The organism is Gordonia sp. CNJ-863, assembly GCF_001942325.1.
In the GTDB taxonomy this organism is placed as follows: domain Bacteria; phylum Actinomycetota; class Actinomycetes; order Mycobacteriales; family Mycobacteriaceae; genus Gordonia; species Gordonia alkanivorans.
Genome location: NZ_MKKG01000008.1, coordinates 1 through 57671, shown reverse-complemented (window position 1 = coordinate 57671; position 57671 = coordinate 1). Strand labels below are relative to the sequence as shown.

45 protein-coding genes and 1 pseudogene (1 of these 46 running past the window's edge) are annotated in these 57671 nt (G+C 68.1%); 24 read left to right on the top strand and 22 right to left on the bottom strand.

The annotated features are described in order from the left end of the window. The 3 genes in view from BJF87_RS04545 to BJF87_RS04535 are tightly spaced (each overlapping or abutting the next) and all read left to right on the top strand, a layout consistent with a single transcriptional unit that may run on beyond the window. A protein-coding gene (locus BJF87_RS04545; RefSeq protein WP_075862718.1) for a phage major capsid protein crosses the window boundary here: on the top strand, positions 1 to 309 show its final stretch. Its footprint begins 528 nt before the window's first position; only the last 309 of its 837 coding nucleotides appear in the window; its start codon lies beyond the left edge, outside the window; it ends in the stop codon at positions 307 to 309. Continuing rightward, on the top strand, positions 306 to 620 hold the full coding sequence (locus tag BJF87_RS04540) for a hypothetical protein (protein WP_024497268.1): 315 nt from the start codon (positions 306 to 308) through the stop codon (positions 618 to 620). Before BJF87_RS04545 ends, BJF87_RS04540 begins: the two co-directional genes overlap by 4 nt. Next, the gene (locus tag BJF87_RS04535) at positions 617 to 925 is read left to right on the top strand and encodes a hypothetical protein (protein ID WP_075862717.1); all 309 of its coding nucleotides are present in this window, start codon (positions 617 to 619) and stop codon (positions 923 to 925) included. The genes BJF87_RS04540 and BJF87_RS04535 overlap by 4 nt, the downstream gene beginning before the upstream one ends. Before the next feature lie 117 nt (positions 926 to 1042). Here BJF87_RS04535 and BJF87_RS04530 read toward each other — a convergent pair whose 3' ends face one another. From BJF87_RS04530 to BJF87_RS04515, 4 genes are all read right to left on the bottom strand, one after another. Beyond that, complete coding sequence (locus tag BJF87_RS04530; protein ID WP_262338863.1) at positions 1043 to 2728, bottom strand: DUF222 domain-containing protein; 1686 nt, start codon at positions 2726 to 2728, stop codon at positions 1043 to 1045. A gap of 92 nt (positions 2729 to 2820) precedes the next feature. After that, positions 2821 to 4254: a plasmid pRiA4b ORF-3 family protein gene (locus BJF87_RS04525; protein ID WP_035753343.1), complete on the bottom strand. Its 1434-nt coding sequence runs from the start codon at positions 4252 to 4254 to the stop codon at positions 2821 to 2823. 120 nt (positions 4255 to 4374) lie between these two features. Beyond that, positions 4375 to 4977: a YdcF family protein gene (locus BJF87_RS04520; RefSeq protein ID WP_035753341.1), complete on the bottom strand. Its 603-nt coding sequence runs from the start codon at positions 4975 to 4977 to the stop codon at positions 4375 to 4377. A 127-nt stretch (positions 4978 to 5104) separates the two neighbouring features. Then, on the bottom strand, positions 5105 to 6589 hold the full coding sequence (locus BJF87_RS04515; RefSeq protein ID WP_035753339.1) for an NAD-dependent succinate-semialdehyde dehydrogenase: 1485 nt from the start codon (positions 6587 to 6589) through the stop codon (positions 5105 to 5107). Between the two features lie 115 nt (positions 6590 to 6704). Here BJF87_RS04515 and BJF87_RS04510 point away from each other — a divergent pair, with 115 nt between their 5' ends. The 7 genes from BJF87_RS04510 (at position 6705) to ccsB (ending at position 13929) form a co-directional block, all read left to right on the top strand. After that, the gene (locus tag BJF87_RS04510; protein ID WP_372512918.1) at positions 6705 to 7622 is read left to right on the top strand and encodes an SGNH/GDSL hydrolase family protein; all 918 of its coding nucleotides are present in this window, start codon (positions 6705 to 6707) and stop codon (positions 7620 to 7622) included. A 97-nt stretch (positions 7623 to 7719) separates the two neighbouring features. Next, the gene (gene hemL / locus BJF87_RS04505; RefSeq protein WP_035753336.1) at positions 7720 to 9069 is read left to right on the top strand and encodes a glutamate-1-semialdehyde 2,1-aminomutase; all 1350 of its coding nucleotides are present in this window, start codon (positions 7720 to 7722) and stop codon (positions 9067 to 9069) included. Next, positions 9069 to 9695 carry a histidine phosphatase family protein gene (locus BJF87_RS04500; RefSeq protein WP_035753334.1) on the top strand — a complete coding sequence of 209 codons (627 nt, stop codon included), beginning with the start codon at positions 9069 to 9071 and terminating at the stop codon, positions 9693 to 9695. The genes hemL and BJF87_RS04500 overlap by 1 nt, the downstream gene beginning before the upstream one ends. 19 nt (positions 9696 to 9714) lie before the next feature. Continuing rightward, a complete protein-coding gene (locus BJF87_RS04495; RefSeq protein WP_035753330.1) occupies positions 9715 to 10308 on the top strand; it encodes a TlpA disulfide reductase family protein in 594 nt (197 codons plus the stop codon). Next, positions 10308 to 11138, top strand: a complete 831-nt coding sequence (locus tag BJF87_RS04490; RefSeq protein ID WP_006358566.1) for a cytochrome c biogenesis CcdA family protein — start codon at positions 10308 to 10310, stop codon at positions 11136 to 11138. The genes BJF87_RS04495 and BJF87_RS04490 overlap by 1 nt, the downstream gene beginning before the upstream one ends. A gap of 13 nt (positions 11139 to 11151) precedes the next feature. Further along, entirely contained in the window at positions 11152 to 12882 is a 1731-nt protein-coding gene (locus BJF87_RS04485; RefSeq protein ID WP_035753327.1) for a cytochrome c biogenesis protein ResB, read from the top strand. A gap of 21 nt (positions 12883 to 12903) precedes the next feature. Further along, positions 12904 to 13929, top strand: a complete 1026-nt coding sequence (gene ccsB, locus BJF87_RS04480) for a c-type cytochrome biogenesis protein CcsB (protein WP_035753325.1) — start codon at positions 12904 to 12906, stop codon at positions 13927 to 13929. A gap of 4 nt (positions 13930 to 13933) precedes the next feature. Here ccsB and BJF87_RS04475 read toward each other — a convergent pair whose 3' ends face one another. The 3 genes from BJF87_RS04475 to BJF87_RS04465 form a co-directional block, all read right to left on the bottom strand. Next, on the bottom strand, positions 13934 to 14401 hold the full coding sequence (locus BJF87_RS04475; protein ID WP_006358569.1) for a helix-turn-helix domain-containing protein: 468 nt from the start codon (positions 14399 to 14401) through the stop codon (positions 13934 to 13936). 138 nt (positions 14402 to 14539) lie between these two features. Next, a complete protein-coding gene (locus BJF87_RS04470; RefSeq protein WP_006358570.1) occupies positions 14540 to 14758 on the bottom strand; it encodes a hypothetical protein in 219 nt (72 codons plus the stop codon). Between the two features lie 73 nt (positions 14759 to 14831). Then, on the bottom strand, positions 14832 to 15053 hold the full coding sequence (locus BJF87_RS04465) for a BldC family transcriptional regulator (protein WP_006435233.1): 222 nt from the start codon (positions 15051 to 15053) through the stop codon (positions 14832 to 14834). 188 nt (positions 15054 to 15241) lie between these two features. Between BJF87_RS04465 and BJF87_RS04460 the strand changes: the two genes are divergently transcribed. Genes BJF87_RS04460 through BJF87_RS04445 form a run of 4 tightly spaced genes read left to right on the top strand, consistent with a single transcriptional unit; the run spans position 15242 to position 20027 of the window. Next, positions 15242 to 15568 (top strand): DUF4229 domain-containing protein, encoded by a 327-nt coding sequence (locus tag BJF87_RS04460; protein WP_035753444.1) that lies wholly within the window; start codon positions 15242 to 15244, stop codon positions 15566 to 15568. A 25-nt stretch (positions 15569 to 15593) separates the two neighbouring features. Further along, positions 15594 to 16715 carry a PLP-dependent cysteine synthase family protein gene (locus BJF87_RS04455; RefSeq protein ID WP_035753321.1) on the top strand — a complete coding sequence of 374 codons (1122 nt, stop codon included), beginning with the start codon at positions 15594 to 15596 and terminating at the stop codon, positions 16713 to 16715. Between the two features lie 40 nt (positions 16716 to 16755). Continuing rightward, positions 16756 to 17448, top strand: coding sequence for an ABC transporter ATP-binding protein (locus BJF87_RS04450; RefSeq protein WP_006358574.1), 693 nt, complete (start codon positions 16756 to 16758; stop codon positions 17446 to 17448). After that, entirely contained in the window at positions 17445 to 20027 is a 2583-nt protein-coding gene (locus tag BJF87_RS04445) for an FtsX-like permease family protein (protein ID WP_187346462.1), read from the top strand. Before BJF87_RS04450 ends, BJF87_RS04445 begins: the two co-directional genes overlap by 4 nt. A gap of 73 nt (positions 20028 to 20100) precedes the next feature. Here the strand turns inward: BJF87_RS04445 and BJF87_RS04440 are convergent, their stop codons facing one another. The 5 genes from BJF87_RS04440 to BJF87_RS04425 form a co-directional block, all read right to left on the bottom strand. Further along, entirely contained in the window at positions 20101 to 20796 is a 696-nt protein-coding gene (locus tag BJF87_RS04440; protein WP_050918664.1) for a LysE family transporter, read from the bottom strand. 261 nt (positions 20797 to 21057) lie between these two features. Further along, on the bottom strand, positions 21058 to 21330 hold the full coding sequence (locus BJF87_RS04435; RefSeq protein WP_035753319.1) for a hypothetical protein: 273 nt from the start codon (positions 21328 to 21330) through the stop codon (positions 21058 to 21060). A gap of 158 nt (positions 21331 to 21488) precedes the next feature. Then, positions 21489 to 22058, bottom strand: a complete 570-nt coding sequence (locus tag BJF87_RS25660; protein WP_139319415.1) for a hypothetical protein — start codon at positions 22056 to 22058, stop codon at positions 21489 to 21491. A 17-nt stretch (positions 22059 to 22075) separates the two neighbouring features. Then, positions 22076 to 22753, bottom strand: coding sequence for a hypothetical protein (locus BJF87_RS04430; protein ID WP_075862716.1), 678 nt, complete (start codon positions 22751 to 22753; stop codon positions 22076 to 22078). Between the two features lie 32 nt (positions 22754 to 22785). After that, positions 22786 to 24378, bottom strand: coding sequence for a hypothetical protein (locus tag BJF87_RS04425; protein ID WP_075862715.1), 1593 nt, complete (start codon positions 24376 to 24378; stop codon positions 22786 to 22788). A gap of 466 nt (positions 24379 to 24844) precedes the next feature. Here BJF87_RS04425 and BJF87_RS04415 point away from each other — a divergent pair, with 466 nt between their 5' ends. Together BJF87_RS04415 and BJF87_RS04410 are read left to right on the top strand one after the other, a co-directional pair. Then, complete coding sequence (locus BJF87_RS04415; protein WP_035753315.1) at positions 24845 to 25141, top strand: helix-turn-helix domain-containing protein; 297 nt, start codon at positions 24845 to 24847, stop codon at positions 25139 to 25141. Beyond that, complete coding sequence (locus BJF87_RS04410) at positions 25119 to 25982, top strand: Clp protease N-terminal domain-containing protein (RefSeq protein WP_042375528.1); 864 nt, start codon at positions 25119 to 25121, stop codon at positions 25980 to 25982. The genes BJF87_RS04415 and BJF87_RS04410 overlap by 23 nt, the downstream gene beginning before the upstream one ends. A gap of 60 nt (positions 25983 to 26042) precedes the next feature. On the opposite strand, the gene BJF87_RS04405 is transcribed toward BJF87_RS04410, so the two are convergent. Next, positions 26043 to 26927 (bottom strand): 1,4-dihydroxy-2-naphthoate polyprenyltransferase, encoded by an 885-nt coding sequence (locus tag BJF87_RS04405; protein ID WP_035753438.1) that lies wholly within the window; start codon positions 26925 to 26927, stop codon positions 26043 to 26045. A 145-nt stretch (positions 26928 to 27072) separates the two neighbouring features. On the opposite strand from BJF87_RS04405, the gene BJF87_RS04400 reads away from it, so the two are divergent. Further along, positions 27073 to 27948: a type IV toxin-antitoxin system AbiEi family antitoxin domain-containing protein gene (locus tag BJF87_RS04400; RefSeq protein WP_035753311.1), complete on the top strand. Its 876-nt coding sequence runs from the start codon at positions 27073 to 27075 to the stop codon at positions 27946 to 27948. A 47-nt stretch (positions 27949 to 27995) separates the two neighbouring features. On the opposite strand, the gene menE is transcribed toward BJF87_RS04400, so the two are convergent. The 5 genes from menE to BJF87_RS04375 all read right to left on the bottom strand — a co-directional run bounded on the left by menE (position 27996) and on the right by BJF87_RS04375 (position 31532). Then, positions 27996 to 29108 carry an o-succinylbenzoate--CoA ligase gene (menE, locus tag BJF87_RS04395; protein WP_075862713.1) on the bottom strand — a complete coding sequence of 371 codons (1113 nt, stop codon included), beginning with the start codon at positions 29106 to 29108 and terminating at the stop codon, positions 27996 to 27998. A gap of 41 nt (positions 29109 to 29149) precedes the next feature. After that, positions 29150 to 29473, bottom strand: a complete 324-nt coding sequence (locus BJF87_RS04390) for a DUF3349 domain-containing protein (protein WP_006358586.1) — start codon at positions 29471 to 29473, stop codon at positions 29150 to 29152. A 131-nt stretch (positions 29474 to 29604) separates the two neighbouring features. Then, positions 29605 to 29913, bottom strand: a complete 309-nt coding sequence (locus tag BJF87_RS04385; RefSeq protein ID WP_075862712.1) for a DUF3349 domain-containing protein — start codon at positions 29911 to 29913, stop codon at positions 29605 to 29607. Positions 29914 to 29969: 56 nt separating this feature from the next. Continuing rightward, positions 29970 to 30248 (bottom strand): hypothetical protein, encoded by a 279-nt coding sequence (locus BJF87_RS04380; protein ID WP_075862711.1) that lies wholly within the window; start codon positions 30246 to 30248, stop codon positions 29970 to 29972. 48 nt (positions 30249 to 30296) lie between these two features. Then, complete coding sequence (locus tag BJF87_RS04375; protein ID WP_187346461.1) at positions 30297 to 31532, bottom strand: inorganic phosphate transporter; 1236 nt, start codon at positions 31530 to 31532, stop codon at positions 30297 to 30299. Between the two features lie 194 nt (positions 31533 to 31726). Here BJF87_RS04375 and BJF87_RS04370 point away from each other — a divergent pair, with 194 nt between their 5' ends. The 4 genes and pseudogenes from BJF87_RS04370 to BJF87_RS04355 all read left to right on the top strand — a co-directional run bounded on the left by BJF87_RS04370 (position 31727) and on the right by BJF87_RS04355 (position 50911). Then, positions 31727 to 32791 carry an LLM class F420-dependent oxidoreductase gene (locus BJF87_RS04370; RefSeq protein ID WP_075862740.1) on the top strand — a complete coding sequence of 355 codons (1065 nt, stop codon included), beginning with the start codon at positions 31727 to 31729 and terminating at the stop codon, positions 32789 to 32791. Positions 32792 to 33703: 912 nt separating this feature from the next. Beyond that, positions 33704 to 48543 (top strand): annotated as a pseudogene (locus tag BJF87_RS04365) (amino acid adenylation domain-containing protein). After that, complete coding sequence (locus tag BJF87_RS04360; RefSeq protein WP_006358188.1) at positions 48537 to 49148, top strand: low molecular weight protein-tyrosine-phosphatase; 612 nt, start codon at positions 48537 to 48539, stop codon at positions 49146 to 49148. The pseudogene BJF87_RS04365 and the gene BJF87_RS04360 overlap by 7 nt, the downstream one beginning before the upstream one ends. Further along, positions 49145 to 50911: a DUF4012 domain-containing protein gene (locus BJF87_RS04355; protein WP_006358189.1), complete on the top strand. Its 1767-nt coding sequence runs from the start codon at positions 49145 to 49147 to the stop codon at positions 50909 to 50911. The genes BJF87_RS04360 and BJF87_RS04355 overlap by 4 nt, the downstream gene beginning before the upstream one ends. On the opposite strand, the gene BJF87_RS04350 is transcribed toward BJF87_RS04355, so the two are convergent. After that, a complete protein-coding gene (locus tag BJF87_RS04350; RefSeq protein WP_035753427.1) occupies positions 50905 to 51876 on the bottom strand; it encodes a 1,4-dihydroxy-2-naphthoyl-CoA synthase in 972 nt (323 codons plus the stop codon). The two genes, BJF87_RS04355 and BJF87_RS04350, sit on opposite strands and share 7 nt — an antisense overlap. Positions 51877 to 52036: 160 nt before the next feature. Between BJF87_RS04350 and BJF87_RS04345 the strand changes: the two genes are divergently transcribed. After that, entirely contained in the window at positions 52037 to 52270 is a 234-nt protein-coding gene (locus BJF87_RS04345) for a hypothetical protein (protein ID WP_187346460.1), read from the top strand. Between the two features lie 43 nt (positions 52271 to 52313). Then, the gene (locus BJF87_RS04340; RefSeq protein WP_006358192.1) at positions 52314 to 52964 is read left to right on the top strand and encodes a PaaI family thioesterase; all 651 of its coding nucleotides are present in this window, start codon (positions 52314 to 52316) and stop codon (positions 52962 to 52964) included. Positions 52965 to 53003: 39 nt separating this feature from the next. Here the strand turns inward: BJF87_RS04340 and BJF87_RS04335 are convergent, their stop codons facing one another. Continuing rightward, entirely contained in the window at positions 53004 to 55106 is a 2103-nt protein-coding gene (locus BJF87_RS04335; RefSeq protein WP_006358193.1) for an Rv1355c family protein, read from the bottom strand. A gap of 171 nt (positions 55107 to 55277) precedes the next feature. Between BJF87_RS04335 and BJF87_RS04330 the strand changes: the two genes are divergently transcribed. After that, on the top strand, positions 55278 to 56039 hold the full coding sequence (locus BJF87_RS04330) for a hypothetical protein (protein WP_035753293.1): 762 nt from the start codon (positions 55278 to 55280) through the stop codon (positions 56037 to 56039). Here BJF87_RS04330 and BJF87_RS04325 read toward each other — a convergent pair. Beyond that, the gene (locus BJF87_RS04325) at positions 55985 to 56872 is read right to left on the bottom strand and encodes a GGDEF domain-containing protein (RefSeq protein ID WP_262338855.1); all 888 of its coding nucleotides are present in this window, start codon (positions 56870 to 56872) and stop codon (positions 55985 to 55987) included. The genes BJF87_RS04330 and BJF87_RS04325 overlap by 55 nt on opposite strands. Before the next feature lie 125 nt (positions 56873 to 56997). Next, a complete protein-coding gene (locus tag BJF87_RS26570; protein WP_262338854.1) occupies positions 56998 to 57165 on the bottom strand; it encodes a hypothetical protein in 168 nt (55 codons plus the stop codon). Positions 57166 to 57671 lie beyond the last annotated feature (506 nt).

Below are 57671 nucleotides of genomic sequence, written 5' to 3'. Positions count from 1 at the left end.
GCCGACTACCTGTCGATCCGCAAGGTCAAGGACGCCGACGGTCGCTACATCCTGCAGCCTGATCTCACCCAGGCCGGCCAAGAGGTGCTGTTCGGTGTCCCGGTGACCGTGACCGCTCAGATGCCCACCGGCAAGGCAGCACTGGCCGATATGAGCATGGTGGCCATCGCCCGCGACATGAGCCCGAGCGTGACCATCGACAGCTCCCGCTACTTCGACACCGACGAAGTGGCTCTGCGGGTCGTCGCCCGCTACGACCTGGCACTGCTGCAGCCCAAGGCCGTCACCATCCTCACCGCCACGCCGTGATCGAGTCCTCTCAGGTGGTGGCCCTACTCGGCCGCGACGGCGACACCGAACTCGCCGCCGTGGCCGAGCGGGCGCTACCGATCGTCACCGCCCAGGTGCGCGCCTACACCCGCGGTCGTGGATTCTCTGGTGACCAGCCGGCGCCCGACGTCGAGACGGTCATCCTCACCTCGACCGCACGCCTGGCCGCCAATCCTGAGAACCTGCGCGCCGAGAAGATCGGCGACTACGAGGTACAGCGTCAGGTGATCGACGGGTGGACGTTGCCCGAGCTGGCGATCCTCGGCCGCTACCGCAGGCGTGCACGATGATCCCGAAACGGCTGCTCCCTCAACGGCTGACCTACCGGCCGATCGTCGGGCGGGGCAGTTTCGGACCGATCTACGACGACCCGGTCACCATTCCGGCGCGGGTGCAATTCACCGCCAAGGCGGTACGCAACGCCAACGGTGAGGACCTCGTCGCCGCGGCCACCATCTACGTACAACCCGGCGAGAACCTGCCCGACGTCGGCGACATCGTCACGTTGCCTGACGGCAGCGTCCGCCCGATCATCGCCCGCTCAGATCAGGTGGGCGCCCGAGCAGTCGAGGTGGTGTCCCTCGACGTGTCCTGAGGGTAGTGGTGGGTTACTGACTCAGGACACAGAACGACCCCGGCTCTCCTCTGGGCATGGTGGAGAACCGGGGTCGTTCGCTGTCTACGGTTAGCGGTGCAGACCTTTTCGTCGGCGTCACCGAAAAGGTGGTGGCCGACCACCTACACCAAGCGCAGCACCGGCGCCGCGGTTGCCTGATGCAGAGCGTTGATGTTCTCCAGCATGACCGTCAGCGCGGCAATCTGCTCGGTGGACAGGTGACGCTCGTCGAACTCGTCCAGCGCCTTGCAGCAGCGGTCTATCCATGCAGTTCTGTCTGGTATCACGTCGGGCCTCTCGATAGAAGGGTTCTACGGCGAGTCGCTTGTGGAACCGGCACAACGGTTTGAGGTTGTGTTGGAGGGTCTTTCCGCCGCGGTCGGGGTGGCGGTGGTCGTATGGGTGGGTGTGGTCGAGGTCGACGGTCCACACCGGTTGGTTGCAGCCGGGGAAGGTGCAGCACAACTCGCCGGCGCGGACGAGTGCTTGCAGTTTCTTGCTCGGCACGTAGGTGCTGGCGGCTGCCGCGGCCCGGGCGTCGGCGTCGGCCGGGTCGGTGCGCACCCCGGTGGTGATGAAGGTGTGAACCGCGTCAGCGAAGAGCCGGCGCATGGTGTGGGCGTCGATCAGCCCGTGGCCGTCGAGCATGCCGGGTGCGTTGTCGAGCCCGACCAAAGTCGTCAGGTTGCCCACGATGTGGTAGGTCGGTCGGGGTGCGCGGCAACTGGTGCAGGTGCAAGTGCAGTCGCCGGTCGGCTCCGAGACCGGCGCGTTGTCTTCGGGTTCGGTTGCGGCGGTGTCGGTCACGGCCGGTACAGCAACGGGGGTGGGCTCGGGGTCGGGTGTTGCCGCGTCGGCGGGTTCGGCGGGCTCGGGGGTGTCGAGGTTCTGCTCGGCTGGTGGGGGTGTGCAGTCGGCGCACCGGCAGTCCAGGGTTTGTCTGCCGTGGGCGAGGGCGAGTAGGGCGTCGGCGCGGCGCTGGGGCATGGTGCGCGGGTCGCCGGTGTGCACGCCGGTGGCCATGGAGGTCAGCTGGGCGTTGAGGGCGGCGGCGTCGGTGTGGGGGAAGTGTCCGGTGATGCGCGACTGGCCGGGCTGGTGGCGGTCGGGTCGGATGTTGACTCCGCGGTCCCGGGTGGCCTGGTCGTTGCGGCGCTTGACCGCATCAGGTGCCTGCCTGTGCACGATCTGGTCGACCATGGTGGTGAACCGCGCCGTGGACATCGGATCGCGCGCCAGGATTGCCTCGGCCAACGCGGCGTCCACTATAGGCATGGTGGCGTTGTCGACGAAGTCGGTGCGTTTGAGTGCGATCAGGAACCGGTCGAGGTCGATTCGTCCGCAGGCCAGGGTGGTGCCGGTCAGCGGAAGTCGGTACCGCATGGCGTCGCCGGTGCGGATGAGATCGCGGGCCTCGGCGGGGGTGAGGTTCAGGGCGGCGCCGAGTTCGGCGGTGGCTTGTTCGAATCCGTTGGGCCCGAACTGTTCATACGGGTCCGCACCGGTAACTGCTTGTGCTGTCCTGTCGAGGAGTTCGTCGATGGAACCTGCCTCGCCGGGGTGAATCGCACTGCGGTGCAGTAGGTATTCTTCTTCGCGTTGTTCGTGGAGCAGGCTGGCGGTGATCAGTGTGCGGCAGGTGTTGGCGGCGTTCATCGATGCCGAATAGACGGCGGTGCTGATCAGGGCTTCGGGCGAGAGGCCGGCGAGTGATCCGAACACGTCGAACCCCGCGTCGGGGAGATCCCCGCCGGGGTCGATGGTGCCGAACTCGAAAGCCATGACACCACCATACGAAGGGGGTCCGACAAAACCGTCGGCACGACTCCGACGGATCGTCAGGCGCCAGAACTACTTTCGGTAGTAGACGTGGGTCAGCGGTGTCGGATGGCGCGCCGCGCGATCTCGATGGCCGTCGAACTCAGCGTCACCCCTCGGAGTCCCCGTTCCGGGGGCGAGACGGCTCCGAAGAACTCGTAGATTCCGTTGTCGAGGTCATAGAGGTCGTACTTCTGGATCGGGCGCCCGCCCGGGCCCTGCCAGCGATACGCGGTGAGCAGCGCGCCGATCGTCTCGAGTGGCATCTCGTCGCCGGGTTCGGAGGCGGCGGCGAAGAAGAGCATCAGCAGACTCGCGTCCTCGCTGAATTGATCCATCTTCTGGTTCAGCAGCCGGTCTGCGAGATGGTCGGCCAGTGCCTGCGGATCGTCGGCGAGGTTCGCTCCGGCTCGGGTCGGCAGGAGGCGGCCTTTGTACTTGCGTAACAACCCCATCCGAAGCATGGACTCGCGGAAGTGCAATACCGGCGCGCTCTGGACTTCTCGATTCTTGGCGCCGAAGAAGTACTTCATCGTCGGCAACACCTTGGACGCCGCAACCACGTCAGCAGGTTTCAAGTAGCCAGCCGAGGTGAGTGTGAATCCTTCATCACGTGCGCGACGCAGGAACCACAGGTACGGGTTCAGGTCGGCCTCGAGTTGCTCACCCGTCGCCATTGTTGATGAACTCGCCAGCCGACCTGCGCTCGCCGTCAGAGCTCCGGACTCGTCGAACGGTTGAATCCGGCACAGCAGAACGCCGAGACGACCATCGATTCCGGCATCGACGAGCGAGAGGATGGGATCGCTGAGTGCGGCGTTCACCTCGTCGATGTCGAAATGTGCGGGGTCGTCGACGACCTCGGCGAGTGACTCCGCGTCGGTGATCCCGCCGCAGTCCTCCGGCGGTGCAGCTCGCCGACCGCCGACGCAGCGGGCCCACGGGGTGTCCTTCGACGCCTCGTGGACGCTTTCGACCTGCAATGTCAGTTCCCAGCTGTCGCCGTAGTCGTAGACGTAGCGCAGGACGTCGCCTTGTCCGTGGAGCGTCTCGTCGAGGCGAACCTCGGCGACGGGTGTGCCCACCTCCTCGCCTTCCTGGGCGTCGAACGGGCACAGGAACAGTTCACTCCTGCGGTCGAATGGGCTGCCGCCCAGGGCAAAACGATAGAGGTGGTAGTCCAGCCATCCGAACGCCGCTTGAATGATCCGGTGCAGATCTCCGAGAGAAACATCCGAGCGGACGTCGAGGCGGCGCCAGATGGGAGGACGCGCCTCGTCGAGATCTACGCGGATGCGGAACACCACGGTCTCGGCGAGCGGTTCCTTGCGATGACGAACCGACGGAGGTCGCATGAACCTGTCCGCGGCGGCAGCGCTGAGCTGATTCAACAGTGTGGGGAGTTCGTTCGGTTGTAGGCCGGCAATCATCGACTCGAACTGGCGACGCAGTTCTTCGGCATCGGGCGATTCGTGGCCAGGATCGTGCATGCTGCCCAGCGTAGGCCAGGCCCCCGTTTCCCGCGGTGTCCGTTTCCCTCCCGCTTACCGGATCCGGCAAGCGGGAGGGAAACAGTCGGGCGGGAGGGGGACCGCCCCGCGGGGAAGTGTCTATGCGTACGCCGGCCGGAACGTCAGCCGGGCTCCCTGGGCCTTGGCGGCGTCGCGGAAATTCTTCATCGCGCGTTCCATGTGGAAGCCGTTCGTGACGATGAGAGCGCCGGTCCCGCCCATCCGTTTCAGCATCGCCACCGTGTTCTGGGCGTTCTGCACAGTCGAGGTCGACGCGACCTCGTTGACCATCTGCCACGGCGGGATTCCGCGTCGGATCAAGCCGATGTTCATGAACTGTGCCTCGGCGATGGGTAGCCAGTGGGTGTCGCCGCCCGAGGCGATGATCCGGTTGAACGGATGCTTCTTGGCGAGGTTCGCTGCGACGTTCAGTCGCTGGGTCATGATCTGCGGTGTCTGCCCGAACTGGCCGAACCTGGCGCCGAGGACGACGATGTAGCGGGTCGGCGGGCTTTCCCAGAGGAACGTGCTGTTGGGGGTGCCGAGCTCGGAACTGCCGAGGTCAACGCTCCCGAAATCCAAACTGGTGGCGGCTGATTCGATCTTCGCTGTGCTGTTGTCCCCGGTGGTGGTGACGGCAACACCGGCCGTCGTCACCGCCGCGGCGACGGCGATCGCGGGCATCATTCTTCTCAGACGCATGCTCTCGAAGTGTACGGATGAGCACGGCCGTGCAGGTTTCGGCGCGATAACATCTGCATCACCAGTCACATACGTAACAGGTTGAATCAGCGTCGAACCATCGTCGGATCATCAGGTCGCGCAGGGTTCAGGTGAGCGCGATGTACTTCACCGAGAGGTACTCGTCGATTCCTTCGCTGCCGCCCTCGCGGCCGATGCCCGACTGCTTGATCCCGCCGAACGGCGCTGCGGCATCGGAGATCACGCCGCGGTTCACCCCGACCATGCCCGAATCCAGTCGGCTCGCGACGCGCATGCATCGTTCCAGGTCGCGGCTGTAAAAGTACGCCGCCAGGCCGTACTCGGTCGAGTTCGCGGCAGCGATCGCGTCGTCCTCGGCGTCGAAGGTGCTGATCACCGCGACCGGGCCGAAGATCTCCTCCCGGGTGACCGGGGCATACGGGTCGACGTTGTCGAGAACCGTTGCCGGGAAGAAGAATCCGCGACCGTCGGGTCGTTCCCCACCGAGCCGGACCCGTGCTCCGTCGCTCACGGCCTGCTCGACGGCGGCCGCGACCTTGTCCCGCTGATCGGCGTTGACCAGCGGCCCGAGGGTCACGCCGTCCTTGTAGCCCGGCCCCATCACGACGTCGGACATCTTCTCCACCAGCTTGGTGGTGAACTCCTCGGCGACACCGGATTGCACGAGGAATCGGTTGGCCGCTGTGCAGGCCTCGCCGCCGTTGCGCATCTTGGCCGCGAACGCTCCCTCGACCGCGGCGTCGACGTCGGCGTCGTCGAAGACCAGGAACGGTGCGTTGCCGCCGAGTTCCATCGAGGTGCGTTGCACGCGTTCGGCCGCCTGCCCGAGCAGGTTGCGGCCCACCGGCGTAGAGCCGGTGAAGCTGATCTTGCGAATCCGGTCGTCGGTGATCAGTGCGGTGGACACCTCGCCGCTCGAACTCGTCGGCAGCACCGACAGCACACCGGGCGGCAACCCCGCCTCCGCGAAGGCCTCGGCCAGCGCCAGCATCGTCAGCGGTGTCTCCCGCGGCGGTTTCACGATCATGACGTTGCCGGCGGCCAGCGCCGGCCCGATCTTGCGCGTTCCCATCGCGAGCGGAAAGTTCCACGGCGTGATCGCCAGACACGGTCCGACCGGCTGATGGGCGACGAGGATCCGTCCGTTGCCCGCGGGGGCCTGGGTGAACCGCCCGCCGATGCGGACCGCCTCCTCGGCGAACCAACGAAGGAACTCGTTTCCGTACTTGGTCTCCGCCCGGCTGTCGGGGAGTGCGCGGCCGAGTTCGAGCGTCATCAGCAGGGCGATGTCGTCGGCGCGGTCGGTGAGCAACTCGAACGTCCGGCGCAGGATCTCGCCGCGCTCGCGGGCGGGCGTCGCGGCCCACTCGTCGGACACGGCGACCGCGTGGTCGAGCGCGGAGCGGGCATCGGCGACCCCGGCGTCGGCGACCGAGGTCAGCGACTCCTCCGTGGCCGGGTCGTACACCTCGAAGGTGGCGCCGTCGGCGGCCGGCGTCGAGCGGCCGTTGATCCACAGTCCGGTCGGCACCCCGTCGAGAACCGCCTGGGGATCGATCACATCCCTGTCGCCGACATCGCTGGAGTTCATGCGGTCTCACATCCTCGTCTGTTCGAGTTGCAGCCTCGGCATTCGCACGCCGTTTTCAACGCTACCGGCCGGGCGGTGGTTGCCGACCGCCTTCGCGCGGACGCACGATGGGTTGGTGGACACACGACACCGATGCGGTCGGACCAGCTCCCTGTTGCGCGGTCTCGGCCTGCTCGCGGTGGCCGCGACCCTGGCGACTGGTTGCTCGAGCGACGACGCCGCGGGCAGCCCAGGCCCGCCGCCCACATCCGCCGAGACCCAGACCGCCGACAACCGCACGGATTACGTCAACCTCGGCGACAGCTTCAGTGCGGGGACCGGCGTCCAGCCGCTGGTGGAGGACTCGCCGATCCTGTGCTTGCGCTCGTCGAAGAACTTCGCGCACATCGTTGCCGCGGAGGAAGACCTCTCGCTGACCGACGTCAGCTGCGGCGGCGCCGAGACCGCCGACTTCCGGAACGCCCAGCACGAGGGGGTGCCGCCGCAGCTCGACGCCCTGACCGCTGACGCCGACATCGTCACGGTGATGATCGGCGGCAACGACAAGGGGACCTATGGGCGGACGATCGAGCTCTGCAGCCGAGCGGCGGACACCAATCCACTCGGCTCGCCGTGCACCGATCGGTACGGACGCTCTTTGATCGAGCCGGTCGCCACCGACATCTATCCGGCCATCCGTCAGGCGCTGCGCGACGTGAAGGCCAAGGCGCCGGACGCGAAGGTGCTGCTCGTCGGCTATCCGTGGCTGATGCCGCCGACCGTCGGCTGCTACCCCGAGATGAAGCTCGCCGTCGGCGACGCCCCCATGATCCGCGAGCTGCAGACCTCGCTCAACGAGTACGGCCGACGCGCTGCCGAGGACGAGGGTGTCCGGTTCGTGGACATGCTGCCGGTGTCGGTGGGGCACGACGCCTGCGCCGGTCCGCAACGCTGGATCGAGCCGATGACGGCGCAGGGACCCGCCCGGGTTCACCCGAACGAACGGGGCCAGGCAGCGATCGCGGAGCAGGTCCGCAAGGCGCTCGCGAACTGACCGTCGACGGCCCCATCTGACACCCCCGCGTGATCCGGAGCACCCTCTCACCAGCGGCGATTTGGGTCACCCGGTGCCATTTGGAACACTGTAGGCCGTGACCCCTTCCGTTGACGGCCCCATCGTCGAGCATTCCGACTCCTCCGCTGCGCTGTTCGCCCGCGCCGCCGAGGCCATCCCGGGCGGCGTCAACTCTCCGGTCCGTGCCTTCTCTGCGGTCGGCGGGACCCCGCGCTTCATCTCCAGTGCCCAGGGCTGCCGCCTGACCGATGCCGACGGCAACACCTACGTCGACCTCGTCAGCTCGTGGGGACCGATGATCCTCGGCCACGCGCATCCGGCCGTCGTCGAAGCCGTGCAGCGTGCGGCGACCAGCGGTTTGTCGTTCGGCGCGCCCACCGAGGCCGAGATCGAACTGGCCGAGGAGATCATCGGCCGCGTCGATCCGGTCCAGCGTGTGCGCCTGGTGAACTCGGGTACCGAGGCCACGATGTCGGCGATCCGGCTCGCCCGCGGATTCACCGGTCGTTCCAAGATCATCAAGTTCGCCGGCTGCTACCACGGTCACGTCGACGCCCTGCTCGCCGCCGCCGGTTCGGGTCTGGCGACGCTCGGTCTGCCGACGAGCCCGGGCGTCACCGGTGCGTCGGCCCACGACACCCTGGTTCTGCCCTACAACGACCTGAAGGCCGTCGCGAAGGCATTCGAGGAGCACGGCCACGACATCGCCGCGGTCATCACCGAGGCGGCCGCCGGCAACATGGGCGCGATCGCGCCGCACGCGGGCTTCAACGCCGGTCTCCGCGAGGTCACCCGCCGCCACGGCGCGCTGCTGATCATGGACGAGGTCATGACCGGCTTCCGGGTGAGCCCGAGCGGCTGGTATGGCCTCGAAGGAGTCGCGGGAGACCTCTACACCTTCGGCAAGGTCATGAGCGGCGGCCTGCCCGCCGCCGCCTTCGGTGGTCGCGCCGACGTCATGGAACGCCTCGCGCCGACCGGCCCGGTCTACCAGGCGGGCACCCTGTCGGGGAACCCGGTCGCGGTGGCCGCCGGCCTCGCCACCCTGCGTCACGCCGACCACGAGGTCTACAACAAGCTCGACGCCAACGCCGACCGTCTCGCCGGACTGCTCACGGAGTCGCTCACCGCAGCCGGTGTCAGCCACCGCGTGCAGAAGGCGGGCAACCTCCTGAGTGTGTTCTTCACTACCGACCCGGAGATCCCGATCGTCGACTACGCGGGGGTGAATGCGACGCAGACCTGGCGATTCGCCCCGTTCTTCCACGCGCTGCTCGAACGCGGGGTGTACGCACCGCCGAGTGCCTTCGAGGCCTGGTTTGTGTCCGCCGCACTCGACGAGGATGCTTTCTCGCAGATCGCCGACGCGCTGCCCGCGGCAGCGCAAGCAGCCGCTACCGCAGCCACCCCGGGGGACAACGCCTGATGCACACGATCGTCCACATGATGCGCCACGGAGAGGTCGACAACCCGGAGGGCATCCTCTACGGCCGACTCCCCGGTTTCCGGCTCTCCGGCACCGGCCGCTCGCAGGCGCAGACGGTCGCCGACGCCCTCGCCGACCACGACGTCAAGGCCGTCTTCGCCTCGCCGCTGCAGCGTGCGCAGGAGACCGCGACCCCGATCGCGGCCGCCCACGGGCTGTCCATCCAGACCAACGACGACCTCATCGAGGCCGACAACGTCTTCGAGGGCCTCAAGGTCTCCGTCGGCGACGGCGCGCTGAGCAAGCCGCGGCACTGGCCCAAGCTGCGTGACCCCTTCACCCCGTCGTGGGGCGAGCCGTACATTCAGCTGGCCCACCGCATGCTGGCCGCGGCCAACAAGGCCCGCGACGCCGCACGCGGCCACGAGGCCATCTGCGTCAGCCATCAGCTGCCCGTCTACACGCTGCGTCGGTTCCTCGAAGGTCAGCGCCTCTGGCACGACCCGCGTCGGCGGCAGTGCTCGCTGGCCTCGCTGACCAGCCTGATCTACGACGACGACGCCCTCGTCGACATCATCTACTCCGAGCCGGCCGGTGCATCCGACCCGCTGGCCACCGGTGCGTGAAGCCAGAGGTAGAGAAGCAGTGCGCAAGTTCCTCCTGCCGGCAGTGCTGTCGGCCCTGATCCTGCTGATCAGCGGCTGCAGCACCGGTGACGACGCGGTGGCACAGGGGAACACCTTCCAGTTCGTGTCGCCCGGCGGGCAGACGGTCATCACCTACGAACCGGCCGACCGCAAACCGATCGCCGGCCTCGAGGGCGAGGACCTCGTGAGCGGGCAGCCGCTGTCGCTGTCCGACGCGAGGTTCGCCGACAAGGTCGTGGTCATCAACGTCTGGGGTTCGTGGTGCGGGCCCTGCCGTGGCGAGGCCGACGACCTCGAGCGCGTCTACGAGGACAACCGCGACGACGGCGTCGAGTTCCTCGGCATCAACCTGCGCGACGACCGGAACTCCGCGAAGGACTTCGTGATCGACCGCAAGGTCGGGTTCCCGTCCATCTACGACTTCCCGGGCCTGTCCCTGGCGGCACTGACCACCCCGACCTCGGTGGTCCCGACGACGATCGTCCTCGACCGTCAGCACCGGCCGGCTGCGGTCTTCCTCAAGGCCGTATCCGACAAGGAACTCGACGAGGTCGTCAAGCGGGTCGCCGCGGAACCCACGGGTGCCGCCTGATGTCCCAGCCCACCACGGCCGACCTGACGACGACCGTCCTCGCCTCGTCGATCGGCGACACCTTCGCCGACACGGTGACCAGCGGCCCGCTACTACTCGCCCTCGCGGCATGTCTGCTGGCCGGTCTCGTCTCGTTCGCGTCGCCGTGCGTGGTGCCGCTCGTCCCCGGTTACCTGTCGTATCTCGCGGGACTCGTCGGCGCCGAGGCGCCCGCGGTGAAGGCGGGCGAGGGAGCCAAGACCGGACGCTCACGGGTCGCGCTCGCCGCCGGCCTGTTCGTACTCGGTTTCACCGTCGTGTTCGTCGCTGCCACCGCGACGGTGCTGGGGGTCACCAGCACGTTCGTCCTCAATCGTGAACTGCTGCAACGTATCGGCGGCGTCGTCACCATCGCCATGGGCCTGGTGTTCATCGGCCTCATCCCGGCCCTGCAGCGTGAGGTCCGCTTCGAGCCGGTGCGCGTCTCCAACATCGTCGGCGCCCCGCTGCTCGGCGCGGTCTTCGCGCTCGGCTGGACGCCGTGCCTCGGACCGACGCTGGCCTCGGTCATCGCGACCGTCAGCGGCACCGAGGGTGCGACCGCGGCCAAGGGCGTGACCCTCATCGTCGCGTACTGCCTGGGCCTCGGCCTGCCGTTCGTCGTGCTGGCATTCTCCTCGGCGTGGGCCCTGCGCAGCCTCGGCTGGCTGCGCCGCAACGCCCGGACCATCCAGATCATCGGTGGCGTCCTCCTCATCGGCGTGGGCGTCGCACTGCTGACCGGCTGGTGGGACCAGTTCATCGTCTGGGTCCAGGTCCGCTTCGTCACCGACACCCAACTACCGATCTGAGCGTGTTGCAGCCATGACCGACGTCTCCGACCGTCCCCAGGTGGACACCCCCGAACCCGGCGCGCCCAAGCCGCACTGGGCCCGACGCCGGGTGCTCTGGCCGCTGCGCAACCTGTGGCGTTCGCTGACCTCGATGCGCACCGCCCTGCTGCTGCTCTTCCTGCTCGCACTCGCGGCGATCCCCGGAGCGCTCCTCCCACAGCGCGAGCTGAACGAGACCAAGACGCTCGAGTACATCGCCGAACGCGGCACGCTCGGCACCTGGATGGACCGACTGCAGCTGTTCGACGTCTTCTCCAGCGTCTGGTTCACCGCCATCTACGTGCTGCTGTTCGTCTCGCTGGTCGGTTGCCTCACGCCGCGGATGATCGAGCACTTCCACAGCCTGCGTGCCAAACCCGTTGCCGCGCCGCGCAATCTGTCGCGGCTCCCGCGGCACGTCACGCACACCGTCGACGGCACCCCCGACGAGATCGCCGAGCGCATCAACGGCCGGCTCCGCGGCTGGCGGCGCGAGGTCGTCGTCCGCGAACCGTCCAAGGCCTACCCCGAGGGCTGCGTCGAGGTGTCCGCGGAGAAGGGTTACCTGCGGGAGTTCGGCAACCTGGTCTTCCACTTCGCGCTGCTCGCGCTGCTGGTGTCGATCGCGGCCGGAAAGATGTTCGGCTACGAGGGCACGCGAATCCTCGTCGCCGACGGCGAGCAGGGCATGTGCAACACCTCGACCGCCGTCTACGACTCCTTCCGCGCCGGCAACCTCGTCGACGGCACCGACCTGTCGCCGTTCTGCTTCCGCGTCGACGACTTCTCGGCGACCTTCCTGCCAAGCGGGCAGCCCGACATGTACGACGCGACGATCCGCTACGCGGAGGGAACCAAGGTCGGCTCCCCGGACACCTGGACCAGCACCTCGGTCCGCGTGAACGAACCGCTGCGCGTCGCCGGCGACCGCGTCTACGTGCTGGGCAACGGCTTCGCCCCGACCTTCACCGTGACCTTCCCCAACGGGGAGAAGCGCACCCAGACCGTCCCGTTCGTCCCGGACGAACTGCAGACGATGCTGTCCTCGGGTGCGGTGCGCTACGACACCCCGGCCGGTCTCTATCCCGACGCCGACGAGCGACGGAAGAACCAGATCGCGCTCGAGGGCCTGTTCGCGCCGACCGCGCTCTACCACGGGACCCTGCTGACGTCGCTGTCTCCCGAGCCCGACGACCCGGCCGTCGCGATCCGCGTCTACAAGGGCGACACCGGTCTCGACACCGGCAAACCGCAGAACGTCTACTCCCTCGATCAGGACCTCGTCGAGCAGGGCCGCCTCCAGCGGCAGGCACAGGTGAACCTGAGCATCGGCCAGAGCCACACCACCGCCGACGGCACCACCGTCACCTTCGACGGATACAAGCGGTGGGTGTCGGTGCAGGTCTCCCACGACCCGGCACAGATCTGGGTGCTGGTCAGCTCGATCGTGATGCTCGGCGGGCTTCTGATCTCGCTGCTGATCCGCCGCCGTCGCATCTGGGCGCGGCTCGTCCCGGCACCGGTCACCACCGGGCAGGACGGCAGTCGAAACCCGGCCGGCTCCGAACCGCTCGATGGAAAACGACGTACTGTAGTAGAGATTGCCGGTCTGGCCCGTACCGATCAGGCCGGCTGGGGTGAAGGGTTCGAAGATCAGGCGGCGGCACTCGTCGCCGACGACGCGGACGAATCCACCTCGCGGCGCGCGACCCGGCGGCTCTAGGCGCCGGCGAAAGGAACTCTGATGAACAACGGCACCGTCCAGGTGGACGAGACGCTGGCACGCTACTCCGACCTGCTGTTCGGCACCGCGATGGCCGTGTACGTGGTCGCCGCGTTCCTGTTCTTCGGTGCGCTGGCGGCGGTTCGCGGTCGCCGGCTCGAGGAGCGGGAACTCGTCGCCGCCGGTACCGCCTCGGCTTCGGCCGGTTCCGACGACGTCCGGGTGCCGGGTCGCGTCGCGGGCCCGGCGAAGCGGACGTTCGGGGACAAGCTCGGCAACATGGGCCTGCCCGTCGTGATCGTCGGGCTCGTCGCGCACCTCGCGTCGATCGTGCTGCGCGCCATGGCAACCGACCGTGTGCCGTGGGGCAACATGTACGAGTTCGTCTCGATGACGTGTGCCGCCGGTGTGATCGCCGCGCTGGTCATCCTGCGCAAGCCCGAACACCGTCCGCTGCTCTCGTTCGTGCTGCTGCCGGTCGTCCTGCTGATGTTCATCGCCGGCCGCTGGCTCTACACGCAGGCCGCGCCCGTGGTGCCGGCGCTCAAGTCGTACTGGCTGGCCGTGCACGTCTCGATCATCTCGGTGTCCTCGGGCATCCTCATGGTCTCCGGCGTCGCCAGCATCCTCTACCTGATGAAGATGCGGTGGGCATCGAACCCCGCCGCCGACGCGGCTTCCACCGCTCGCCCGGGACTGGGCGGCGCGCTGCGTCGCATCGTCGACCACATCCCGGCGGCCGAGAGCCTGGACCGCCTCGCCTACAAGACCGTTGTCGTCGGCTTCCCGCTCTTCGGCCTCGGCGTGATCTGCGGTGCCATCTGGGCCGAGGCCGCCTGGGGACGATTCTGGGGCTGGGACCCCAAGGAGACGGTGTCGTTCATCGCGTGGGTGATCTACGCGGCCTACCTGCACGCCCGCGCAACCGCAGGCTGGCGCAACACCGCCGCGGCCTGGATCAACGTCGCCGGCTTCGTCGCGATGCTGTTCAACCTGTTCATCATCAACCTGGTCGTCTCGGGCCTGCACTCGTACGCAGGCCTCTGAGCCGTCAGGCGTCGGGCTCCGGGGTCTCGGCCTGCTTCGCCAGAGCCTGTGACTTCACGAGTTTCAGCAGATCGATGAGGGCATCGATCGTGTCCGGGCACAGTGAACCGAGGTCGATCCCGGCCAGGTGGCTGCCGGTGACCTCGAGCATCTCGACATAGTTCTGCTGCTGTCTGACGCGCTCGAGGTCCTCGTCGGGATTGGAGAGGAAATAAGTGACGCTCACGTCGAAGGCACGGGAGATGGCTTCGACGGTGCGGAACGACGGAGTACGAGCTTTGCCGGTGCGGAGCTGCGAGATGTACGCATCCGACAGCGAGTACCCCAAGCGGTTCGCTTTCTCGGCGATCTTCTTGCCGGTGTAGCGGATCCCGTTCTCGTCACGGCTGTGCTCGAACAGGTGACCGATCTTGTCTGCGAAGCTCAGGTCGTCATCGGTCGACGCCCCTTGCGGAGATCGTCCCGGGTTCAACGGCGCCTTCTCTCGGATCATCCATCGTGGAGTCGATGATGAGAAGGACATTACCCTACCCCTGGGTATGTTCCGGCAAGGCTTTCTGAATCTCGTCTCAGGTTTTTGTATATGACGCGGTTCAGCAGATGGCTGACGTCAGAGGTCGTCAGCTTCTCCGCCGTTGGTGTCACGGGTGCGATTGTCGAGGTCACGAAGAAAGTCGGGGTCGTCGTCGGGGCCGACCGGCCCTCTGGAGCGACGCCGTTGACCGCCGGACGGGGAGGCGCTGCCGCCGCCGTCGGGTTGCGGTCCGAACGCACGCCACATCAGGAAACCGATGGCGAGCAGACCGAGAACGGCGAACAGATAAGTCATGGCAACCTCCCGTCAACCAGGGTACGTCAGTTCGTCTGGCAGCCGGTTGAGGTCGCTCGATGGGCCGGCCCGACTAGTGGGTGCGACGGTTCAGGAGTGCGACCACGTCCTCTTCGCGGAAGCGTCGATGGCCGCCCGGGGTGCGGATGGAGCCGAGGATGCCCGAGCTGGCCCAGCGTGCGACGGTTTTGGGATTCACATTGAACATCGCCGCCACCTGGCCGGGGGTCAGGGTGTGCTGGCTGGCGAGTCCCGGGGTGATGTAGGTGGACGCGGTTGTTTCGATGCTGGTCACGTTTCCCCCTGAAACGATGGTGCCCTGTCGGTGCGCCACGGTTTGGCGAATCGGCCCGGCACGTGATGGACGCGTGTTTCATGAATACACGCAAATCGCCCAGGTACTCGAACCGTCAGCCGCAGGTAAAGAGCGTGCAAAGGCCCTCGACGTGCAGGTCTTCGAGGGGTGCCAAGTACTCTGAGGTGGTGAGTGAAGCGCAAGACCCTGCCCCCGGTACACCTACGCCAAGCGGCCGCCCCGCGACCCTGGCGGTCGCCCTGTTCGGTTACACGGTCGCGCGCATGCTGCTCGTCGTGGTCATCGCCGCCGTCATCCTCTTCGGCGGAAAGCTCGTCGGTGTCGACGTGCCGTTCCTCGTGGCCGCAGTCTTCGGCGTGCTGATCGCGCTCCCGCTTGGCATGTACCTGTTCAAGTCGCTCAGGCTGAAGGTCAACGGCGAGATCGCCGCGATCGAGGCCGATCGTCGGGCCCGCCACGACGACCTCCAGTCGCGCCTGCGCGGGGACAAGTGAGGTCGTTCCGAACGGGGCGTCCCGCATGAGGCCGACGCGGGTCGTCGATCATCGGGGAGACCGCGCCTGGGCGCAGAACGCGGTACGGCTGATCGAGGCCGACGCCCGGCGCAGTGCCGACACGCATTTGCTGCGGGTTCCGTTGCCCGCGTGGTCGCGATGGTCCGGGCCCGACGGCGAGGCCGGTGTCGACCTGTACCTGAAGGACGAGTCGACACATCCGACCGGATCGCTGAAGCATCGTCTGGCCCGGTCGCTGTTCCTCTACGCGATCTGCAACGGCTGGGTCACCGAGGGCACGCCCGTCATCGAGGCGTCGTCGGGCTCGACGGCCGTCAGCGAGGCCTACTTCGCCGAGCTGATCGGCGTGCCGTTCATCGCGGTGATGACGTCGAGTACGTCGCCGGCGAAGACCAGGCTGATCGAACGGCACGGCGGCCGTTGTCATTTCGTCGAACATCCCGGCGAGGTCTACACCGAGGCGTTGCGCCTCGAGGCCGAGTTGGGCGGGCACTTCATCGACCAGTTCACGATGGCCGAACGGGCCACCGACTGGCGCGGCAACAACAACATCGCCGAATCGATCTTCGCCCAGATGGCCGACGAGGAGCACCCGGTCCCGACGTGGATCGTGGTGGGCGCCGGTACCGGCGGCACCTCGGCGACGCTCGGCCGCTATGTGCGGTACCGGCGCCACGACACCTGGCTCGCGGTCGTCGACCCGGAGAACTCGGTGTTCCTGCCGGCGTACGAGACCGGAGACGGAACGCTCACCGGTGAGATCGGTTCGCGTATCGAGGGAATCGGCCGGCCGCGCGTCGAGCCGTCGTTCATCTCCCAGGTGATCGACCGGATGATCGGCGTTCCCGATGAGGCCTCGATCGCCACCACGCACCGGTTGTCGGAGATGCTGGGGCGCCGCGTCGGCGGGTCGACCGGCACCAACATATGGGGTGCGTTCTCCCTCGTCGCGGAGATGGTCGCCGATCGTCGGGCCGGCAGCATCGTGACGCTCCTGTGCGATCCGGGTGACCGCTACGCCAACACCTACTTCGACGAGAAGTGGATCGCTGCACAGTCTTTCGATCTGGACCCGGCGAACGGGGTCCTCGATGAGTTCCTCGCGACGGGACGCTGGACGGCTTGAGCCCCGAGCCGCACCAACCCGGTGGGCTACCATCCGGGGGGTGCCGACCGAAACCGTGCGTCCACTCGTCGAGGCCGTCGACCTGGTGCGTGAGTACCAGATGGGTGAGGAACGCGTCCGCGCCCTCGACGGACTGAATCTGACCATCGACGGAGGGCAGTTCGCGTCCATCGTCGGTCCCTCCGGCGCGGGCAAGTCCACGCTGCTGCACATCCTGGGCGCCCTCGACACCCCGACGTCGGGCCGGATCTCCATCGACGGAGTCGATCTCGGTGCGCTCGACGACACTGCCGCGTCGGCCTTCCGGCGCCATCGCGTCGGCTTCGTCTTCCAGTTCTTCAACCTCGTCCCGACCATGTCGGCGTGGGAGAACGTGGCGCTGCCACGACTGCTCGACAACCAGTCGCTGCGCAAGGCCAAACCGCGCGCCGTCGAACTCCTCGAGCAGGTGGGCCTCGGCGACCGCGTCGACCACCGGCCGTCGGAATTGTCCGGCGGACAGATGCAGCGCGTGGCCATCGCCCGGTCGCTCATCATGGACCCGACGATCCTGCTCGCCGACGAACCCACCGGCAACCTCGACTCCAAGACCGGGGAATCGGTGCTGGAACTGCTCGCCGACGTCGCGCACGCCGCGCCGGATCGACTGGTGGTCATGGTGACCCACGACCCCAAGGCGGCTGCGTTCGCCGACACCACGATCACGGTGCGCGACGGGAAGATCGCGGAGTGAGCGACACCCCGCCGGCTGAGCAGCCGACCAGCGCAGCGAGGAGGCGTGTCGAAGCCCTGCTCGCCGGCTTCACCCGTATCCGGCTGCTCAACATCCGCGAGATCCGCACCCACCGGCTGCGGCTGTTCACCTCGCTCGCGGTGGTCATCGTCTCGTCGGCGCTGCTCGTCGCTGTTCTGGGGACCTTCGGTTCGACCTCGGAGTCGGTGCGCGCGTTCAACAATGCGATCTCCGGTTCGGCCGATCTCGAGGTCGCGGCGATCGCCGACAGCGGCGTCGACCAGTCGTTGGCCGGGCAGATCCGCCGCGACGTCGACGGTGTCAAAGCCGTCGTACCGATGATCCGCGGGTCGGTCGTCGTCGACGAGTCGGCGATCCCGCTCATCGGTTCCGACCAGCGCGTCACGTCGCTGTCGGGGAGCCTGCGATCCGCCGTGCAACAGGAGAACTCCGGCTCGATCGACTTCGACCGACTGCGCAACGGCGTCTTCGTCGGGCCGGGACTCGGCCTCGACGTCGGGCAGAAGCTGACGGTCAACGGCGTCGACGTCGAGGTGCTGGAGGTCGTCGACAACGAGCAGGCGGCCGGACTCAACAACGGTCGGTTTCTGTTCGCCTACCTCGACCTCGCGCAACGACTCGTCGGGCTGGAAGGACGGCTCGATTCGATCCTCATCGTCACCGAACCGGGCGTCGATGTCGGTTCGGTGCGCAAGCAGGTCGAGGAGATCGTCGACGGCCGGGCGGTCGTCGTCGATCCGGACTTCCGCGCCAAACAGGCCGAGGTCGCGAGTTCGGTGACGCGCGACGCGACGCTGCTCGTCTCGCTGGTGTCGCTGGTGATCGCGGCGTTCCTGGTCTTCAACACGATGAACATGGCGGTGGCGTCGCGGCGCGGTTCGCTCGCCATGATCCGGGCGTTGGGCGCCAAACGATCCCACCTCGTCGGTGACATGCTGGGCGAGGCTGCCCTGATGGGTCTGGTCGGTGGTGTGGTCGGTATCCCGTTCGGAATCCTCGCCGGCCGCGCGGTCATCGCGAGCCTGCCCGATCCGCCGCCCGACACGGTGGGCACGGTCATCAACTATCATCTCCCGGGGTACGCGCCGGTGGTCGCGGTCCTCGCGTGTGTGATCGCCTGTGTCGCCGCCACATCGCTGGCCGCGCGGTCGGTGTTCTCGGTGTCGCCGGTGGAGGCGATGGCTCCCGTCGAGGTGTCCGACGCGTCGAGACGTCGCGGCCCGGTGGTCGTGATCGCGGCGATCGTGGGTGTCGCCGGGTTGATCGCATCGTGGGTCATCGTGGCCACGGTGCCCGGCCGGCCGGCGATCCTCGCCGGTGTCGTCTATCTCGTGGGTGCGCTGCTGGTGTGCTTCGCGTTGTCGAATCCGTTGACTTGGCTGGTGGTTCGGGCCGCCCGCTGGTTCCGCGGACCGGGTCAGCTGGCGTCGGTCAACACCGAGCGCGCGCCGCGTCGGGCGTGGGCGACGCTCATGACGGTCGCCGTGGCGATCGCCGTGGGCATGGGGACGTCGGGTGCGCTGGACAACCTCGTCTCGTCGATGTCGAAATCGCTGGACGGCCTGGGCGACCCGGACTTCTACGTGTCGTCGTCCTCGTCGGCGAGCCTGCCGCTGGGTCCGATCCTGCCGCCGTCGATCCGCGGCGAGGCCGCGAAGGTGCCCGGGGTGACCGAGGTCGTCGGCGGTCAGTGGGCTGCGGTCAACATCGGCGAGAGCCGAGCGAATGTGCAGGGTCTGGAACCCGGGTCGCGAGCGCCGTTCATGCGGAAGGCGACGCCGGAGTCGGTCGAGCAGGTGCTCGCCGGGAACGGCATCCTGTTGTCGAATGTGCTTGCGCGCGTGCTCGATGTGGGTGTCGGAGACACGGTGACGCTGGCGACGCCGACCGGTCCGCACGACGTCATCGTCCGGGACACCGTCGACTACGTCTCCGTGGACTCCGGGGTCGCCGCGCTGTCGCAGCAGCAGCTGGGGGAGTGGTTCGGACGCGAGGGCGACACCTACCTGCAGGTGATCACCGCACCCGACGCCGACCCCGAGCAGGTGCAGAAGTCGCTCGAAGCGCTGGTCGCGGAGGTTCCGACCACCGGCAACAAACCCATCAGCGTCTACACCGGTGCGGAAGCGCTCGCCGCCACGCAGGCGACCGTCCAGCAGGCGGGTTCGTTCACGGTGGCCATCCAGTGGATCGTCGCCGGCGCCGCCGCGATCGCGCTGCTGAACACCCTGCTGCTCTCGGTGATCGAGCGTCGTCGTGAGTTGGGTGTGCTCCGGGCGATGGGTGCCTCGCGGAAGTTCATCTCGCGCATGGTGCTTGCCGAGGCCGCCGCGGTCGCCATGGTCGGCGCCCTGGTCGGGGTGGTCCTCGGTGCGATGATGCATCTGCTGAGTGACCGAATCTTGAGTGTCACAACGTCGTTGACGGTGATCTATTCGCCACGACCGTCTGCCGCGATGTTCGTCGCGATCGCGGTGGCGCTGTGCCTGGTGGGCGCGTTCCTACCGGCCGTGCGCGCAGCGCGGATGAACATCAGCGAGTCGATTCTGAACGAGTAGGTCCTGCCCGGTGCTGCTGATTTCCGTATGACGTTGTGCCCGGAATCCGGGCACAACGTCATACGGAGAAAACTCACGACCCGATCAGGATTCGGGCGGCGAGGAGCATCGTCAGCCCACCTCCGATGACCGCCGTCCATCGTCGACCACGGTCGCCGACGAGCGCTGCGCCGAGGAACGAACCGCCCGCGGCGAGAACCAGTTGCCACGCCGCCGAGCCGATCAGTACGCCGAGAACGAATGCGGTGCCAGAGGCCGCCGTGGGTTCGACGACCGCACCGCCGGCCACGAGAGCGGCGAAGTAGATGACCGTCGCGGGGTTGATCGCCGTCACGCCGAACACGCTGACATAGGCGCGGCCGGCGGTGCCGAAGAGGCGTGAGGGCCCGGCATCCGTTGTCCCGCTTCGGCTTCGCCAGCCCGATCGAAGCATCATCGCGCCGAGGACCAGAAGTACGAGGCCGGCCACCCAACGCAGGGGTGTCGCCACACTTCCGACGGCGGCGGTGACTGCACTCCCGCCGATCACCGCCAAGATCGCGTAGAGGGCGTCGACAGTCGCGGCTCCCAGGCCGCCGCCGGCTGCGACCCGCCACCCGCGGTGTGCGCCGGTCATCACTATGAGTGCACCGACGGCACCGACCGGAACCGCGACCGCGAGGCCGGCAACGATCCCACCGAACAGTGCGGTGATCACGAGTGTGCTGCCGAATCCTCCCTGCAGAGGTTCTGCTGCTGCGCGCAGGGCGGGTGCTCGTCGGCGGACCATCCAGCGGCGGTAGGAGTCGTCATGAGCCGTGACGGTAGCAGTGCGACGCTTCGAACGCGCCGTGAGTCTCGTGGTCAGAGCCGTGGCGTCCTCAGATCATCATGGCATTCAGCGGTGCGCCGACGTTCGGTATCGCGGCAAGGATGTTGCGACCGGCTGCTGCCACCTCATCTGCTCGGCGTGGTCGTCGAGCCCTTCCTTCTTGGGGCAGTTTGATCCGGTAGGCGGATCAAACTGCCCCAACTTCTGGCGGAGTCTGTCTCAGGTGAGTCTCCCTGTTCGGACCTCGTACTCGATCTCGTGTCGAACCTGCTCGGCGATCTCCTGCGCCACGTCATACGGAGCTTGTTTCCATCCGTTGTGGTGCTGCCAGTCGAAGATCGCGTCGTCGTAGCGACGTCTGAACTCCTCCTCGAGTCGCTTCTCGCGGTCGAGTTCGGGGAAGCGCGCGGCGAGGTCCTTGAGGGTTGTGCCCGGCGGTGACTTGAGCGCGGCGATGATGTGGGGCTTCAGTCCTTCGAGTTCACTTGACATGGTTTGAATACCTGATTCTGCTAGCGGTCAGTGGCTCGCGCCAGCCCATCCAGGGCTGGGGCTTTGATGTTGACCGTCGGGCGACGCAAGCGTTCTCTCGCAGGGCCGATCGTCAAGCGTGTCGTAGTCCTCGAGAGCCGTCCAATCGCCGAACACGTTCACAGTGGCTGGTTCAGCGCCCCCTTTTGGTCAACCGAAGGGGCGATGCCGGTGCGCCGGTAGGTGAAGAGCGCGCGAAGAATGGGTTTGGGGTTTGGCCCCGTGCTGAAGGTGCAGACGGCCGCTCTGCCGAGCTGATCGGTCGGGGTGGGCGAGGCGTGACGTTGATCTCTCGGTTCGTCTGCTCGCCGCACGGTGTCGGGGAAATCGACTGCGAACAGGTACGTCGTTCGTGGCTCGATGTTCAAGGTGGGTATGTTGTTCACTCTCAGAGTCCAAAGCTCCTGGGCTGCTTCGACGTATCCAGGGGGAACCAGTGCTTGCATCGCGGAGCTGCCCAGATAACTGAAAAGAACGTCGGTCTCGGCTATCGCACGTACGAAGGTTCCGTCCGGTGATTTGAGGTCGAGCGCACGGGTCGGGATCCATCGGAAAGGGAACTGTGACGGGTCTGCACCTTGAGCCGGCGGGGGGCCGGTTAAAGGGAGGTCGTTGGTCTGTGCGTCGCCAGAACAACTGACCATCGGCAGCAGCAAGAGCGCGAGAATAACTGAATAGAAGGAGCGCATAGTTTTTTGTTCCTCCGTCAGCCGACCGGTTTTCCGCCCGGGACGAGTGGAAGCGTGCCTGCCTGCGGTGGTGGTCCGGGTTGGTCGGGTGCGCCGACACCGAGATCGAAGTTGCTGTCGAAGCCCTGTGACATCTGCTCACTCATCCACTTCGTCCACTTGCCTCCATTGGCCTTGTCCCACTCGATCAGCTGTTCGTAGTTTGGCCGGCCTTTTTCGTCGAAGCCCCCAGGGAACTGGTCTTGAAGGGAGGGGTCGGTGGATGCCGCACCAACGAAGTATGCGAACCGAATGGCCTGTGGATCAGTCAACGCAGGAACGTTCACCGAGGCGTAGCGCGCCCTCTCCTCTGCGGTCATTGAATCGAGGTCAGGCGGTCCACCGAACAGTCTCTGTTCGACTTCAGGCGGGACCAGAGCATTGAGCGCGGCTCCGTAGGTGCTCACCGAGGCGACATACCTCAGCATTGTTGCCGCATTCAGCTTGTCCTGATAGTCGCCGACGCGGTCCTTGTATGCGGTCTCGGACAGGTGCGCGATTTCCTCGTCCATGCCATCTCGCATCGCATCCGCCAGGAGTCCGGCAGCCACGCCGAGCTGGGGAAGGTCATGTGCTCCTGCCTGGTACGCCATCGCGAGCTGCCACTGCGCACCGGCCTGGTTGATGATCGCAGCGGCCGCCGGGTCCGAGTCCAAGGCTCGGAAGACGTTCTTGAGCTCTCCTGCGGTCAGTTCTCCGGCACCGTACGTGGGAATACCGGTGGACCCGGTGAATGAGTGCGCGTAGTCGCCGAGGTAGGGGGCAAGCGCGCCCGCCAGCGTCTGTGCGAGGTGCGGGCTGTTGACGCCGAGGTTTCCGCCGATCGACATGTTCGACTCGCGCCGAGGTACTTCCCGAGTGCGGTGGCGGTGTCGGCGGCCGTGCCGGCGTAGTAGGAATTCTGTGGATTGCCGGCGTCGGAACCGACCCACTTGAAGAGATTGTTGACGTTGGTAGCGTTTTCATCCCACTTGTGGCCGAACAGCGCGTCCAGATGACTGTCGGCGTTGAATTTGCCTCCGTCTGAACACGTTACGTCCATATTTGATCCAGTGACGAAGTCATGGATTGCGGCCTTGTCCGGACTCGCGACTCCGATCATCTTGTCAAGGAATCGGGAGGTCTCTTCGGGGGTCATGATCACGTCCCCGAAAGCCCTGCGAGTCGGGTCGCCCTCGAGTGATGCGGTGATCTCTGCCGCCTGCTTCAGGAAGGCCCGGTCGATGTCGGTACCCATTCGAAGCGAATCGTCGCCCGCCAGGAGAAGGTCTGCCAGCGCGTCGAACTCGCCAAGACGCCTGACCGCGGAACCGTGGGCGGAGGGGGCTGTCTGCGCGGGCTTCTCGGTGAGTAGCGTCCGCACGTTGGTCGGCAGGACCGCCATCCCGCCGGCGTCCCCGGCGTCGGTGGACACAGACGGATTGCTCATGATCTGCATTCCGTTGGCGAGCAGGTTTCGAACTGCGGCACTCTGCTCCCCGGTGCCAGGCAGTCCGGTGATCTCCTCGACGGACATGCCGTCCATCCCGCGGAAAAGAGTTCGAAGGAAGTCGTATTGTCCCTGCGGGATGTTGACAGGTTGACCCGCATGCAGCGCCTGTAGTTGCTCCGGTGTCAGGTTCCCGGCGGCGGCGAGCGCGTACATCTGCTCTTGGGTCAGGCCACGGCCGTCTTCCCAGTTGTCCAGGATCTTCGCTGCGCCACCGGCACTCAAACCTGCTGCGGGAGGCGTTAATTGGTCGAGCACGCCGTTTGCGCCCCGGATCGCTGCCGCGATGTCGGTATCGGCCGTGTCGAAATCTCTTGCAACCCCCTCCATCCAGAGTGTCGCGTTCTCGGCGATCCGCGCACGGGTGGCCTTCAACGTTTCGAGTGCGGTGAGTTGCTCGTCGTCTCCGGCGGCTGCGGATTCGGCAAGCGCATAGTTGTATGAGTCGGTGACCTTCCAGTTGTCCGCCACTGAGTAATCGTTTGCCTCGTAGGCCGTTGCGGTCAGCTTCAAGTCGCCTGCCAAGGACGACAAATTTGTGTGCCCGGTGGTGATGGCATTGGCGAGGGAGGTGAAGGTTGCCGAGACCCGCATCAGTTGGGCGTGTTCCCTGTGGGCGCGACTTTCCGCGGCGTTCTTCGCGCCGCCGGACCAGTCCAGCCTGGTGATGGTGTCCCGTGTGGTCTGGGCGTCGGATGCAGTGCGTTCGGCGTAGTCGTTCAGTTCCTCAGCGAGCGTCGTCATCTTGTCGAAGTTGAGCTCGGCGACGATCGACCGGGTGGGGTAGACCATCAGCCGGGCTGACCCGGAAGCGGCCGGTTCAAGTCGACTAGGCCGGCAAGTCGATTGGCCGCGGTGACATCGGATCCCTCGTAGGCGTCAGCAGACTCGTTGAGGATCGACTCCCAAGCAGCCTTGCGACCGCCGAGTGTGGCCAACGCAGACAGCAGGGACGTCTTTGTCTCGGAAAGCGCTGTCCCGGTGTCGAGTTGGTCTACGCCCGCAGCCGCGAAGGTGACCGCGAGCCCGGCGGTTGACGTCGAAGGTGGCCACACCGGCCCAAAGGCGACCGCCGGCGCAAACTTGGTCGCTGCTTTCCGCAACTCGTCTGGATCAACCCTCGTTGTCATCGCAAACTCCCCCCGCAGTTTGTTGCATGCTAGCCGACTCGTGGACTGGTCGATGTGCAGCCATCCACAGGCAGTTGGGGTCGTCAATAATTCTTGACAACATCAAGATGTCAACATAACCTGACACCATGCACGCCGACCAGAAGACCGAAACGCCGGACGACGCCCAGGGCGCTGACCTCGCAGGTGATGCCGCGAGCAGCGACCCCGCGAAGGGCCTGGCTGCGGTTCGGGCGCTACGCACACTGGCTGACCGGCTCGAAGAAGTTCAGGTCGCCAACGCTCGGGCCAATGGCTGGAGCTGGCAGGCGATCGCCGAAGTGCTGCAGATCAGCCGGCAGGCCGTGCATCAGAAGCACTCACAACGTGAGGTCCGCGAGGGCGGACCCGAAGGAGTCAAAGATGTTCGAACGAATCACTCGTGATGACAAGATGCTGCTGGCTTTCGCCACGCAGGAGGCCGCCGACCTCGGCCATCGGCAACTCGGCAACGATCACCTGATCCTGGGCATGCTCTGCAACGCCCGGAGTCCGCTGTTCTCGATCCTCGCCGATCAGGGGCTGACCCTGGCATCGGCGCGGGAAGTGGTGCGCAAGTACCACGACGAGCACGCCGACCAGGCCGATGTGACGGACACCGACGACGAGTCGGCGCGCCGGCGCTACGAGGAGGACCGGGAAGCGCTGCGCAGCATCGGGATCGACCTCGACAAGGTCCGCGAAGCCGTTCGCGGACGATTCGGTGAGGACCTGTCCGACGGCTGGGGCGAACGCCCCGGACGGGGGCCGGGCCGACGAGGAGGCCCCGACGGGGGTCGTGGACGCGGCCGAGGACACGGACGCCGGCACGGGCACGGTCACGGACCGCACCGCGCTCGCGGACCCCGCCCCGATTGCGGGCCAGAAGGTTTCGACCCGCGCTTCGGCCCCGAGGGTGCCGGCGGCTTCGGACCCGGACCGTTCGGTCCCGGTGGACCCTTCGGCCCCGGCGGCGAGGGACCCTGGGAACCGGGTCGTGGCCGTCGTGGTCCGCGCGGGCGGGGTAACCGCCCTCGGTTCGCGTCGGCCACCCGCGCGGTGTTCGCCCGGGCGGTCGAGATCGCCCGCGAACGCGGCGACCGCCAGCTCCGCGGCGAGTACCTGCTGCTCGGCATCATCGACGCCGCCGACGAGGCTTCGCGGACGCTGATCGAATCGGCCACCACCGCAGATGAACTCAAGGCCGCCGTGTGGGCGAGCCTGCCCGAGGTCGACGCGGAGGTCTGATTCCCGATACGAAGAAGCCCGCCCCGGAGCAGATCCGGAGCGGGCTTCTTCGCCGGCAGACTATGAGGTCAGTGCCAACGCCACCGCGGTGACGACCGCCCACGCCAGCATCGCCTTGCCGGTCGTCCCGATCGACGGGATCAGCGCCGGACCCTGTGCCCCGGTGCGGACCGGCGTGTACGCCTGCCACAGCAGTGGGAACGTCAACAGCCCGACGAGCGCCCACGGGGTCGCGAAGGCCAGCGCCACGCTCATCACGAGCGGGGCCATCAGCAGGACGGCGAAGAGGATTCGGGTGCGGGGGTCGCCCAACCGGACGGCGAGGGTGATCTTGCCGCTCTCGGTGTCGGAGGGGATGTCACGCAGGTTGTTGACGACCAGCACGCTGCAGGAGACCGCGCCGACACCCACCGCGCAGGCGAGGCCGACCAGGTCGACGCGGTCCGACGTCACGAACTGGGTTCCGAGCACCGCGACCAGACCGAAGAACACGAACACCGCGACCTCGCCCCAGCCCGCATAGCCGTACGGCCGCTTACCGCCCGTGTAGAACCAGGCACCCGCGATGCACACCGCACCCACCACGACCAGCCACCAGGCCGTTGCGATCGCCAGCACGAGACCGCACACCGCCCCGATGCCGAAGCAGATGAACGCCGCGGCCTTCACCGAACCCGGGGACGCCAGACCTGAGCCGACGAGGCGCAACGGACCGACACGGTCGTCGTCGGTGCCGCGCACTCCGTCGGAGTAGTCGTTCGCGAAGTTCACGCCGATGATGAACGCCATCGCCACGGCCAGCGCGAGCCCGGCCTTCCACCACGAGATCCCTCCCCATCCCGAGGTGCCGTGGAGCGCCGCTCCGACGCCGGCCACGACGGGCGCCACGGCATTGGGGAGAGTCCGCGGGCGTGCGCCCTGAATCCACTGCGATGCGGTTGCCACGGATCGATCCTGCCACGCCGCCGGATCGCCGCCGACCACCCCATCAGATGTCGCGCATCGTTGCGACGCGCGACACGACACGCGACATCTGTCTTCGGCCGTCCACGGCCGGAACCGCACCGACCTGCGGATACGTCTGATGAGAGTGCGTACTCCACCGAAACTGCGGGCCGTTGCCCTCGAACACGACGGTGTCATCACCGCCGGCGAGGCACGCGATCACGGACTGGATCGCTCGGCGGTGCACCGTCGGGTGGCCGCCGGCGAATGGGTCCGTGTCCGACCCCGGCTGTACCGACTCGCCGACCACCCTGTGACCGACCGCACCACCACCCGGATCGCGACGCTGTCCGTCGGTCCCTCGGCGATCCTGTCGGGACTGGCGGCGGCATGGTGGCATGGCATCGTCGACGACCCGCCCGCGACGATCACCGTCACCGCTCCCCGCGGACGGCACGGTCCACCGGTCAAGGGGGTGCGCATCATCAACCGGTCCCTCGACGACGCGGATATCCTCGTCCGAGGAGACCTGCGGGTCACCGGAATTGCGCTGTCGGCGCTCGAAGGGGCGGTCGAACAGGGGGCCGGGGTGATCGACTCGGCGCTGCAACAGCGTCGGATCACCGTCGATCGACTGGAGGAGGCCTACCGACGTCGGTACCGCTGTGTCGGAGCCGCCGAGATGGGACCAATGGTCGAATTGCTGGAGTCCGGCGCACGATCGGCCGCGGAGCGGCTCGCGGTGACGATCCTCGACGACGCGGGGATCGTCGGCTGGGTCGCCAACCATCCCAGTTGCGGGTACGAGATCGATCTCGCGTTCCTCGAGCAGATGGTGGCGGTGGAGCTCGACGGCTTCGCGTTCCACCGGGACGCCGGGACGTTTCAGAACGACCGCACCCGACGGAACGCGCTGATCGCGGCCGGCTGGACTGTTCTGAACTTCACCTGGAGTGACCTGACGGAACGGGCCGGCTACGTCGCGTCGACCATCCGTCAGGCGATCAGCGTCGCGGCTTGACCGCAGTTGTCGCGAAAGGTGTTGCGGCCCGACACGATCCGCGACACCTACGAAGAGAAGCGACGCCGCAACTCGCGCCGGTCGGGTTTACCCGGACCGCGCAGCGGCAGCTCGTCGACCTCGATGACCTCGCGCGGCGCCGCAAACCGGCCGAGTCGTTCGGCGACCGAACCACGAATCCGGTTGGCGTCGAGGAGCTCTCCGCGCCGTGCGACGACCACCGCGACGACCCTTTCGCCGAGACGGTCGTCGGGGAGCCCGACGACGACGCATTCGGCGACCGACGGGTCCTCGGCGATCACGGCCTCGACCACCTGCGGCACGACGATGAGTCCGCCGGTGGAGATCGCCTCGTCGGCGCGCCCGACGATCGACAGGACACCGGCGTCGAGGCGACCGAGGTCGTCGGTGCGGAACCAACCGGACTCGGCGAAGGTGGGATGATCCGGCAGATTCCGGTAGCCGTGGGCGACCATGGGGCCGCCGAGGATGACGCGACCGACACCGTCGGGCGACGGCTCGTCGATGCGGATGGAGACGCCGTCGAGCGGGATGCCGTCGTAGACGCAACCGCCTGCGGTCTCACTCATCCCGTAGGTGCGGACGATGGGGAGTCCCTCGTCGACGGCCCGGTGCAACAGGGGAGCGGGGGTCGCCGCACCGCCGACGAGCAGGCCGTCGGCGGAGCGCAGCGCGGCGGTCGCCCGTGGTGAGTCGAGGACCTTGATCAGCTGCGTCGGCACGAGTGAGGTGTAGCGACGGGGCCCGTCCAGCCGCTCGAGCGCATCGGCGAACGCGTCGGCGTCGAAGCCCACAGCCAGGTCGAGGACGGCGGGTGTGTGTCCGGAGGCGAAGGCCCGCAGCAGGACCTGCAGTCCGGCGATGTGATGCGGGGCGAGGGCCAGGAGCCAGTTGCCCGGGCCGCCGAGGCGGTTCGCGGTCGCCCGCGCCGACGCGGCCAGCGTCGCCGGGGTGTGCTGAGCCCCTTTGGGAATGCCGGTCGACCCCGACGTGGAGACCACGAGCGAGACCTCGTCGGCGATCGGCTCACCCACCGCCAGCGCTTCGGTCAGAAGCGCTGTCTCGCGGGCGTCGTCGGGGGTGGGGACGATCGCGACCGAACCGTCGAGCACCGCCAGCAGCTCGTCGCGTCGGTCCACGACCTCCGGCCGAGAGGGAAGGGAAAGAGCGCGAAGAGTTCTCAGGACTCGGCCCGATTCGCGTCGGGTCCGTCGAACGGCCAGCCCGACGATTCCAGGTGACGGCGCACGCGGGCGATGTCGTCCTCGTGCGGTAGCTCGCGGGTGACCTTGGTGATCGCGACGGCCGCGTCGATCTGGGAGATCGGCTCGGGAGGTGGCGGCGACTGACGGATCAGCCGCGACGACACCTCCTGCACCTCGTCTTCACTGAGCTGACGGCGCAGGAGGGCGACGAGTGGAATGTAGTCGCCCTGGGGTACGCCGTCGGGATATCCGGTGCGCAGCCATTCGATGATGCGGTAGAGCAACTGTGGGCGGTCCACTCCTCACCCCCTTTCTTCGACGGGACGCAGGTGCGTCGGGCGCGTTGCGGTGACGCGGATGCGTACCCACTCGGCGTGATTGTAGGTTTCGGCGCCACGCGGTCGGTCCTCGGTGTCTGCGGAGCGCGATGTCAGGGTCGGCTGGACACCAGCGGCCAGCCGACGGCGGCGAGACGTCCGGCGACCTGGTTGACCTCTTCGGGCGTCGGGGGTTCGCTGGTGACCCGCTTGATGGCGTCGCTGATCTGGTTCTCGGTCACCGGTTCCCGGGGGCCGTACTCCTTGACCAGTTGCAGTGCGACGGCAGTGACCTGCTCATCGGTCAGCACACGCGTGAGGAGCGCCATCAGGGGCGGGAAGTCGGTGCGCGAGACACCTTGGGGATAGCCCTTGCGAATCCAGTTGATCACCGATTCGAAGAGCGGGGTTTCACTGCTCATGATTGATCGCGTCTCCGGCTCTTGCACATCTGGAACAGCTGTTTACCCGGGTGGGGTCACTTGTAACCAAACGGGAAGAGCTTGATGCCGGTGTGGAAGTAGAGGGTCTGCCGGGTGATCCACAGCAGCGCGGTGAGGATGACGAGTGCGACGACGGCGAAGATCGCGTAGCCCAATACGCGCATCGCCGGGTTGCCCTTGATGACCGAACCGTCGATGACCTCGTCGGAACCCTGCTCGTGGACCCGGAGGCCGACCGCGAACAGTGCCGGGAGGCCGGCGCCGAAGATCAGGCCGACGACCAGCACCTTGGCGATCGCCTCGACGATGTCCATCTCAGCAGGGTCCTCTCGTGTGCTCGTGTTGTGGTCGGCCCGTGACGATCAGGCGGACCGGGCGGTGGTGTCCGGGGTGGCCCCGGGATCGGTCGGCAGCACCGAGCCGGTGGTCTCGTCCCAGTCGTCGTTGACGTTGCCCGCGTCGACCTTGTTCTGCTGCGCGCGCCGGTACATGTAGGCCGACGCCGCGATGAGGAGGCCGAAGATCGCCACTGCGCCCGCGACGTCGCCGAGCAGGTGGGCGATGTAGAACGATGCCGCGCCGACGAGTCCGGCCGCGGGCAGGGTGGTGAGCCACGCCACGGCCATCCGGCCGGCGACAGCCCAGCGGACCTGTGCGCCGCGTTTGCCGACGCCGGAGCCGAGGATCGAACCGGTGGCGACCTGCGTGGTGGACAGCGCCATCCCGGCTGCGCTGGAGGTCAGGATGATCGCCGCGGATGAGGCCTCGGCGGCCATGCCCTGCGGGGAACTGATCTCCACCAGGCCTTTTCCGAGGGTGCGGATGATGCGCCAGCCGCCGAGGTAGGTGCCGATCGCGATGGCGACGGCACAGCTCGCGACGACCCACAGGGGGAGTCCGTGGCTGACGGTCGAGGCGTCGAGATGGCCGGTGACGATCAGGGCCATCGCGATGACGCCCATGGTCTTCTGCGCGTCACCGGTGCCGTGGGCGAGCGAGACCAGTGAGGCGCTGGCGATCTGGCCGTATCGGAAACCCTGTTCCTTGCGGCTCTCGGCGAGGTGACGGGTGATCGTGAAGACGAGCCAGGTTCCGCAAGCGGCGACGAGGCAGGCGATCACCGGGGCGAGCAACGCGGGCACGATGATCTTGCCGAACACCCCGTGCCAGTTCACGCCGGAGAGCCCGATGGCGGCGATCCCGGAACCGATGAGGCCGCCGAACAGGGCGTGCGAGGAACTCGACGGCAGGCCGAAGAGCCAGGTGAAGAGGTTCCAGAGGATGCCGCCGATGAGTCCGGCGAAGATGATCAGCAGCGCGGTCGTCGGGGTGATGCCGGCGACGATCTCGCCGGCGTCGGGGCCGGAGGTCTGCTGGATGTTGAGGACTTCTTTGGTGATGGTGGCGGCGACCTCGACCGAGAGGAAGGCGCCGACGAGGTTGAGGATGGCGGAGAGTCCGACGGCGACTTTCGGTTTCAGGGCGCCGGTGGCGATCGAGGTGGCCATGGCGTTGCCGGTGTCGTGGAAGCCGTTGGTGAAATCGAAGCCGAGGGCCGTGATCACCAACAGCACCAGGATCAGCATTTCGCCGCTCATATTTTCATCATGAGGGCTGGGCATCGAAATTCCTAAACGTCTCGGCACGGTTTCGTGGGGATTCGTTGTCTCCTCGGCGTGTCGCGCTTGTTGTCGCAGTTCAGCACCGGTGTGTCGTCCGTCGCTCTCCGGGGCGAACGAACGCTCGGCCGGGCATGGTGGAACCGGCGGTCGCTGTGGAAGAATCCGACGCCATGACATCGATGAAGCTGGGCATGCCGATCAACTACGCGGGCGACTTCCGCGAGACCATCAACAATCTCGCCGACTTCGAGGCTGCGGGTGTGGAGCGGATCGCGGTGCCGGAGGCCTACAGCTTCGACGCGGTCTCCCAGCTCGGCTTCATCGCCGCGAAGACCGAGAAGATGGAACTGCAGACGGCGATCCTGCCCATGTACTCGCGCACCCCGACCAATCTCGCGATGACCGCGGCCGGCCTCGACTACATCAGTGGCGGCCGCGCGGTGCTCGGCATCGGGGCGTCGGGACCGCAGGTCATCGAGGGCTTCCACGGCGTGAAGTACGACTACCCGCTGGGCCGCGCGCGCGAGCACGCGGAGATCTGTCGCATGGTGTGGCGCCGCGAGAAGCTGAACTACCAGGGCAAGCACTACACCCTGCCGCTCGACGAGGAGCACGGCGGTTCGGGACTCGGTAAGTCGCTCAAGATCATCAACCATCCGGTCCGCGAGAACATCCCGCTGCTGTTGGCCGCCATCGGGCCGAAAAACATCGAGCTGGCCGCGGAGATGTTCGACGAGCTCCAGCCGATCCTGTTCCACCCGGAGCAGATCGACGCCGCATTCGGCGAGTCCCTGGCCGCAGGCAGGGCCAAGCGCGACCCGTCGCTGGGCGAGCTCGGCATCGTCGTGCAGGCCACCGCGCGGGTCTCCGATGACCCGGAGCAGATCAACAACGCCAAGGAACTCGTCCGCCACCACGCCGCGCTCTACATCGGCGGCATGGGTGCCCGCGGCAAGAACTTCTACAACCAGCTCGCCATCCGGTACGGCTACGTCGACGAGGCGAAGCTCATCCAGGACCTCTACCTCGACGGCAAGAAGGTCGAGGCCGCCGCGGCCGTCCCCGAGGAGCTGGTGAACGCCATGTCGCTCATCGGTTCCAAGTCTCAGGTCGCCGAGCGCGTCGCCGCGTTCCGTGCGGCCGGAGTCACCTGCATCCTGGCCTCGCCGACCGCGCCCACGCACAAGGAACGGGTCGCCGAGGTCGAGGCGTTGCGCGACATCTTCAACGACTGATCGCCTGTCCCGCGAGAGGGTCTCAGGCATATCCCGGTACGGCGGCCTTTCCGAGGCCGCCGTTCTGGTATGCGTAGACCGACGCGCCATCTCCCGGACGAACGCGCACTTCTTCTGCCTGACGCCGACCCGGCGTGAAAGAGAGTGCCCGAATTTTCGAGGCTGATGCGAATCGCCGGGGGCAGCGTATTCCGCATCGGGCGGTCGAAACACTCGCGAGTCGCCGAACCCGTTCCGATCGACCATGGGGAGACGGGTACGAGGGTGTCCCTCGCGCGGAGGACAGACTTCCGCCCGATTTTCGCAACAGTTCGCAGTGCATACGAGAAAGTGAATTAAGCGAGATAGCGAACCCCATTCCGTTCGCTCGCCTGATTGCCGGCCGAACGATTCGGCGGTATTCGCCGGCCGCCGATTTGATACGGGTGCCCCCGAGTTGTGAGGCGCCAACCCGTCCCATAGGCTCTTGGTATCCGCGCGGCGCTGAACGGTATTCGCCCAGGGTTAGGCGGCTGCTGGAGACGACGGCACCGAACGTAAACCGGTGTGCCGCGCGGTTACGGCCGGTTCTGGCGTACAGATGACAGCAGTCGGACTTGACGAGGACGGCGCGTGGTGAGTGGTGAGGCAGGGCGTTGAATTCCACCGTGTTGAATTCCGGCATGTCGAATCCATTGACGCATAATTCGGCGTCGAGGAGGGTTTCTTCCGGAAGGGGACTCATTCACACCACGACTTTCCCGCGACCCGCATCCTATTTCGAGAATTCGGGATCTGCTGATTCGTTTTCGTGGGTTCGTGATTGTGTGATTTCGGTGGTGGGGCCACACCGTGGGTCGGGGGGATCAGACGGTCGGCGTGCCCCATGAGTTCCTGGTCCCACGGACCGGGTGAGCGCCAGGCGGGTCGACGATGAGCGACCCGAACCCGCAGCGCGAGACTCCCATTGCCGGCGTCGCCCGCCGCTTCCGGCTCAGTGCCGCGCAACGAGCCCTGTGGTTCACCCAGCAGGCGGCACCAGATGTGCCGATCAACGTCGCGCAGTACGTCGAGATCGACGGGCCGATCGACGTCGAACTCTTCCTGCGCGTGACGAGCGAGGTGGTGCGTCGCGCCCAGTTCACGCAGCTGAGGTTCGAGGACACCGACGACGGGCTGGTGGGCGTCTACGACCCGTCGCTGCACTACTGGGCCGACGTCGTCGATCTTCGGGATCGCCCGGACCCGCGGGCGGCCGCCGAGGCGATCATGCGCGAAGACTGTGCGCGACCGCTGGACCCCCGGGTCGACCGCACCGCCCGCGGCTGTCTCTTCCGACTCGGCGACGAGAAGTTCTTCGTCTACAACCGCGGCCACCACCTGCTCTCGGACGGGGTGGGCGGCAAGGACCGCATGGTCGAGGCGATCGCCGCCTATCACGCCGCGGTGACCGGCGGCACGCCTCCGGCCGTCAAACCGGTGGACCTCGATCTGCCTGCGCGCGCCGACGACGAGTACCGCGCATCGCGACGCTTCGACACCGACCGGAGTCACTGGCGACAGGCCATGGCCGGGGTGGGGATCCCCGCATCCCTCGCGCACCGGCGCGGGGAACCGGAAGCCGTCTCGCGACGGATCGTCGCACCGGTCGACACCGAGACGATGGGCCTTCTCCGGCATGCGGCCGAGCAGCATTCGACGATCCTGCCGAACGTCCTCGTCGCCGCGTTCTCGGCCTACCTGGCCCGGGCCGCCGCCGACGGCGACGAGGTGATCTTCCAGTTCCCGGTCGCCGCCCGGACCACCGCAGCGCTCCGGTCGACGCCGCTGCCCGTCTCGAATGTGGTTCCGTTGCGTACCGGCGTCGCGGGGGAGGCGTCGGTCGCCGATGCGCTGGCCACCACACAGGCGGCACTCCTCGGCGCGCTGCGGCACCAGCGTTACCGCGGCGAGGACATCTGGGCCGATGTCGCCGCCGACGAGACCAGCGGACGCGTACGGCGCACCGCGGCGCAGGAGCGGTCCGGTCCGATGCTCAATCTCATGCTCTTCCAGCGCGAATTCCCCTGCGGAGAGGCGCACGGCACCTTCCACATCCTCACGGTCGGCCCCGCCGAGGATCTGACGATCAACATCGTCCCGGTCGCCGGCGACGACCGGGACTCGGTGCTGATGATCGGGGTGGAGGCCAACCCCAATCGCTACGACGACGCCGAGGTCGCCGAGCATCATCGACAGTTCCTCGCGATGCTGCGCACCTTCGCCGATGCCCTTCTGCAGGCGCCGGACACCCGCATCGACGATCTCCCGCTCGCAGACCCGGTGGCGGTGGTCCGCGGCGCGGCCCTCGGATCCGCGCCGGCCACCGTGCCCGAGGCGCTCGCCGTCGCGACCGCGCGTCACGCGCACGGGCCGGTGATCGACGAGCCCCGCACCCGACCGATCACGTTCGACCGGTTACACGGCCGCGCAGTGGATCTCGCCACCCGACTCCGAACCGCCGGCGCGGCTCCGGGGACCGCGGTGGGTATCGCGTTGCCGCCGGGCGTCGACCGGCTGACCGCGTGGTGGGCGGTCGGGGTGAGTGGTGCCGCACTCGTCCTGCTCGATCCGATCGCGCCGCGTGCGGCCGTCGCGACGCTGCCGGTGAGCGCACGTCCCGCGCTCGTCATCGCCGCACAGTCCGAGGACGCCCCGGCGTCGGACTCGGGTCCGCGCCTCCTGACACTCACGGACCTCCATGGGCTCGAGGCTTCCGCAGCGCCGGTCCGTCCACCCGAATCCGAGGACATCGCTTGCCATCTCGCGATCACGGAATCCGATTCCGGGGTCGGCACGACCGTTGCGGTGCCCCAGCGCGCGGTGGCCGCGCTGATCGCCACCGGACTGTTCGACGACCGGTCGACCGATCTCGAGTACGGCCGCCTCCTCTTCGACGCTGCCGCCGGGTCGTCGGCCGCCCATCTGGAGATCATCGCGGCGGCCGCGCACGGTCTGCGGCTCGTCGTGCCCGGTGCGGACACCGCGTCGGTCACGCACGTGATCGCGACGCCGGGAGATGTCCCGGCGCTCAGCAAGCAGGGGCCGATGACCTCGCTCCTGGTGGCGGGGGAGGACATCGCGCCGGCCGCTCTGGTGCGTCTGGCCTTCGGTCGAGAGGTGTCGGCGCCGTACTGTCCGCGCGGCGCGTTCGGTCCGGTGACGGCGAACCGGCGGATCGCCCCCGACGCCGCCGTCGACCACCGATTGCCCAGTGGTACACCGCGTCCCGGCACCGAGATCGCCGTTCTGGACCGCTGGCTGCGACCGGTTCCGGCCGGGATCACGGGCGACGTCTATGTGACCGGTCCGCAGGTGATCCGGGGCGTCGCCGACGACCCGGTCGGCACCGCGGCCACCCTCGTGGCGTGCCCGTGGGACCGGGGAGCACGGATGCTGCACACCGGCGACCGCGGCCACTTCGACCCGGGCACTGCCATGTTGGTGATCGACCACCGCGCAGGCGATGTGGTGACCCTCGGCGGCGTGCGGATCGATCTCGCGGCGCTCGACCGGGCGGCGGGACAGGTCGCCGGTGTCGGGTACGCGGTCACAGTGGTGACCTCGGGCGGACTCGACGTCGGCGTCGTCTGCGACACCGACGACGCCGACCACCAGCGTGTCCGGGCCGCTGTCCGGCGCCGGGTGGACGGCGAGGTGCCCGCATCGACCCGACCCCGCCGCGTGGTGATCCTCGACGAGTTGCCGACCGATTTGACCGGCAACGTGGACCGGCATGCGGCGGCCGGACTGATCGCGGAGGTACGCGAGACACCGGCAACGTATCGGCCGCCGGTGACGGCCACCGAGGTGGCGGTCGCCGACGCGGTGACCGAGGTGCTGGGCGTATCGCGTCCGTCGATGGACGACGAACTCGTCCGATTGGGCGCCACCTCACTGGGATTCATGCAGCTCGGTACCCACCTCGGCAGCAGGTTGCGCGTGGTGGTCGACATGCGCGACCTGGCGGCGGTGACGACACTCGGCGAGCTCGCCGCGGTCGTCGACGCAGCCGTCCCGAGGCGGACGACATCCACCGGCGGGGTCGTCTCCTATCGGCCGACCCGCGCCCAGCAGGAGATCTGGTTGCTCAACCGCGCCGACCCTCGTGCGACGGTGTATCACCTGCCCGTGCGTCTCACGCTCGCCGAACACATCTCCGCCGACGCTGCTCGAGCCGCCCTGGTCGACGTGGCCACCCGGCACGAGGCACTGCGGACCGTGTACCCGGAGGTAGACGGGGAGCCGGTCGCACGGGTTCGCGGCCGGGCCGAATCTGCCGCTGCCGCACCGATCACCAGCGCGACCCTGAACCCGGCGGGCGTCGATCTCGCCGTGTCGGCGCCGTTCGACCTGCGGACCGGAGTCCCGTGGCGAGCGGTACTCGACGAGACCCGCGAGGCCGTCGAACTGGTTCTCGTCGCCCATCACATCGCCGTCGACGAATGGTCGCTGCACATCGTGCTGGAGGACTTCGCCCACGCCGTCCGTGCGCGTGCGGCCGGTGCGGAACCCGTCTGGGAGACCGAAGCGGTCGCGTTCAGTGAGGTCCTGGAAGCACGACCATCCGGCCCTGCGACTGCGACGGCGACCACAACTGCGAACAGGGCTGCTGCAGAGGTTTTCTGGACCCGGTTCCTCCGCGATGCCCCGGAACGTCTCGCACTGCCCGAACCCCCGGTGGGCGATCCCGCGGCGTCCGGGCTCACCGCCGGACCCGCGGTCCACACGAGCCGCCGGATCGATCGTGCGGTCACCGATGCCGCGTCCGCGCGGGCGCGAGAGAGCGGCACCACCGTCAACACGCTTCTGTGCGTGGCCCTCTCGGCAACCCTCGCCGAGTTCACCGACTCCGACGACGTCGTGCTGTCGATGCCGGTGTCCGGCCGGTTCACCAGTGAGGAACTCCGCCCCGTCGGCATGTTCGTCGAGACGGTGCCGGTGCGGGTGGCCGGTGCTCGCCAGACCCCGATCGCCGAAGCGCTCGCGGGCGCCGGCCGCGATCTCGGCACGGCCGTCACGTTCGCCGACACCGGACCGACCGGACTGTCCGACGTCATCTTCGCCTACCATGCGACGGCACCCGATCTCGTCGCCTCGACGGTCTTCGCCGGCGGGGAGACGTTGCGCACCGGCGAGGCGCGAACCGCGTTGGAATTCACCGTGATCGACGACGGGAACGGGCTGTCCGTCACTCTGACGATCGCCGAGCACCGAGTCGACGTGGCGTCGGCCGGTCGGCTGCTCGACAGGTTCGTCGAGGCCGTTGCGGCTCTGGGCGCCTCGGCACCGGACACGTTGATCGCCGAATGCCTGTCGCCGGGGCCGGTCGCCGATCCGGGCACCCGCCGGACCGCCTGCGTCGACCCCGTTCGCGCCCTTCTCCGCCACGCCTCCGCAGCCCCCGAGGCGACCGCGGTCATCGCCGGTGAGGAGACGCTCGACTATCGCACTCTCGTGGACCGGGCGCGCGCGCTGGCGGCGCACCTGCGGGAGTTCGGGGTGCGGCCCGGCGACCGCGTGGCACTGCTCATGGACCGACGCGCGGACACCGTGGTGGCGATCGTCGGGACCCTCCTCGCCGACGCGGTCTATGTTCCGATCGATCCGGACCATCCGCAGGCGCGCATCGACCTGATCCTGGCCGGGACCGCCCCGGCCGCGATCGTCGACAGCCGTCTCCAGGTGACGGCCGGGGTGGGTCATCAACGCGCGCAGACGATGCCGGGCGCGCGTATGTCATCCACACCTCCGGTTCCACCGGCCTGCCGAAGGCCGTGGTGGTGACCCGGCAGAACGTGGCCGCGTTGATGGGGGCGGGCCTCGACCTCATCGACGCCTCCCCGCGGGACGTCTGGGCCTGGGTGCACTCGTACGCCTTCGACTTCTCGGTGTGGGAGATCCTCGGTGCGTTGGCATCCGGCGGCAGCGTCGTCGTGGTGGACCATGCGACGGTCCGGGACCCGCGGGCACTCGCCGCGGTGATCGACCGGCACGGGATAACGATCCTGTCGCAGACCCCGACCGCGTTCAGCGGGATCGTCGACCTGGCGACGACCACCAGAGCGGCGGGGGTCCCGGCCCCGCCGGAACTGACGTCACTGCGGGCCGTCGTCTTCGGCGGTGAGACCCTCGCGCCGAACACGTTGGGCGCATGGGCCGCCGAGCATCCCCGCACCCGCCTGGTCAACATGTACGGCATCACCGAGACGACCGTCGTGCTCACCGCCGCCGACGTCGACCTCGACGACGAGCGCAGCATCATCGGCACCCCGTTCGACGGCGTCGGCGCGATGGTGCTGGACCGGCGCCTGCGACCGGTGCCGACCGGTGCGGCCGGCGAACTGTATCTCGCCGGCGAGCAGGTCGCGCTCGGCTACCTCAACGCACCGGGGCTCACCGCGACCCGATTCGTCGCGGACCCGTCGGGTAGCGGTCGACGGATGTACCGCACCGGCGACCGCGTCCGCGAGGTCGCTCCGGGTCGTTTCGCCTACCTCGGCCGCAACGACGACCAGGTCCAGATCCGCGGCCACCGTGTGGAACTCGGTGAGATCGTCTCGACCCTGCGCGCGATACCGGGCGTGGGCGATGCGCGCGTCCTGGTACGACCGGGCCGACGGGCGGGCGACGAGCACCTGCTGGCCTTCGTGACCGAGGACGGCCTCGCCGACTTCGACGTCCTCGACGACCTCGACGAGGCGACGATCCTGGCCGCCTGCGCCGCCCGGCTGCCGGGGCACGCGGTGCCGTCCCGCGTCGCGATCGTCGACGGTTGGCCGATGACCCGGACCGGAAAGATCGACCGGGACAAGCTTTTTGCGAGCATCACCGACACCGCCCCGCCGGTCGGACGGGCGCTCGGTCCGATCGAGGAGACGGTGGCGTCGGCGATCCGTGCGGTCGTCGGTGAAGATGCCGGTCATCTCGGTGCAGACACGAACTTCTTCGCAGCCGGCGGCACCTCGCTCTCGGCGGCACGTCTTGCCGCCACTCTCGCCGGGATGGGCCACCGCATCGAGGTGGCCGATGTCTTCGAGTACCCGACCGTCGCGGAACTGGCGGCGCGGATCGCGGCTGCGGTTACTTCGCCCGTGCTGTCGCGGGTGTCCCTGCTGTCCGATGACCGAGAGATCCCCGCGGATCTTCCGCTCACGCCGGAACAGCTGGACGTCTGGTTGCGGTGGCGAACCGAGCCGGAGTTCACCGGCTACCTCCTGCCGCTGGCGCTGCCGATCGACGCGAGCCCCGCCGATGTGCGACGCGCCCTGGCCGCGATCGTGACCCGGCACGACGCCCTGTGTACCGGGTTCCCGCTGCGCGACGGGGTCCCGGTACAGCATCGATGGGACGACGCCGACGTCCTCGACCATCTGGAACGGCAACTCGGTCTGGAAGTCGACTCGACGCCGGATGTGACCGCCGTCCTCGCCTCGATGGCCACCCCCGTCGACCTCGCCGCCTCGCTTCCGTGGCGGGTACGGATCGTGGAGATCGACGGGTCCAGGTGGCTTGTCGGGGTGATCCACCACATCGCCGCCGACGGCGAATCCTTCGCGATCCTCGCCGGTGATCTCGACACCGCCCTGGCCGGAGCGCCGCTGCCCGCGAGCGTGACGGATTATCGGCGGTACTCGATGTGGCGTGCCGAGACGCTCGAGGCGAGGCGGGCGGAACTGACCGCGTTCTGGCGGACGGCGTTCACCCGACCGGTCGACCAGCTCCGCCTGCCCGAGGTGAATCTGCAGGCGGAAACCGTTGCCCGCGAGGCGGAGACGATCGTGCATCGTGCGCACGGGCAGCTGGACGCGACCGTCACCGCATCGCTCGACGAGCTGACCGTGGCGCGGTCGACGACCCCGTTCATCGCCACCCACACCGCGCTGGCGGCGGTCCTGGCGAGGCAGTCGGGTGCCGGGGTGGTGACCATCGGCACCGCGCTGTCCGGCCGTCTCGACCCGGGCCTCGTCGGTGTGCCCGGCCTGTTCGCGCGTGCGGTGCCACTGCACACGCCGATCGATCCGGCACTGTCCTTCGCCGAACTCCTGGCGCAGGTGACCTCGGTGGACCTGGGCGCCTTCTCCCATGCCGACCTGCCCCTCACCGAGATCTCGGAGATCGCCGATCCCGGTCGTGCCGGTGCCGGAACCCCGTTGTTCGAGGTGTCCTTCGGCGCGGTGCCGGATGCGATCGTCGAGTGGGTGGAGGCCGAGTTCCCGACGGGTGCGGCCGGCAACGCAGCCTCGGGGGTCCTGGGAATCCCGCTCTTCGGCATCGACGTCTCGATGTACCGGCACGGCGGTGCGCTGCACGTGACGATGTCCTGCACCGACGCGGTCGCGACCGCGGACCGTCTGGAAGCGCTGTGCGACCTCGTCGTCGACACCCTGAGACGCGGCGTGCTCTCGCCCGACGAGCCGGTCCTCTCGCTGATGAGCCCGGCGAGCGAGGAGGCGGCGACGCCGGAGCTCGAACCGGAGACCTTCGACACGCTCTTCACGTCGTACGCCGACGCATCCCCGTCCGACGTCGCGATCGTCGATTCCCGCTACCGCGTACCGGGTTTCGGGACCGAGATCTCCGCCCACGACGTCGATCGACTGTCGACCCATCTGGCGCGCGTACTGATCGCGCGGGGTATCGGTGCGGGCGATGTGGTCGTCGAACTGCTCCCGAGATCGGTGTTCGGGATGATCGCGTCCGCCGCGATCGCCCGCGCGGGTGCGGCTTTCGTCAACATCGACCCCGCCGACCCGGCCGAACGCCGGAACCTCATCCTCGATCGGTGCCGACCGACGGTGGTGCTCGGGCTCGGCGGCATCGACACCGCGGGAACCGACGCGACGGGAATCGGTGTCGAGGTGCTCGCGCTCGACGAGTTGTTCGCCGAACTGCCCCCGGTGGTGCCGACCTTCGACGAGGCGGAGCGGGTGCGGGCGGTGACGCCGGACGACGTCGCCTACATCACCTTCACCTCCGGGACGACCGGTGTGCCGAAGGGGGTCGCGGTCACGCATCGTGGCCTGGCCGGGTGGGCCCGCGACACCGTCGGACGGCTGGGGCTGACCTCCGCCGACCGTGTGTTGCACACGTACGCAACCGGTTTCGACGCGCACCTGATGGGAGTCCTGCCGCCGCGCATCGCCGGCGCGACGGCGATCATGTGTCCGCCGGATGTCGTCGCCGCCGACGAACTCGCCGACCTCGTCCACGACGCCGGGGTGACCGTTCTCCTCACCACCCCGTCGGTGCTGGCCACCCTGCGCCCCGGCGACCTGCCGCACGTCCGGCACGTCGCCGTGGGCGGCGAACCGCTCGGCGCGGGACTCATCCGTGACTGGACCCGCACCGCAACCCTCAGCAACGAATACGGTCCGACCGAGGCGACCGTCGCGGTGAGCAGTGCGCGCTACACCGATTCCGTGTCGGGTGCCGTCCACATCGGCCGCCCGCTCGACGGTGTGACCATGGCTGTGCTAGACCCGATGCTGCGTCCTGTTCCGGACCACACCGTGGGTGAGCTGTACCTCTCCGGAAACTGCCTGGCACGTGGGTATCTCGACGACCCGCGCACGACCGCGGTCGCCTTCGTCGCCGGTCCGCACGGCAAGCGCATGTACCGCACCGGAGATCTGGTCCATCGGCGAGCTGACGGCACCTTCGTGATCCACGGCCGGACCGACGACCAGGTCAAGATCCGTGGCGTGCGCCTCGAACCGGCCGAGATCGATGCGGCGCTGTCCCGGCTGCCCGGCATCGCAACCTCGGTGACCGCGGCCCGCGTCACCGCAGCGGGCGAGAAGGTCCTGGTCTCCTGGGTGATCGGCGAGCCCGATACCGGGAACCACACCGACGATCTGGCATCGCAGCTGGCACATGTGCTGCCGCGCACCATGATCCCCAGTACGTTCATCGAGGTCGACGAACTGCCGATCGGCCGCAACGGCAAGATCGACACGGCGTCCCTGCCCGCACCGGACTTCGGCGCGACCGGTGTCCGTGGTTCGGCCGCGGTCGGTCGCGCACCGGCGGGGGAGACGGAACTGCTCATCGCGTCGGTGTGGGCGGAGATCCTCGGCCGCCCCGTCGAGAGCTTCGACGCCGATTCGGATTTCTTCGCCGACGGCGGCACCTCGCTGTCGGCCACGCAGGTCACCTCCAGGCTTTCCGCGTCCACCGGGGCCGACGTCGCGGCCCGTCTGCTGTTCGAGTCGCGGACGCTCGGCGAACTGGCTCGCCGCATCGACGACCTGATCTCACCGACCTCCGAACCCGTTGCGGCACTGTCGCCGGCGCCGGCGCCGGCGCGACTCCCTGTTCCCGATCCGTTGCCACTGGCATACCCGCAGCGGCGCATGTGGATTCACCATCATTTCGACCCGACCTCGACCGCCTACCACGTGCCCGTGGTGATGCGGATCCGCGGTCGCGTCGATCTCGCCCGGCTTCGCAAGGCCGTCGACGAGGTCGTGGGCGCGCACGCGGTGCTCCGCACGGTGTACCCGGATTCGCCGGCCGGACCGGTCCAACGGCTGATCGAACACCGCAGCCCGGTGCTGGCCCACCGCCGCGTCGAGGTCGGCGACGAGAACGTCGAGACCGCGCTGCGGCGGGAGGTCACAGAGTACCTGCGAGCGCCGTTCGACCTCGAGAACGAGCCCGGATTCCGCGCGGCGGTCTTCGAGGTGGACACCTCAGACGCCCCCACCCACGATCCCGACCTCTACCTCGCGGCGGTGCTCCATCACATCGCCATCGACGGCTGGTCCATCCGCGTGCTGCTGGCCGACCTGATGCGGGCCTACGACGGCGAGCGATTGGCGGTGGCAGCCGACGAGGCGTTCACGTACGCCGACTTCACCCAGTGGCAGATCGCACGTCTCGGTGACGCCGCCGACCGGAACAGCGTCGTCGCCCACCAGATCCGTTACTGGACGGCGACTCTCGCCGATGCCCCGCAACCGGTCCGGTTGCCCGGCCATCGCGACTCCGATGCGGTGGGCGTCACCGGTCGGATCGGTGCCTCCGTGCCGGCCCTCGCGATCCATCAGACCGCCAAGGCGTTGTCTGCCACGGTCTTCCAGGTCGCGCACGCCGCTCTCTCGGCGACCCTCGGTCAGCTGACGGGGCAGTGGGATGTCCTGGTCGGCGTGCCGGTACACGGACGCTCCGCCCCCGAATGGGAGTCGGTGGTGGGCATGTTCGTCAACACCGTCGCGTTGCGCACCCGACTCCGGCCGGACACACCGGTTCGTGAGGCCGTGCAGCAGGTCCGCGACGTCGCACTGGCAGCGCTGGCCCACGGCGACGTCCCCTACGAAGACGTCGTGCGGGCGGTCCGGCCTGCGGCCCGCCACGGCGGCGATCCGCTGATCTCGGTGTTGCTCGTCAGTCAGGAGGTCGTGCCCCAGGCGTCGGGCGAGGTGGCCCTGGCCGGTGCGGTGGCCTCCCTGGTCACCGAGGCGACCTCGACCGTCGACGCGAAGTACGACATCGAGGTGGTCCTCGCCGAGAGCGACGACGAACTGCACGTCACCCTGGTGCATTCCGGCCGGATCCCGGACGGTGTGGCGCAGGAGCTGCTCGACGATTACACGACCCTGTTGTGCGATCTGCCCGCTGTGGGGGAACCGTTCCCGCTCGTCGCCTCGACATCAGTTGCGCCCGTGGCCGGGACCCCCGGACGCGACACCGACGAATCACATTCGAAAACAGGAGAACCCGCCGATCCCGAACTCGTCTCGCAGGTCGGGGCGATCATGGCCGAGGTGCTCGAGGTCCCGGAGAACGCGGTCGCGCAATCCGCCGACTTCTTCGCTCTCGGCGGTACCTCGCTGTCCGCCACCAGGGTGACCTCGGCCCTGGGGCGTCACCTCGGCATCCGGGTGCCCACGCGGGTCCTGTTCGAGCACCCGACACCCGCTGCGCTCGCCGTCGCGGTGTCCCGGATGGCCGTCGACGTTGCGCATGACCCTGTCGACGTACCGGATCACACCGTCCACCTTCCGGACGACCGGTTCACGGAGATCCCACTCGCACCGACGCAACGCCGCATGTGGGTGGGCGCGCAGATGTTGGGCCAGGTCCCGATCTACTCGGTTCCCGTCGTCGTCGGTGTCCCGCCCGGACTCACGACGGCCGAGGTGATCGCCGCACTGGACGCCCTCGTCGACCGGCACACCGCGCTGCGCACCCGCTACCTGGCCACGCCCGACGGTCCGCGGCAGCGAGTCGTCGACGGATGGCGGCCGCCGGTACGGCACCTCGACTCGACCGCGCTCACCGGCACGGCCATCGCCGATGAGTTCTCCACTCCCTTCGATCTCGCCGGGGAACCACCCGTGCGAAGCTGGCTGCTGACGGAGAACGGCGTCGACACCGCCCCGGTCGCGGCGGTCCTCGTCGCCCACCACATCGCGATGGACGGCGAATCCGCAGCCATCGTCGAACGGGAACTCGCCGCACTCCTGGCCGGCGAGTCCCTGGCCCGGGAACCGGTCGGCTTCGACGTCCTCGCGCGCCGGATGGTCGCCGAGGAGCAGAGCTCACGCGCCGAACTGCACGACTACTGGCGGCAGGCCCTCGATGGTTACCGCGGGGAACTCGACCTCGCCGACCACCGTCCGCCCGACCGCGATCTCCGTACCTCGGTGATCGAGTTCCCGATCGACGAGGCCGTCGCCCGGTCCATCTCGACGGCCGCCCGCCGCGCACAGGCCAGCGACTTCCATCTCCTGCACGCCGCGACCGCACTAGCCCTCGCGGCGCAGGCGGGCGTCGACGACATCGCCGTGGCGACCCCGGCCTCGATGCGCCGCGACGCGGACAGTGCGGGCACGGTCGGCATGCTGATCTCGACGGTGGTCCTGCGTACGCGACTGACCGCCGGGATGACGGTCGGCGGCCTCATCGAGACCGTCCGCGACACGGACCTCGCCGCTCTCGACCACGCGGCGATCGCCTTCGACGACGTCGTCGCACTCGTCGATCCGCCGCGCATCCCCGGACGTCACCCGCTCGTCCAGGTCGCCTTCTCGGTGGTCGACTCCACCGGCGTCGCGCCAGGTCCCGTCACCGCGGACGCACCGCGTACCGCGATGGATTCGCACAGCGAGTTCGACGTGCACATCGTCGCGGTCCGGTCCGAGGGCAACTGGCGGCTGCAGCTCCATCACGCGCGGGATCTGTTCGACGAGAGCGTGATCCGCGGACTGGGTGAGCGTCTGGTGGCGGCCGTCGCCGCGGTGACCGGCGACCCCGCACGTCGGATCGCCGCCGTCGAACCCCTCACCGCGGCCGAACGCGAATTCCTCAGCGGCCGTGCGCATGCCGCCGTGCCGACCGGGACCGAACCACTGCTCGCCGACCTGTTCACCGGGACGGTGGCCACGCACGGCGATCGGCCGGCGATCACCGACGGCACGCGATCCCTCACCTACCGCGAACTCGACGCCTGGGTGTCGGAGACGGCGCGTGCCCTTCGTGCGCGCGGCCTCGACGCGGGCGACGCGGTTGCGGTGGTCGTCCCACGCTCCATCGAATCGGTGGTCGCCATCTGGGCGGTGAGCCGCATCGGCGGGGTGTGCGTCCCCGTCGACGTCACCTACCCGGCGGCGCGCATCGAGCACGTGGTCGCCGGAGCACGGGCGACGGCGATCGGTCCGGAGGACATCCCCACGCAACCGGTCGAACCCGTCGCCTCGGAGCCGGTTGCACGTGTCTCACCGGACTCCCTGGCGTATGTCATCACGACATCGGGCACCACGGGCACCCCCAACATCGTCGGCGTCACCCATCGCGGCGTGCATCGTGTCGCCGGGCTCGGCGACGTGGAATCCGGCGACCGGGTGGGGATGGCGATCAGCCCTGGATTCGACGCGACGTTCCACGACCTGCTGCTGCCGCTGGCGTCGGGTGCGACGCTCGTGGTCGTCCCGCCCGAGATCGTCGGGGGAAGCGACCTCGCCGACTTCCTCGACCGCACCCGGGTCAGCGTGTTCACCGCGACCCCGTCGGTGATGCGGACGATGCGACCGCAGTCGATCACCTCGTTGCGACTGGTCTACATCGGCGGCGAGGCACTGCCGGCCGACCTCGCGACGGCATGGTCGGAGCGGACGCAGGTCCGCAACATCTACGGCCCGACCGAGACGACGGTGACGGTGTCCACCAGCGCCTACCGTCCGGGCGAGCCGGTACGACTGGGGCATCCGCGGCCCGGGATCGGCGCCGAGGTCCTCGACACCCGACTCCGCCACGTCCCACTCGGCGTGGTGGGCGAGCTCTACGTCAGCGGAACCGGCGTCGCCCGTGGCTATCTCGGCGACCGGGCGCTGACCGCCGCGACCTTCGTCGCCGGGAACGACGGTCGTCGGCGCTACCGGACCGGCGACCTCGTGCGCTGGGATCGCGAGTCCGGCGAGCTGATCTACGTGGGTCGCGCGGACCGCCAGATGAAGATCCGCGGCCAGCGCGTCGAACCCGCCGAGATCGACGCCGTCCTGGTGGGCGCCGGGGCCGACCGATCGGTGACCGTGTTGCGGCCCGGGCCGGCCGGGCCGGCACTCGTCTCCTACGTGGTCTCGCCGGTGTCCGTCGACCACCTCGCCGACGTTTGCCGCGCCCAGCTGCCGCGGCACATGGTGCCCGCCCGGATCGTCGAACTGGCCGAACTGCCGCTGAGTGGCGCGGGCAAGATCGACCAGCGACGACTCCCCGAGCCGACCTGGTCGGAATCGACCCGAGAACCCGAGACCCGCACGGAGACAACCGTTCGCGACGCCTTCCGGACGGTCCTCGGCGAACAGGGCGTCGGCATGGACGACGACTTCTTCGCACTGGGTGGCAACTCCCTGGCCCTGGTACAGCTGCGCGACGAACTCACCCGACGCACCTCCGTCACCGTGGACGTCGCAGACCTCTTCACCCACCGCACGCCGGCCGAGTTGGCCCGCGTCGTCGACGCCGCGTCCACGGGGGAGGGTACCGGCGTCGACCACCGCGTCGTGCCGCTCTCGCGCCCGGATCTCCCTGAATCCGATGCCCCTGAACTCGATGTCCCGGAATCCGGCGTCCCGACGATCTGGTGCGTGCACACCGCCACCGGAATTGTCGAACCGTTCCGCGCCTTCGGCAGGTCGCTGGATTCGGCCGTCGCCTACGGTCTCCAGCTGCCCGAACTGGTCGTGGCCGACCGTGACATGCCCGCGAGCCTCGCCGAGATCGCGGCCATCCACGTCGCGGCGGTCCGCAGGCGTCAGCCGTCCGGGCCCTACCACCTCGTCGGCTGGTCGCTGGGCGGCGTCATCGCGCATGAGATGAGCCGTCAGCTGGTCGACGTCGGGGAGCAGGTCGGCGTGCTGATGGTGCTCGACTCCCGGCCGCCCGGCGACCTGGACGAGGAGGCCGACAAGGAGCTGCTCGGCGAGGATCACCCGCTCCGGGCCGCGGCCGAACGCCACGACCCGCAGGCGCTACGACGATTCGAGGATCGTTCCCGGACCCTCGCCGCCGCGGTGCGGTCCTATGAGCTGGGTCCGGCGCCCGTGGGTAAGGTCATCTACGTTGCCGCCGAGGACAATCCGGACGTCGACAGCTGGGCACGGGCCGTCCGGCACGATGCCGGAACCGGGGCTCCGGCGGTGGAAGTGATCTCCGCCGGAGTCGCACACGCGCAGATGGGCGACCCCGACGTGATGCGTCGGCTGGCCAGGAGAATCGAGGAGGAATGGTGACCGGATCCGACCGGGACGCGACGTCGACGGGATTGTCGATCCTGTTCGTCTGCACGGGCAACATCTGCCGTTCGCCGATCGGCGAACGCGTGCTGACGGGGCTGGCCGACCGAATGCGCGCCGACGGAACAGATCTCGCCGTCACCTCGAGCAGTGCCGGTACCGGCGCGCTGAACGGTCAGCCGATCCACCCGCACTCCGCCGCGGTTCTCGCCGAACACGGTTACGACGCATCGGGTTTCGAGGCTCGATATCTGCGTCCGCCGATGCTGACGCAGGCCGACGTCGTGTTGTGCATGAGTCGCGAGCACCGTGCGGCCGCCCAGCAGATGGCGCCCGCGCGCTGGAAGCGCGTGTTCACCCTCACCGAGTTCGCCGCCCTAGCGGAGACCGGCACCCCGGACCAGAACGGCACCCTCGCCGCGATCATGGGCGGGCGGGGACGCATCGATCCCAACTCGTCGCTCCTCGACATCGTCGACCCGATGGGCCGTCCGCGTGAGGACTTCGACCGGGTGTTCGCCGAGGTCGAACCGAAGGTCGAGACCGTCGCCAACTGGCTGGCGGCACAACACATCACCGAGACGACAGGGGAGACCCGATGATCCGCCGCATCGTCGCAAACCGGGCGGTACAGATCCTGGCTCTGATCGTGCTGCTCGTCGCCGCGGTCGTCGCCTGGCTCGCGTACTCGGCACTGAAGGTGAAGGGTGACCTGGAATCGGTGCGCTCCGATGCCTCCCGGGCCCGGACCCTCATGCTCGACGGCGATCAGGCCGGCGCCTCGCAGGCCGCCGCCGCGGCCGCCGACAGCGCCCAGGCCGCCTCCGACAGGTCCCACGGCATCGTGTGGTCGGCGGTGGCCGCGCTCCCGGGAATCGGATCGCCGCTGAAGTCGGTGCAGCAGATGAGCGACGCCGTCGAGGCGCTGTCCGCCGACGTACTCCTCCCGGCCGCGGATCTCGCGGGCGTGCTGAACCCGGATCAGCTCCGGACCGGGAACACGGTGAACCTCAAACTGTTACGCGAGGCGCAACCCGAGCTCGCCAAGGTCGCCGAACGCTCGACCGAGGTGGCCGATGAGGTCGCGTCGATCACTCCGAGCTGGCTCGGCGTCGTCGCCGATGCGAGAACCCAACTCGCCGAACAGGTCGATGCGGCCGAGTCCACCCTGGTCGCGACCGACATCGCCGCCCAGCTCATCCCGCCGATGCTGGGTTCGGAGGGGCCGCGCAACTACTTCATGGCCTTCCAGACGCCGTCGGAATCCCGCGGAACCGGCGGACTCGTCGGCGGCTTCGGGTTGCTCAACGCGACGGGTGGACGGGTGACGGTTCCCGAGCTCGGCGCCAACTCCGAGTTCCGCGACCCGACGACACCGAAGATCGACCTGGGGCCCGAGTACGACGCGATCTACTCGTACTACAAGCCCTACACCGACTTCCGCAACGGGAACCTCAGCGCACACTTCCCCGACGCCGCGAAGATCTGGCTGGCCAACTGGCAGGCCCAGACCGGCCAGAAGCTCGACGGTGCCATCGCGCTCGACCCGATCGCGCTGAAGTACATACTCGACGTCGTCGGACCGGTGGCGTTACCCGGCGGCGAGAAGATCACCGCCGACAACGTCGTACCGATCACGCTGTCGACCTCGTACCAACGGTTCGCCGACGACAACGGGGCCCGAAAGGCGTACCTGCAGTCCATCTCCCAGGCCGTCGTCAAGAAACTGATCGACTCGGGTGGCAGCACCCGCGACCTGCTCGAGGCTCTCGGACGCGGCGTCCACGAGCGCCGGATCATGGTCTACAGCACCACGCCGGCCGAACAGGAGATCCTCGAGACCACCAAGCTCGGTCACCAGATCTCCGACACCGACTCGCCGTATCTGCAGGTGGCGATCGGCAACGCGTCGGGCAGCAAGCTCGACTACTACCTGCGCCGCGAGATCGACTACACCTCAGGCGATTGCCGCGGCGACACCCGCGAGAGCACGATCAAGGTCACCCTGACCAACACCCTCGACGAGACCACCGGGCTCACCGACTACGTCGCCGGTGGCCTCGGCACCGAACTGTCGGTGGACAAGGGCACCAACCTCGCCAACGTGGAGTTCCTCGCCACCAAGGGGGCGGTGCTCAAGGAAATGACCCTGGGAGACGCGGGCGCCTTCTACGTCGAACAGACCCTGCACGGGCGGCCGTACTACTCGACCCGCGTCGGCATCGCGCCGGGACAGAGCGCCACGATCACGCTGAAGATCGACGAGCCGACCGCCGCGGCGGGCGAGGCCGAGGTCCCGGTGCAGCCGCTGGTCGACGACCCGACCGTCACCGTCGACGTGCCCGCCTGCGGGCCGCGTCAGTAGTAGTACGGGTAGTCGTCCCAGCGCGGATCGCGCTTCTCCAGGAACGCATCCCGGCCTTCGACGGCCTCGTCGGTCATGTAGGCCAGGCGGGTGGCCTCACCGGCGAACACCTGCTGACCCATGAGGCCGTCGTCGGTGAGATTGAACGCGAACTTCAGCATGCGTTGCGCGGTGGGCGATTTGCCGTTGATCTTGCGGGCCCACTCGATGGCGGTGTTCTCCAGCTCGGCGTGCGGGGCGACGCGGTTGACTGCTCCCATGCGGTGCATGGTCTCCGCGTCGTAGGCCTCGCCGAGGAAGAAGATCTCGCGGGCGAACTTCTGGCCGACCTGCTTGGCGAGGTAGGCGCTGCCGTAACCGGCGTCGAACGAGCCCACGTCGGCGTCGGTCTGCTTGAACCGGGCGTGCTCGGCGGAGGCCAGGGTCAGGTCGCACACCACGTGTAGTGAGTGGCCGCCGCCGGCCGCCCATCCGTTGACCACCGCGATGACCACCTTGGGCATGGTGCGGATGAGTCGCTGGACCTCGAGGATGTGGAGTCGTCCGCCCTCGACCTTCACCCGGGCCTCGTCGACGGAGTCGGCGCCCGCGGCCACGACGTCGGTGTCGTGGCTGGTCGCGTACTGGTACCCGGAACGGCCGCGGATGCGCTGGTCGCCGCCGCTGCAGAAGGCCCACCCGCCGTCCTTGGGGCTCGGGCCGTTGCCGGTCAGCAGAATCGTTCCGACGTCGGGGGAGCGGCGGGCGTGGTCGAGCACGCGGTAGAGCTCGTCGACGGTGTGCGGGCGGAAGGCGTTGCGGACCTCCGGACGGTCGAAGGCCACTCGCACGATGCCGTTCTCGCGACCCTCGGCCGCATGCCGGTGGTAGGTGACGTCGGTGAGGTCGGTGAACCCGGGCACCTGGGTCCACTGGGCCGGGTCGAACGGCTGGTCGGCGGTCTTGGTGTCGTCGGTCGCGCTCATGCGCTCAGAGTAGTGATCGCAGACGATCGCGCTCACGGCGGTCCGCCGGGCGCACGGGTGCCGAGGTGGGTCAAATGTCCTGAGGAGTATCCCTTCCGCTTGCACCGTATATGATGCGCGTTTTCAGCAAATTCCCAGTTCGCAATGCTTACATGTACCCATGAACACCTGGGGGTGGATTGTCGTCGGTGTGGTCGGCTGGTGCGTACTGGCCGCCGTCGTCGCCGTGATCGTGGGGCGGGCGGTACGGCTCCGGGACGAAAAGGAGCGTGGGCCGCGTGGCGTTCCCGACTTCGTCCCAGGCACGTCTCACGGACTCGTCCGCCACGGTGGGTGCGTCGACCTCGACTCGCATCGACGCTCCGACCGGAACCGTCCGAGCGACGACGGCTAGCACCAGTCCGTCCCCCGAATCGGTCTTCTTATACGGTTGACCGGTGAGTGAAGCGAACGACCGTGCTGTAGAAACCGTCGAGGAAGACCCGCACGAGGGTGGTTTCCGGCCGCATGCGGCCATCACCACCGAGCGCGGCGGCCCGCGGTACGGCGAGTTCAGCGAGCAGGTTCGCCTGCTGATGGACAATGCGCGCTACGCCTGCCCCGACGACGAGCTCGTCGACGAACTCATCGAGCACCTCACCGCCGTCAATGAACGCCTCGCCAAGGTCCGCATCGACGAGTGGCATTCGCCCGCGGGCACCCGCATCGACCTGCCGTCCCGCGGCAACATCACGCTCCCGCCCTATGAGGTCGTCGAGGCCGCCGAGGACGGTGTCGTCGCCGACCTGGTCTTCCGCGACTTCCACCTCGGCGGTAACGCCGCCGCGCACGGCGGGCACGTCGCCGTCGCCTTCGACGACATCGGTGGCTTCGCCTCGGCCGTGGCGATCCAGCACGTCAGCCGCACCGCCTACCTGAACGTGCAGTACCGCTCGATCACCCCGCTGAACACGACGCTGCGCGTGCGCGCCTGGGCGGACAAGATCGAGGGCCGCAAGGTCTTCATCAAGGGCACCATGCACGACGGTGACCGGTTGTGCGCCGAGATGGACGCCCTGTTCATCAAGCTCAATCCCGGCCAGGCCTAGTCAGGCGGTCGGACCCGGCCCGTCAGGCGGGCAGTCGGGTCAGCCGTGGAGCCGGCGGCTGCGCACGGTCGGCGAGGCCGATCGCGACACCCGCAGCGCGATGGTGACCGCCTCGTCGTCGGCGACCGGGCACAGCTCGTCCATCTCGCGACGCAGACCGGCGAGAGCGTCGCCGTGGTTGCTCGACAGCGAGCGAGCCGTCGCGTCGTCGAGCGCATACAGGAACGCGGGCGTCATGGGGTGTACGGCGTAACCGAGTTGTTCGGCGGCGACCCACAGCTGCTCGGCGACGAGACCGGCCCGTAGGTAGTCCGCCGGTGTCCGTCCCCGCTGGACCAGGAGCAGGATTCCCGAGGCCGAGGTGACCCGTGCCGCCGCGTCGGCGCCCAAAGCGGCACCACCGCCCCACTCGTCGAGCAGCGCCATCACGTCGCCGCGGCGGAGCACGTCGAGCATCCCGGCCATCGCCGGCGGCAGGTCGAGGGAGGCGATGTCGATCCCGGCGCCGTCCGCGGGGTCGGCGGTGAGTTCGGCGAACATCTCGCGGTGTAGCTCGGGGGTCAGGAAGCGCACCCGGTCGGAACGATCGGAGATCGAGGCGAAGGTCGTGATCCGCGCACGGTCGGCGAGCGGCACGAGCCGGGTGATCTCGGTGTCGGCCACATCGGCGAGACGGATCAGATCGTCGTCGCCGAGCGGTGAACCGTCCCCGGGTCCACGCCGGGTGCTCCGCGCCAGCAGGGTACGGAGTTCGCGTTCGTGTTCGGGGGCCTGCACGCCCGCACCGAGGCCCTTGAGTCGCACCCGTCCGAGGATCGTCCGATCGTCCGCGACTACCTCGACGTCGTCCAGCACGCCCCGGCTGGCCGCGGCGACGCGGGCGTTGTGCAGGGCGGCACCCACCGCGACCGCCGAGGCTCGGTGCTCGATGTCGAGCGTCGAGGTGCGAGATCGGTCCAGGGCGATGGTCACGGAGTCGTCGTCGGCGGTGATCCGCCACGGCTGCTGGTTGCCCGCCGACGGGGCACGGGTCGCTGCGTGCGTGATGAGCTCGAGGTCGGACATCTGCTCGACCGGGATCTCACGGCATGCCGACTCGCCGGTCGCGCCGGCGTCGTCGAGAGCGCGGTGGAGGGGATCGGAGAGACCGTCGAGCCAGGTGTCGCGGTCGAAGCGCACCCGTCCCGACGGCAGCGGCCTGCCCTGGACGAGCCGTCGTACCGCGGCGGCGACCGTCGCGCCACCGAGGAGGACGTCGCCGGCCAGCTGGGGCCAGGCCGTGACCGAGTGCCCGAGTTCGATCGCCGATGCGGCCATCGGTGCGGTGACCCGCGCCGGCTCGAGCACCTTGACGGCCAGCGGCGTCAGATGCGCACGGTCCAGACCCACCAGGTCCTCGACGCGGAGATCGCCCGCGAGGCCGTGGAACAGCGGGCGGTCCGGCTCGAGGTCGAAACGCTCCACGTCCAGGGTTCCGCCGTCACTCGTCTCCATCAGCACCGGAATGCCCAGTTCGCGGCAACGTTGCCGGACCAGCACCTTCACATCGAAGGAATCACATTCTTCGACAACGAGGTCGAGGCCGTCGACGAATTCGTCGATGTTCTCCGATGTTATGCCGTCCGGGAACACCGAGGTCGTCAGATAGGGATCGATTTCGGAAATCCTGCGAGAAGCGACCACGGCTTTGTTCGTGTCGATATCCAGCAATGTCGCCGGAATTCGATTCATATTGGTCAGTTCGAGGTCGTCGAAATCGGCCAGGCGCAATTCGCCGGCCAGTCCCTCGAGCGTCAGGGTCAAGGCGATGGCGTGACCCACGCTCAATCCGACGACACCGATGCGCAGTTTCGCCGCGGCATCGAGATCCGCGGCGGTCAGCTTATGCCGGTTGCGGTCCAGTCGAAGGCGACGGAAAGACAGTGGACCGGGGATTTTCACCAGCGATTTCCGCCAGGGAAAGTACGCGAAACGAGGGTTCTCGGTCCGGAGCGCGGGGTCGACCGGAGGGAGGATCTCGTCGAGTGCTCGGGCGGTCTCCGCGGTCATGTCGGCCACGTCGATCGAGTCGTCGTGGACCAGAGAATCGGGGACTTCGGACTCGGAGTAGAGGACGGCGGCGGTGTCCGGCACAGAGGGCATACCTCATCGTGGCTTACTCGACGACGCGTCGCCAACCGGACCGATAGGCGCCGAATCCGGAGGAAAACGTGCTCGTGAGCCTGCATAAAAACGCTCTTGTGGCAACATAACACGCGGGGTCAGGGGAGATCTCGCAATGAATTCCTCCTTTTCGAAAGGCGCAATCCTGCGATGAAAACGATGAAAACTGCCGGTGAGGCGAGGCGAACGGGCGTTCTGCATGCCACCGCCCGAGAGGTGGGGTCGGAGTACACGGTCATCGCGGCCGCGCCCGGCCGTGAGAGGGCGTTGTGGGATCGGTACCTGAACGGGGCGGCCGCATCGTACGAACGGCACGGCTGTGCGGCCGCGCTCGACTACGACGAGGTCTCGACGGGCGCGGGAACGGCACTGTTCTTCGCGGTCCTCGACGACGCCGACCAGGTCCGGGGCGGTCTGCGCGTCCAACCGCGGTTCAGCGCGGCGGCCCAGTCGCATGCGCTCGTCGAGTGGGCCGGACAGCCCGGTCAGGTGCAGCTGGTGAACGCGATCGAGTCGCGACTGGCCGGCGGGATCGTCGAGGTCAAGACGGCCTGGGTGGACGAGAGCTCGCCGATCGCGCGGTCGGTGGCGGGCCAGCTCTCGCGGCTGGGTCTGGTGATCATGGAGATGTCGGGCACCGACCACATGATGGCGACCGCGGCCGACCATGTGCTGCGGCGCTGGCAGTCGGGCGGTGGGCGCGTCGACGAATCCGTGCCGCCGACCCCCTTCCCCGACGAGCGGTATCGCACGCGCCTGATGTGGTGGGACCGTGCACGCATCCGCGAGCACACCTCTCCCGAGACATGGCGTCGAATGCGGATGGAAGCCGACATCCTGCAGACCCCGGGGGCGCCTCAGCTCCTGCCCGGACGTGTCTCCATCTCGACCAAGTCCGCCGGCCGCTGGTAGAAGACCTCGTACAGGCTCGCCGACGGCGGCGAGGCCGGCGGATCCTCGGCGGCGTGGGAGCTCAACGTGCCGTCGTTCCACACGATCGGATCGATCGTGTCGATGACCGTGGTGTCGCGGCCGCTCTCCTTCGCCCGGTAGACGCATTCGTCGGCGCGACCCAGCAGGTTGCCGATGACGTCGTCGGTCGAGTGGGCACTTCCGTTTCGTGAGGACATCAGCGGTGCGCAGACACCACCGACGCTGACCGTCACCGGTGCGGTCGCGGCGACGGCGGCGCGGAGGCGCTCGGCGCAGCGCCAGAGTTCTTCCTGGTCACGGACGACGTGGAAGAGGAGGAACTCCTCGCCCCCGTAGCGGCACACCTCGGAACCGACCGGTGCGTGCTCGCGGATGGCCGCCGCGGCGGAGAGCAGGACGCCGTCGCCGGCGAGGTGCCCGTATTCGTCGTTGATCCGCTTGAAGTGGTCGACGTCGAGCAACAGGATGCCGATCCATCCCGTCGAGGACCGGGCGGCCGACAGCAACTGCGATGCCCGGATGAGAAATCCGCGACGGTTGAGCAGGCCGGTCAACGGGTCGATGCCGCAGAGTCGGGTCTGCTGGTCGAGAACGGCCTCCATCGATTTCCGGAGCGCCACCACGAGGAACACCGGAACGACGATGACCCCGAACATCGCGCCGAAGCTGATCAGGAAGGTGGGAACGGTGTGCGCGAGGGTCGCGAGGACGACCGCGGTGCACGCGCTGGCCAACGCCAGATGAGACAGGATGAGCCGAGGCGAGGCGGTGATCGCGCCGATCGCCGGGATGACGGCCACGATGGCCAGCACCAGGGCCGCGGTCAGGGGATCGGCGAGGATCAGCGACGTGCCGCCGATGCCGGCGATTCCGAGACCGCCGAGGACCGCGAACTGCGGGTCGGTCAGCCGGCGACGCAGAGCGGTGACGGCGAAGATCAGGCGATGAACGTCCAGATGGCCATCAGGAGAACCATCTTGCCGGGCTTGATGGTGTGGGGTGCGAGCAGAGCGATGAGGGGCAGGGGCAATACGCCACCGGTGCTGATCAGCGTTGCCATGGAGCGCGCGTCGTAGCGCCGCATCACATTCCTGATCAAGGCCATACGCCGGGACCGCTTTCCGTCGCTTTGACCGCGCATGCGGTCACGGATACTCCGAACATGGGATTTGCGAAAACAAAATCGTAACCGGAACGAACGAATCCTTCAGTGGCATCGCACCCAGGAGTTGCGACTACCCTACCAGTCGTTTTCTAGCCTTTCTAATTGTTTGCTGAGATCTGAGGAAAAGAGAAAGTGTCGGCGCACACGTCGTCCGATACCGGGACCCCGGAATTCTACGGCCGGGCTGTCGCTCGCGCGTGCCGGCGTGATTGTCGACACCAATCGACGCGGTCGAATTCCTCCGACCGAATCCGCAGTTCTTCGACCGCGACCCGGCGCGGGTCGTGCGCTACAGAACCGCGGGGTCTGCGAGTAAAGTGGCTCTTCCTGATTCAGAGTGCGTCGAGGTGTTGTGCGAGGCCGCCGGAGTGGATGAGTGACCGCAAGATGTAGTGGTTGAGGTTGCGGAAGCCCAACGCGATCCCGCGGAGGTGTTCCAGGCGGCC

What these genes read in the sequence shown, in the direction of transcription:
- BJF87_RS04535 (WP_075862717.1), top strand. Translation starts at nt 617, where the DNA reads ATGATCCCGAAACGGCTGCTCCCTCAACGGCTGACCTACCGGCCGATC.
- BJF87_RS04530 (WP_262338863.1), bottom strand. Translation starts at nt 2,728, where the DNA reads ATGGCTTTCGAGTTCGGCACCATCGACCCCGGCGGGGATCTCCCCGAC.
- BJF87_RS04525 (WP_035753343.1), bottom strand. Translation starts at nt 4,254, where the DNA reads ATGCACGATCCTGGCCACGAATCGCCCGATGCCGAAGAACTGCGTCGC.
- BJF87_RS04520 (WP_035753341.1), bottom strand. Translation starts at nt 4,977, where the DNA reads ATGCGTCTGAGAAGAATGATGCCCGCGATCGCCGTCGCCGCGGCGGTG.
- BJF87_RS04515 (WP_035753339.1), bottom strand. Translation starts at nt 6,589, where the DNA reads ATGAACTCCAGCGATGTCGGCGACAGGGATGTGATCGATCCCCAGGCG.
- BJF87_RS04500 (WP_035753334.1), top strand. Translation starts at nt 9,069, where the DNA reads ATGCACACGATCGTCCACATGATGCGCCACGGAGAGGTCGACAACCCG.
- BJF87_RS04490 (WP_006358566.1), top strand. Translation starts at nt 10,308, where the DNA reads ATGTCCCAGCCCACCACGGCCGACCTGACGACGACCGTCCTCGCCTCG.
- BJF87_RS04485 (WP_035753327.1), top strand. Translation starts at nt 11,152, where the DNA reads ATGACCGACGTCTCCGACCGTCCCCAGGTGGACACCCCCGAACCCGGC.
- ccsB (WP_035753325.1), top strand. Translation starts at nt 12,904, where the DNA reads ATGAACAACGGCACCGTCCAGGTGGACGAGACGCTGGCACGCTACTCC.
- BJF87_RS04470 (WP_006358570.1), bottom strand. Translation starts at nt 14,758, where the DNA reads ATGACTTATCTGTTCGCCGTTCTCGGTCTGCTCGCCATCGGTTTCCTG.
- BJF87_RS04455 (WP_035753321.1), top strand. Translation starts at nt 15,594, where the DNA reads ATGAGGCCGACGCGGGTCGTCGATCATCGGGGAGACCGCGCCTGGGCG.
- BJF87_RS04440 (WP_050918664.1), bottom strand. Translation starts at nt 20,796, where the DNA reads ATGGTCCGCCGACGAGCACCCGCCCTGCGCGCAGCAGCAGAACCTCTG.
- BJF87_RS04435 (WP_035753319.1), bottom strand. Translation starts at nt 21,330, where the DNA reads ATGTCAAGTGAACTCGAAGGACTGAAGCCCCACATCATCGCCGCGCTC.
- BJF87_RS25660 (WP_139319415.1), bottom strand. Translation starts at nt 22,058, where the DNA reads ATGCGCTCCTTCTATTCAGTTATTCTCGCGCTCTTGCTGCTGCCGATG.
- BJF87_RS04425 (WP_075862715.1), bottom strand. Translation starts at nt 24,378, where the DNA reads ATGGTCTACCCCACCCGGTCGATCGTCGCCGAGCTCAACTTCGACAAG.
- BJF87_RS04415 (WP_035753315.1), top strand. Translation starts at nt 24,845, where the DNA reads ATGCACGCCGACCAGAAGACCGAAACGCCGGACGACGCCCAGGGCGCT.
- BJF87_RS04410 (WP_042375528.1), top strand. Translation starts at nt 25,119, where the DNA reads ATGTTCGAACGAATCACTCGTGATGACAAGATGCTGCTGGCTTTCGCC.
- BJF87_RS04385 (WP_075862712.1), bottom strand. Translation starts at nt 29,913, where the DNA reads ATGAGCAGTGAAACCCCGCTCTTCGAATCGGTGATCAACTGGATTCGC.
- BJF87_RS04380 (WP_075862711.1), bottom strand. Translation starts at nt 30,248, where the DNA reads ATGGACATCGTCGAGGCGATCGCCAAGGTGCTGGTCGTCGGCCTGATC.
- BJF87_RS04375 (WP_187346461.1), bottom strand. Translation starts at nt 31,532, where the DNA reads ATGAGCGGCGAAATGCTGATCCTGGTGCTGTTGGTGATCACGGCCCTC.
- BJF87_RS04370 (WP_075862740.1), top strand. Translation starts at nt 31,727, where the DNA reads ATGACATCGATGAAGCTGGGCATGCCGATCAACTACGCGGGCGACTTC.
- BJF87_RS04360 (WP_006358188.1), top strand. Translation starts at nt 48,537, where the DNA reads ATGGTGACCGGATCCGACCGGGACGCGACGTCGACGGGATTGTCGATC.
- BJF87_RS04355 (WP_006358189.1), top strand. Translation starts at nt 49,145, where the DNA reads ATGATCCGCCGCATCGTCGCAAACCGGGCGGTACAGATCCTGGCTCTG.
- BJF87_RS04350 (WP_035753427.1), bottom strand. Translation starts at nt 51,876, where the DNA reads ATGAGCGCGACCGACGACACCAAGACCGCCGACCAGCCGTTCGACCCG.
- BJF87_RS04345 (WP_187346460.1), top strand. Translation starts at nt 52,037, where the DNA reads ATGAACACCTGGGGGTGGATTGTCGTCGGTGTGGTCGGCTGGTGCGTA.
- BJF87_RS04335 (WP_006358193.1), bottom strand. Translation starts at nt 55,106, where the DNA reads ATGCCCTCTGTGCCGGACACCGCCGCCGTCCTCTACTCCGAGTCCGAA.
- BJF87_RS04330 (WP_035753293.1), top strand. Translation starts at nt 55,278, where the DNA reads ATGAAAACGATGAAAACTGCCGGTGAGGCGAGGCGAACGGGCGTTCTG.
- BJF87_RS26570 (WP_262338854.1), bottom strand. Translation starts at nt 57,165, where the DNA reads ATGGCCTTGATCAGGAATGTGATGCGGCGCTACGACGCGCGCTCCATG.